The sequence below is a fragment of the Streptococcus mitis B6 genome (assembly GCF_000027165.1).
In the GTDB taxonomy this organism is placed as follows: Bacteria; Bacillota; Bacilli; order Lactobacillales; family Streptococcaceae; genus Streptococcus; species Streptococcus mitis_AR.
The window spans coordinates 1,956,848-2,012,635 of sequence record NC_013853.1 but is presented as its reverse complement, the minus strand read 5'-3'; the positions used below and the strand labels follow the sequence as shown (position 1 = coordinate 2,012,635).

Here is a 55,788-nt window from a genome sequence, read left to right as displayed (position 1 = left end):
TCGATTTTTATTGAGTTTCAATCTCAAAAGAAAGCATAGAGAAAAACAGCTCCGAAGACGGAGCTGTTTTCTTACTTTATTCTTCATCTGGTGTAAGGATCATTGGGATGATGATCGGTTCACGTTCTGTATTTTCATAGAGGAAGGGGCGAATAGCGTTGACAATGGCACCATTGACAGATTGAACGCTAGCATCCTTATTTTTCAGTGCGATACGAATGGCATTGAAGAGGATACGCTGGCTTTGGCGAATCAAGTCACCAGACTCTCTCATGTAGACAAAGCCTCGGCTGAGGATGTCTGGACCAGACAGAATCATTTGAGACTTGAAGTCAACAGTTGCGACTGCCAGAACGACACCATCTTCAGATAAATCACGACGATCTTTGAGGACAGCAGCACCGATTTCACCGATACGATTTCCATCAACATAGATGTCTTGGGCGTTGAAATGACCTGCAATACGAGCTGAGTTAGCAGTAAGGGCAAGCACATCACCATTGCTCATGATAAAGATATTGTCCTTCTCAACACCAGTATCCACCGCAAGTCCAGCATGGACTTTTTGCATGCGGTATTCACCGTGGACAGGCATGAAGTATTTTGGCTTAATCAAGCGGAGCATAAGTTTTTGCTCTTGCTGGCCACCGTGTCCAGATGTATGGATATTGTTAACCTTACCGTGTATAACTTCGACACCAGCTTCAGAAATGATGTTAATCAGCTTGTTGACGCTAGTAGTGTTTCCAGGGATTGGACTAGAAGAGAAGATAACTGTATCACCTGGTTGGAGTTGTACCTGACGGTGGGTTCCGTTGGCAATACGAGAGAGGGCTGCCATTGGTTCGCCCTGACTACCTGTACAGAGGATCAGAACTTCTCCTGCAGGATAATCTTTGATTTCATTTGGCTCGATAAAGGTTCCCTTAGGAGCTTTAATGTAGCCAAGCTCGATTCCGTTGACAATGGCCTTTTCCATAGAACGACCAAAGACAGCGATCTTGCGTCCAGTTTTAACAGCAGCTTCTGTTGCTTGTTGGAGACGGAAGATATTTGAGGCAAAGGATGCAAAGATAATACGTCCTTCAATGCCTTGGATAATCTTCATGATGGACTGGCCAACGACTTTTTCAGAGTTGGTAAAGGTTGGCACTTCCGCATTTGTTGAGTCAGACAGAAGACAGAGTACACCGTCTTCACCAAGAGCTGCCATACGGTGCAAATCTGCTGGTTCACCAACTGGTGTTAAGTCAAACTTGAAGTCACCCGTACAGACAATTTTCCCTTGAGGAGTATGAATGACAATCCCCAAAGGTTCTGGAATAGAGTGAGTCGTTCTAAAGAAAGTTGCCTTGAGATTTTTAAAGGTCAACTCAGTATTGTGGTTGATTTCGTAAAGTTTGGCGTTGCGCAAGAGGCCGTGTTCTTCGAGTTTTCCACGGATCAAAGCCAAGGCAAGCGGTCCAGCATAGATAGGGACATTTGCTTGCTTGAGTAGGAAAGGAATCCCACCGATGTGGTCCTCGTGTCCGTGGGTAATCAAAACAGCCTTGACGCGGTCGATATTGTCCACGATGTAAGAATAATCAGGAATGACGTAGTCGATACCCAGCAAGTCATCTTCTGGGAATTTAATCCCAGCATCGACGATAATAATCTCATCTTGGTATTCAATCCCGTAAGTGTTTTTCCCGATTTCTCCCAGACCACCGATGGCAAAAACGCCGACTTCTTCAGGTTTAAGAGTATAGGCCATATTAGAACTCCGTGATTTCGAAGGCGCCAGTTTCTTTTTCGTAATCTAGCAATTTGTTAGACAAGAGTTCGATATACTCGATATTGTATTCTGGGCGATTTTCTTCGACAAGTTGGCGAGCAGCGATACGACCCTCAAGTTCTGAGCTGGCATCGATGTCTAGGTAAAGTGCGCGTGTTGTTTCACGGCGTGGGCTACGTTCTTTTGTTCCTTGGTAAAAAACTTTGTAAATCATATAGTTCCTTTCTATTTACAGGTCAGCTTATTCCAAACTTTTAGCAGATATTTGCTTGATTTCATTCCATTTCGTGTCTAGATTGACCTTGATTCGTTACAATTATTTCAATTATACCACAAAATGAAAAATTAGTAAAAGACGGAAACGAGAAAGTCACAGGTCGATTCATTTGGTAAGCGTTTGCAAAAATAAAGAAAATGTGTTATATTGATAACGGAAGTGAAATTTATTGCTTGTCATAATTCCATATAGATTTTAAGTCAAGGAGGTTGCCCTATGTATAACTTATTTGCTTTTGCTATCGGGGTTCGCTTGGTAGCTTTTATTGTTTTTGTTGCTTGTGTTTATGGAGGGAATCTTCTATTTGTCAAACTGGAACAACGACAAAGCAAGTTCTTGTGGAAAATTACCTTTGTGACTCTCTACTCGCTTTTTCTCCTCCTCGTAACCTATGTCGTTTGGTTTGTATTTTACTTTGGATTAAATGCTTAGATGCCCTGCTCATGCTGGGGCTTTTTGTTTGGGGGCAAAGAAAATTCCACCCCATCTATCAAGATGAGGTGGTCTTTGCATTTTTCTAAAATGACATGACAATGAAATTTTCAGAGCTTATTAGTTTTATGTTAATGATTCTTCTGTTCAAAAATAGAGTTGAAACATAAAAATAAAACAATACAAACAGATAAATCGAATGGTAAAGGGATAGTAGTAATGTTTAAATCATTGAGAATGCTGAGCAAACTGTAAGAGATGAAAAAAATAAAATTCATCCTTCTAAACATGTGTTGTCTATCTATCATAACTTATCCAAACTTTTTACGAAGATCTTTTCCAATGGTGTAGGCTGCCATAAATAAAGCGATACCAACACCTATCCCAAAACCGCCATTGATTTCTTGCAATTCCTTATTAGAAATTTCACGATAGTTGTTCAAATCTTTCATCATATTAATCTCCTCCTAAAAAATAACCAGCTGCCAAACCAGAACCTACAAGTGCTGCTCCAGCTGCAATAGCTTTCCAAGATACTGCTACTCCAAGGATAACCAAGGGAGCGAGACCGCCATCAATATCTGATAATTCATTTTCAGATAAGGATAAAAATTGATTGTCAAGAACGTCAAAATTTGTCATTGAACTTTCCTCCTTTTTTCTTGTTCACTTTTATATTCGTAAAGTAAAAGAAAAAGTGAGCATTTTTTTGAATTTTATTTGCGAATTATTTTTTAGCTAAGTATAGGCATTTTTGTTTAGGGTAACTTCTAAAACTAACTTCCAGTTTCCCACAACCTAGCTTTTAGTATGAGAAAAATGCGTGAAATCAGTGGAAATCCGTCTTAGACTAACTTCCACTGGTTTTCTTTTTCTTGATATATAAGGGTTCAAAAGCGAAAAGACTCAGAAAAAAGTGCACGACAAATAGCCCTAAAACAGAGTCGTCTTAGAGTAAATTCCAGTTGCTAGCGTTTAGTGTGAGACTTTTCGATGGTGATAAGATGTGTAGTTAGAGGGGAAAATTCCCTTTATTTCAATAAATCAGGTGATAAGTGTGTGTCTTCTGGTTTGACAAATTGGCAACCCAGAAGAGCAGCGATGTCCTCGCCAAAGGTGAAGGTGAAGACGTCGTAAGCAGATTTTCCTTGAAACTCTTCTCGTTTCAAGGAATTGACATGGGAAATGACTAGATTGACGTCTTTCTGAGTCAGTTGGTCAAAGGAAGTGCCCTTGGGAAGAATGGCTCGCAAAACCGTATGGTTCTTCTCAATCCGCCCCTTCTGGTCAGGACGGCTAGGGTCGCAGAAGTAGAGGTGAGACTTCCCATCAATGTCTCGCTCAAGCTCCTCCACATAGGCGAACTCAGATCCGTTGTCTGTGAGAATGACAGGGAACAGCTGATGGAACGCATACCCTCCGTCCATGACTCTTTCTTTCAAAGCTGCGAATTTAGTGGCGACTTCCAGAGCAGTCTTGTTGTCCAAAAGCAAGGCGAAGAGGAAATTACAGAAGGAAACGTTGAAGGTGAGCAGTAGCTTTCCACCAGGTCTGCCGATGACCGTGTCCATTTCCAACCATTTGAAGAAATCATCAGTTTCTCGTAACTCTTGGAAATCTTGATAGGTCCGCCCAATTTTCAGCTCTTTGGGAATAGCTACTTTTCTGGATTTTCTGCGTTCCTTGAACGTGACCATCCGAGGGAAATCAATGGGCTTGGCTGTCAGATAGCCCAGCTTGGCATGCCGATACACCGTAGCTTTCGACACAGGTAGGTTATGTGTCTGAATGATATGGTAGATGCTTTGTTTCTTCTGGATGCCTAGGGTTAAGATCTTGTCCATCTGATAAAAACTTTCCTTGTTTAGGGGAATGCCCTGTCTGGATTCCCTCAACATAGTCTCGTACTGCTCCTGTGCCTTTTTCGCGTAGTAAAGATAGCGGTTAAACCCACAATCCGTCCTCTTTTTTAGACAGTTGTTACAGACATAAGGAGCTTTTTTGAGAAGAGGGCAATCCGTGCAATCAGATTTGACGGATGTTGGATGCATGATGCGATTGCGCTTGATTTCCTTTGAAATCGTTGACGGGTCTTTCCCCATCTTCTCAGCGATGGAACGGAAAGTCTCCTGTTGGCTGATTCCAGTTTGGATGTCAATACGGTCTTCTAGAGTGAGATGTTTTTGTTTTTTCGTCATGAGGTACCTCCTCACGAAAAGTCTCAGACTTAATTCTAGCATAATTCATCGTCTGAGACTAACTTCCAGTTTTGGGAGAGAGATGGAAGTTACTTTGAGAAGTTACGCATTTTTGTTTAGGGATAAAGAAAATTCCCATGCGCCATCTTTTGTAGTATAATAGTAAGCAGACAAAAAGATAGGAATGTGTTATGAAAGTATTAGCTTTTGATACGTCCAGCAAGGCTCTTTCTCTGGCTATTTTAGAGGACAAGCAGGTTCTTGCTGAGACGACGATTAATATTAAGAAAAATCACAGTATTACCCTCATGCCTGCCATTGATTTTTTGATGACAAGTTTGGACTGGACGCCCAATGATTTGGACAGAATCGTGGTGGCTGAAGGGCCAGGCAGCTACACAGGCTTGCGAATTGCGGTAGCGACTGCCAAAACCTTAGCTCATACTCTGAACATTGAATTAGTTGGTATGTCTAGCCTCTTGGCTCTGGTGCCATACCAACAGGAAGGCTTGTTTGTCCCTTTAATGGATGCGCGTCGCAACAATGTTTACGCAGGATTTTATGAAAATGCCAAACCTGTCATGCCAGAAGCACACCTGCCCTTTGATCGAGTTATTGAGCTAATCAAGGGTGCTAGTCAGGTAACCTTTGTCGGAGAAGTTGTCCCCTTTGTGGAGCAGATTCAAGAACACTTGCCAAGGACTAATTTCAAAGAAACCTTGCCAAATGCAGCCAATCTTGCTCTTTTGGCTTGGGACAAGGAAGCAGACTCCTTGCACGACTTTGTGCCGAATTATCTCAAACGTGTTGAGGCTGAGGAAAACTGGCTCAAGAACCATACAGAGTCTGGCGAGTCTTACATTAAACGCCTATGATAGAAATTAAACGAATCCAACAGAAGCCTGACTTGGCTCAGGACATCTACGCTGTCATGGCAGCTGTTTACCCAGTCAGCCCTTGGACGCTGGAACAAATCCAAGCAGACCTTTCCCAAGATCAGACTTGGTATGCTCTGGCTTATGATGGGACCGAAGTGATTGGATTTCTAGCTGTGCAGGAAAATATCTTTGAGGCGGAAGTCTTGCAAATCGCTGTTAAAGGAGCCTATCAGGGTAAGGGGATTGCGTCAGCCTTGTTTGCTCAATTGTCGACAGATAAGGAGATTTTCCTCGAAGTCAGAAAGTCAAATCAACGAGCGCAAGCATTTTACAAGAAAGAAAAGATGGCAGTCATCGCTGAGCGAAAGGCCTACTACCATGACCCAGTCGAGGACGCCATCATCATGAAGAGAGAAATAGATGAAGGATAGATATATTTTAGCATTTGAGACATCTTGTGATGAGACTAGTGTTGCCGTCTTGAAAAACGACGATGAACTCTTGTCCAATGTCATTGCTAGTCAAATTGAGAGTCACAAACGTTTTGGGGGCGTAGTGCCTGAAGTAGCCAGTCGTCACCATGTCGAGGTCATTACAGCCTGTATCGAGGAGGCTCTGGCAGAAGCAGGGATTACAGAAGAGGACGTGACAGCTGTGGCGGTTACCTATGGGCCGGGCTTGGTTGGAGCCTTGCTAGTTGGCTTGTCAGCTGCTAAGGCCTTTGCTTGGGCGCACGGACTTCCACTTATCCCTGTTAACCACATGGCAGGTCACCTCATGGCCGCTCAAAGTGTAGAGCCTTTGGAGTTTCCCTTGCTAGCCCTCTTGGTCAGCGGTGGACACACAGAGTTAGTTTATGTTTCCGAGGCTGGTGATTACAAGATTGTTGGGGAGACGCGAGATGACGCGGTTGGTGAGGCCTATGATAAGGTTGGACGTGTCATGGGCTTGACCTATCCTGCCGGTCGTGAGATTGACGAGCTAGCTCATCAGGGACAGGATATTTATGATTTTCCTCGTGCCATGATGAAGGAGGATAATCTGGAGTTTTCATTTTCTGGTTTGAAGTCTGCCTTTATCAACCTTCACCACAATGCCGAGCAAAAAGGAGAAAGCTTGTCAACAGAGGACTTGTGTGCTTCCTTCCAAGCAGCTGTTTTGGATATTCTTATGGCAAAAACTAAGAAGGCTTTGGAGAAATACCCTGTTAAAACCCTTGTCGTGGCAGGTGGTGTGGCAGCCAATAAAGGTCTCAGAGAACGCCTAGCAACTGAAATCACAGATGTCAAGGTTATCATCCCACCTCTGCGCCTCTGCGGAGACAATGCAGGAATGATTGCCTATGCCAGCGTCAGCGAGTGGAACAAAGAAAACTTTGCAAACTTGGACCTCAATGCCAAACCAAGCCTCGCTTTTGATACGATGGAATAAGGAGTCAGCTTAAGGCTGGCTTTTTCACCTTTTGAAGTGTCAGAATATTTTGACAAAACTATAAAAATAATGATATAATATGCAAAAGCTAGGAGGTGGTCAGATGATTGAGAGAATGGAATTGGGAGAATTTTATAAGGAATTGCGCTTGGCAAGAAAGCTCAAGCAGTCAGATGTGGCTTGTGCTGGACTAACAGCTTCTCAGTTGTCTAAGTTTGAACTAGGACAGTCTATGCTATCTGCGGACAAGCTGCTCTTAGCCATCCAAGGAATCAATGTGACCTTCGATGAGTTTGGTCATAAGCTCAACAATTATCAAGAATCTCCACATATGCGAATTGGTAGAAAGGTTGTGGATCGGTTTGTCCATCAAGATATTGCTGGCTTAGAGCAACTGTTGGAGGAAGTCGAACAAGAACAGATGGCGCAGACCTATCGTCGTTTGAATGCTATTGTGATTAAAAATGCCATCCATTCCTTAAATAAGAGCTATCCGCTAACAGATGAGGATAGGGAGTTTCTGACCATCTATCTCTATGCTATTGAGTCTTGGACCTGGTTTGAACTCTATCTTTTTTGCAATACAATGCCTTTCTTGAGTAATCAAGATTTGATATTTTTATCAACTGCTTTAATTGAAAAATCCAAAGAATTTAAAGAGTTAGTACACAATCGATTGTATATGAAGCAAGGACTCTTAAATATCTTATCAGAGCTCATGGAGCGAAAACTTTTCTCATACATCCCAATCTTCGAAGCCGAGTTGGAGAGCATGTTGCGTCCGTACGATGTTTTTGAGAAAGTATCGTGGCAATTTTTAAAGAAAATGAGTGTCTTTCTTCAAACCAAAGGAAGCAATCAAAAAGAGATTGAACACTTTATCCAATCTCTGCAAGTATTAGAAAATCCACAATTGCTAGCCCTCTTCGAATTGCGTTTGCAGCAATACAAAGAACTTATCGATTAATCTACTATCGCAAATGAGAGATTTCTATAAGAAAAAATATCAAATATGCGATTTACTAAAATGTGGTGATTTCCGTGTTATACTATAATTATTTCATAGTATAGGAGAAAATAGGATGAAAAAGATAATCTCAGGCTACTACCTTATTATAGCTATTCTATTAGTTATTGCTGACCAGAAGTTCAGTGTTCTAGTTTTACGCAGCGACCTTGTTACTGGGCTATCTGACTTTGCCTATTATCTGTCGGATATGATGTTAAATTTTCTTGTGGTTCTGCTTGCTTTTATTGTTATGGTTTGGTCAGGGAAATGGCAGAAAATCAATAGTAGAAAGTTTAAAGGATCCTATCTTTTCTATTCCTTCCTAGCTCTGCTTGCTTTTGTTGTTTGGAATTTCGTTACCTTTTTTCTTTTCCCACCTACTCGAAATGCAATTTCTTATCAACATGCTACTCCTACTTTTACAGGAGCTACGGCATTTTTGATGTATTTCTTTTATCCTGTGATTGCAGGTCCCATTTTTGAAGACATGATTTATCGTGGATTAGTAATGACTGCTCTGGAAAAAGGGAAGAAATGGGGACTGGATGTACTTGGCTCAGCTATATTATTTGGAATCTTACACATTAGTAATCACGGTTGGGTCTTGACAGACTTTTTCGTCTATATGGGTGGCGGTCTCATATTTGCAGTCTTGTTTAGAGTAACCAAGTCCATTTATTGGCCTATTGGGTTGCATATAGTCTACAATGGCATTGGTCAAATTTTACCGTTGCTGTAATTTCATTTGCTTAGTAATATTTTAGGAAGAGTGTTCTAGGTATTCTACCCATTTAGTTTATTTCCTTACTGAATACTCGTATATTTGTTTGTAATCGCATTTTTAGGTATCCTTTTCATAAAAATGATCTTAGTTTTAGTAACTATTGCTACTAACTTTGTTTTATTGCTATTTCTTCTAGTTGCCTTTTCATGTTCTTTGATATTCGTGAAAACATTTAGCGGATAATTTCTATAATATATGTTTGAGACTGGATTGCCAGTCTTTTATGATGGGCACAATCAGCAGACTTTTTCTCTTTCCTGAATGTGTTATAATAGTCCATGCTGTGGCTGGAACCGATTCAGTCCACCTATTAAGACAATATGAGGAGAAAGATGAGAGAAAAAGGATTTTGGGAGGGAGCGCAGGCAGCCATGCCGACGGCCCTTGGTTATGTCAGTATTGGCCTTGCCTGTGGGATTATCGGTGCGCCCTATGTGACACCTGTTGAGATGGGATTGATGAGCCTATTTGTTTATGCTGGGAGTGCCCAGTTTGCCATGTTGGCACTGATTGCGGTTCAAGCACCTGTGGCAGCTATTGCTATGACGGTTTTTTTGATTAATTTGCGTCTCTTTTTATTGAGTTTGCATGCGTCAACCTATTTCCGTCATACCAGTCTCTGGCAAAATATCGGTATGTCTAGCCTTTTGACTGACGAGACCTATGGCGTTTTGATGGGCGAATTGGCCCATACAGACAAGGTCAATCCTATGTGGATGCACGGAAACAATCTCAACAGCTATGTGGCTTGGTTTGTGGGAACAGTTGTCGGAACAGCTCTGGGTGGCCTGCTACCAAATCCAGAAATCTTTGGCTTGGATTTTGCTCTTGTTGGGATGTTCATCGGAATTTTTGCTTCGCAATTCCAGATTATGCAAAGACGGATTCCTGTCCGCAAACTGCTTATTATCCTAGCAGTTGTTGCGGTGTCCTTCTTTTTGCTCTTGACAGTGGTGTCTCAGTCGCTAGCTGTTCTGTTTGCGACGCTACTTGGTTGTACAATGGGGGTGGTTTTAGATGGTCAGTAAGTATCTTTTATTAGCAGTTATTTTCTCTGGCTTGGTGACTTGGATTCCTCGTATGATTCCCTTCATCTTGGTCAAGTATAAGGGCTTGCCTGCGATTGTTGAACGTTTTTTGAAGTTCTTGCCCGTTTCTATTATCTTTTCCTTGATTCTTTCAAGCGTAGTGACAGGTAAGGTTGGTAGCCTGCCTCAAATCAAATGGCTAGACTTCTTAGCAGTCTTTCCAACAGCTTGGGTAGCCTTTCGTTATCGCAATCTAGTCGGAACAGTTCTCTTTGGAGTAGTCTTGATTGCCGTCTTGCGTTTGCTCTTTTAAATCAGCCATAAAGAAAACCTATCACAGAGATAGATATCATATAATGGCGTAAATGCTCTTTTTCTGTTAAGATTATAAGGTATTTTATTTTGGAGGAAATGACATGAAAAAAATCGTTAAATATTCATCTCTTGCTGCCCTAGGGCTTGTTGCTGCAGGTGTGCTTGCGGCTTGCTCAGGTGGTGCTAAGAAAGAAGGAGAAGCGGCTAGCAAGAAAGAAATTATCGTTGCAACCAATGCTTCACCAAAACCATTCAACTATGAAGAAAATGGCGAATTGACTGGTTATGAAATTGAAGTGGTTCGCGCTATCTTTAAAGACTCTGACAAGTATGATGTCAAGTTTGAGAAGACAGAGTGGTCAGGAGTCTTTGCAGGACTTGACGCTGACCGTTACCAAATGGCCGTTAACAACATCAGCTACACTAAAGAACGTGCTGAAAAATACCTTTACGCAGCCCCAACTGCTAAAAACCCTAACGTTCTTGTAGTGAAAAAAGATGACTCTAGCATCAAATCGCTTGATGATATCGGTGGAAAATCAACAGAAGTTGTTCAAGGGACAACATCTGCGAAACAGTTAGAAGACTACAACAAACAACACTCAGATAATCCAACTGTCCTTAACTATACTAAAGCAGACTTCCAACAAATCATGGGACGCTTGAGTGATGGCCAGTTTGACTACAAGATTTTTGATAAAATCGGTGTTGAAACAGTTATCAAGAACCAAGGTTTGGACAACTTGAAAGTGATTGAACTTCCAAGCGACCAACAACCTTACGTTTACCCACTTCTTGCTAAAGGTCAAGATGAGTTGAAAACATTTGTAGACAAACGTATCCAAGAACTCTACAAAGACGGAACTCTTGAAAAACTGTCAAAACAATTCTTCGGAGACACTTACCTACCAGCAGAAGCTGATATTAAATAATTTCCTGAAATCATCCATTCTGAGTAAGATGGGTGATTTTTCAGTTCGCTACCGCAATCTAGTTGGAACGGTTCTCTTTGGAGTAGTCTTGATTGCCGCCTTGCGTTTGCTCTTTTAAATCAGCCATAAAGAAAACCTATCACAGAGATAGATATCATATAATGGCGTAAATGCTCTTTTTCTGTTAAGATTATAAGGTATTTTATTTTGGAGGAAATGACATGAAAAAAATCGTTAAATACTCCTCTCTTGCTGCCCTAGGGCTTGTTTCTGCAGGTGTGCTAGCAGCTTGCTCAGGTGGTGCTAAGAAAGAAGGAGAAGCAGCTAGCAAGAAAGAAATTATTGTTGCAACTAATTCTTCACCAAAACCATTCAACTATGAAGAAAATGGCGAATTGACTGGTTATGAGATTGAAGTCGTTCGCGCTATCTTTAAAGACTCTGACAAGTATGATGTCAAGTTTGAGAAGACAGAGTGGTCAGGTGTCTTTGCAGGACTTGACGCTGACCGTTATCAAATGGCTGTTAACAACATCAGCTACACGAAAGAACGTGCTGAAAAATACCTTTATGCAGCCCCAACTGTTAAAGACCCTAACGTTCTTGTAGTCAAGAAAGACGATTCTAGCATCAAATCGCTTGATGATGTTGGTGGAAAATCAACAGAAGTTGTTCAAGGAACAACATCTGCGAAACAGTTAGAAGACTACAACAAACAACACTCAGATAACCCAACTGTCCTTAACTATACTAAAGCAAACTTACAACAAATCATGGGCCACTTGAGCGATGGTCAGTTTGACTACAAGATTTTTGATAAAATCACTGTTGAAACAGTCATCAAGAACCAAGGTTTGGACAACTTGAAAGTCATCGATCTTCCAAGCGACCAACAACCTTACGTTTACCCACTTCTTGCTAAAGGTCAAGATGAGTTGAAAACATTTGTAGACAAACGTATCCAAGAACTCTACAAAGACGGAACTCTTGAAAAATTGTCAAAACAATTCTTCGGAGACAATTATCTACCAGCAGAAGCGGATATTAAATAATTGCTTGAAATTATCCATTCTGAGTAAGGTGGGTGATTTCTCAGTTTTTAGGGATATAGCTTTAAACTATATATCTGACTATCTAATAACAATTTGTGAAATCAAACAAATTGTGAGATACTGATACAGTATTATTTTTAAGGAGAAAGAATCATGAAAATCAAAAAATGGCTTGGTGTAGCAGCCCTTGCTACAGTCGCAGGTTTGGCTCTTGCAGCTTGCGGAAACTCAGAAAAGAAAGCAGACAATGCAACAACTATCAAAATCGCAACAGTGAACCGTAGCGGTTCTGAAGAAGCTCGTTGGGATAAGGTCCAAGAATTGGTTAAAAAAGACGGTATCACTTTGGAATTTACAGAGTTCACAGACTACTCACAACCAAACAAGGCAACTGCTGATGGCGAAGTAGATTTGAACGCTTTCCAACACTATAACTTCTTGAACAACTGGAACAAAGAAAACGGGAAAGACCTTGTAGCGATTGCAGATACTTACATCTCTCCAATCCGTCTTTACTCAGGTTTGAATGGAAGTGACAACAAGTACACTAAAGTAGAAGACATCCCAGCAAACGGAGAAATCGCTGTACCAAACGATGCTACAAACGAAAGTCGTGCACTTTACTTGCTTCAATCAGCTGGCTTGATTAAATTGGACGTTTCAGGAACTGCTCTTGCAACAGTTGCTAACATCAAAGAAAATCCAAAGAACTTGAAAATCACTGAATTGGACGCTAGCCAAACAGCACGTTCATTGTCATCAGTTGACGCTGCCGTTGTAAACAATACCTTCGTTACAGAAGCAAAATTGGACTACAAGAAAGCACTTTTCAAAGAACAAGCTGATGAAAATTCAAAACAATGGTACAACATTATCGTTGCGAAAAAAGATTGGGAAACATCACCTAAGGCGGATGCTATCAAGAAAGTTGTTGCAGCTTACCATACAGATGAAGTGAAAAAAGTTATTGAAGAAACATCAGACGGTTTGGATCAACCAGTTTGGTAATAAGAAACAGGGAGGTGGGAGAGAGAATTCCACCTCTTGCTTTTGTATAGAGCATGAATTGTAAAGAAGACTATAGGTTCATAGAAAGGTAGAGAGAATATGGTTTTTCCTAGCGAACAAGAACAGATTGAAAAATTTGAAAAGGATCATGTAGCCCAGCATTATTTTGAGGTTTTGCGTACCTTGATTTCTAAGAAGTCGGTCTTTGCCCAACAGGTGGGTCTCAAAGAAGTTGCCAACTATCTGGGTGAGATTTTCAAGCGTGTGGGGGCTGAAGTGGAGATTGATGAGACTTATACGGCTCCCTTTGTCATGGCGCATTTCAAGAGTTCGCGCCCAGATGCCAAGACCTTGATTTTCTATAACCACTATGACACTGTACCAGCTGACGGAGATCAGGTGTGGACGGAGGATCCTTTTACTCTTTCGGTGCGCAATGGTTTCATGTATGGGCGTGGGGTTGACGATGATAAGGGTCATATCACGGCTCGTTTGAGTGCTTTGAGAAAATACATGCAACACCATGATGACCTGCCTGTCAATATCAGTTTTATCATGGAGGGAGCGGAGGAATCGGCTTCGACAGACCTAGATAAGTATCTGGAAAAACATGCGGATAAACTCCGTGGTGCAGATTTGTTGGTCTGGGAACAAGGAACCAAAAATGCCTTGGAACAGTTAGAAATTTCTGGTGGAAATAAGGGGATTGTGACTTTTGATGCCAAGGTGAAAAGTGCTGATGTCGATATCCACTCGAGTTATGGTGGGGTTGTGGAATCAGCTCCTTGGTACCTCCTTCAAGCCTTACAGTCTCTTCGTGCCGCAGATGGCCGTATCTTGGTTGAAGGTTTGTACGAAGAAGTTCAAGAACCAAATGAACGAGAATTGGCCTTGGTGGATACTTACGCCCAACGCAATCCTGGGGAAATCAGCCAGATTTATGGTTTGGAATTGCCTCTCTTACAAGAGGATCGTGCAGCCTTTCTCAAACGTTTCTTTTTTGAACCTGCTCTCAATATCGAAGGGATTCAGTCAGGTTACCAAGGACAAGGCGTTAAAACGATTTTGCCAGCAGAAGCCAGTGCTAAGCTAGAGGTTCGTTTGGTTCCTGGTCTAGAACCGCATGATGTTCTGGAAAAAATTCGGAAACAGCTAGACAAAAATGGCTTTGATAAGGTAGAATTATACTATACCTTGGGAGAGATGAGCTATCGAAGCGATATGAGCGCACCAGCCATTCTCAATGTAATCGAGTTGGCCAAGAAATTCTATCCACAGGGCGTTTCAGTCTTGCCGACGACAGCGGGGACAGGGCCTATGCATACGGTCTTTGATGCCCTAGAGGTGCCAATGGTGGCCTTCGGTCTAGGAAATGCCAACAGTCGAGACCACGGTGGAGATGAGAACGTGCGAATCGCCGATTATTACACCCATATTGAATTAGTAGAGGAGCTGATTAGAAGCTATGAGTAGAGATATTATCAAGTTAGATCAGATCGATGTGACTTTTCATCAAAAGAAGAGAACCATTACAGCGGTCAAGGATGTGACCATTCACATCCAAGAAGGGGATATCTACGGAATCGTTGGATATTCTGGAGCAGGGAAATCAACCCTTGTACGGGTGATTAATCTCTTGCAAAAACCATCTGCAGGGAAAATTACCATTGACGACGATGTGATTTTTGATGGTAAGGTGACTTTGACGGCAGAGCAGTTGCGTCGTAAACGTCAGGATATCGGGATGATTTTCCAGCATTTTAACCTGATGAGCCAAAAGACAGCAGAGGAGAATGTAGCCTTTGCACTTAAACACTCTGGACTCAGCAAGGAAGAAAAGAAGGCTAAAGTAGCTAAGTTGTTGGACTTGGTTGGCTTAGCAGACCGTGCTGAAAACTACCCTTCACAACTATCTGGAGGGCAAAAACAGCGTGTGGCCATTGCGCGTGCCTTGGCCAATGATCCAAAAATCTTGATTTCAGATGAGTCAACTTCTGCCCTTGACCCTAAGACAACCAAGCAGATTTTGGCCTTATTGCAAGATTTGAACCAAAAATTAGGATTAACTGTTGTCTTGATTACGCATGAAATGCAGATTGTCAAAGATATTGCCAATCGTGTGGCAGTTATGCAGGATGGGCATTTGATTGAAGAGGGTAGTGTTCTTGAAATCTTCTCAGACCCTAAACAACCTTTGACTCAAGACTTTATCTCAACAGCTACAGGTATTGACGAAGCCATGGTCAAAATCGAGAAGCAAGAAATCGTGGAACACTTGTCTGAAAACAGCCTCTTGGTGCAGCTTAAGTATGCAGGTGTTTCAACAGACGAGCCACTTTTGAATGAACTGTACAAGCGTTACCAAGTAACGGCTAATATCCTCTATGGGAATATCGAAATCCTCGATGGCACTCCTGTTGGAGAATTGGTTGTGGTCTTGTCAGGTGAAAAAGCAGCGCTAGCAGGTGCTCAAGAAACCATTCGTCAAGCAGGTGTGCAGCTAAAAGTATTGAAGGGAGGACAGTAAGATGGAATCATTGATTCAAACCTATTTACCAAATGTCTATAAAATGGGCTGGGCTGGTCAGGCTGGCTGGGGAACAGCCATCTACCTAACCCTCTATATGACAGTTCTTTCCTTCATCATCGGAGGGCTCTTGGGACTGGTAGCAGGGCTCTTCCTTGTCTTGACAGCACGAGGTGGTGTTTTGGAAAATAAAGTTGTTTTTTGGATTTTGGATAAAATCACCTCTATTTTCCGTGCGGTTCCTTTTATCATTCTCTTGGCAGTCTTGTCACCCTTCTCTCATCTAATCGTAGGAACAAGCATTGGTCCAAATGCGGCTATCGTACCGCTATCTTTTGCAGTCTTTGCCTTCTTTGCCCGTCAAGTACAGGTGGTATTGGCTGAGCTAGATGGTGGTGTCATTGAGGCGGCTCAAGCTAGCGGAGCGACATTCTGGGATATCGTAGGTGTTTACCTATCAGAAGGCCTTCCAGACTTGATCCGTGTAACGACTGTGACCTTGATTTCCCTTGTTGGGGAAACAGCTATGGCGGGAGCAGTTGGAGCTGGTGGTATTGGTAACGTAGCCATCGCTTATGGATTTAATCGCTACAATCACGATGTGACCATCTTGGCAACCATCATTATCATTTTGATTATCTTTGCAATCCAATTCTTGGGAGACTTCCTGACCAAAAAATTGAGTCATAAATAAAAAAGAGCCGTTTGGCTCTTTTTTAGTAATCAGATTTTCTGCGCAAATTTTTTACTCAAGGATTGTCCAATCAAGGCACCAACTAGGGCTCCGATGACAACACTTGCGATAAATAGAAGGATGGTTCCAGGGTCTGGAGCAACCATGATACGGTCGATATATTCTTGCGATTTTCCTCTTGCTAGAAGGGTAGCCATATAGGCTTTGGGCGCAATCCACATAAGTAAGATTGGGCCAGTTGAGCTAAAGGCAAAAATAATAAAAGAAAGAAAGTTCTTTGTTTGGTCCTTGTATTTTCCAAGGCTAGCTACTGCATCTGCTAGGAGGCCACAGATAATTCCAGGAAGGAAGGCACCAGCACCGTGTTTAGTTCCCAAGAAAAAGAGAGCAATGACAAGGCCGATAGTGGTAATGGCTCCAAAGCGCGGAACTTTTGCGACCAGAATCATATAGACGCTACCGCCGACAAGGGCAGTAAAGGCAGGCGCATAAAACATGTTTCCAGTTTGGTCAAAGAGATTGCCCAAAAGGACACCAATCCCCATGCAGAGGAAGTAAAGAACTGCAAAAAGCAGTGTAGTTAAGATAGATTTTTTCATGAATTGTCTCCTGATAATTTTTTCACAATTCTCATTGTACCACGGTTTGGTGGGATTGTAAATGGGCACTATAAGTTTTGAAAACGCTTGAAATATGATATAATAGTTTCATAGTTAATTTTAGGAGGATATCATGGGTAGGTTTTTAGACTTTGTCTTTAATCGTTTCTTTTTAGGGATGATTGCGACAGCCTTCTTTTGGCTATTAACCTTAGCAGGGGGAATTATCCTTGGTCTAGCGCCGGCTAGCGCCACCTTGATGAGCTTATATGCAGAACATGGTTATAGTTTTCGAGAATATAGTTTGAAGGAGGCTTGGTCTCTTTACAAGCAAAATTTTGTCTCAAGCAACCTGATTTTTTATAGCTTTCTAGGAGTGGATTTAGTTTTGGTCTACGGCTTGTATCTCTTGGTGCAATTGCCTCATCAGACTATTGTTCATTTGATTGCGACCTTTTTGAATGTTCTAGTAGTTGCCCTGCTGTTTTTGGCTTATACAGTGTCTTTGAAACTACAAGTTTATTTTGACTTGTCCTATCTAAATAGTCTCAAACTATCCTTGATTGGCATCTTTATGAGCTTAGTGGCTGTGGCCAAGGTTCTCCTTGGAACTGTGCTACTTGTGGCAATTGGTTACTATATGCCTGCCCTACTTTTCTTTGTAGGAATTGGGATGTGGCATTTCTTTATCAGTGATATGTTGGAACCGGTCTATGAAAGTATCCATGAAAAATTGGCGACAAAGTAGGATGAAGCAGTTTTGGCTACATACGCTTCTAAGAACCTATAGTTCAGTTATGATGATTATTATTGCAAGTTTTGCAATCTTACTCTCTTACGCTGACTGGGATTCACGGGAAAAGGAAGCTCAAAGAGTAGCCCAGCGTGTAACCACTCGAACAGTCGATGAGGTGGAGTATTATTATAGAGAATCAGCCCAACTGGCGCAAGATTTAGTAGCCAATCAAGACCGTATACAAGGGGTTTATAAGTACTTTAGCTTGTCAACTTCTGAGTATTTTTATTGGCTGTTGGAGCATCAAGCAACTTCGTCAACTTCTATTTCTCTGTATGAAAACATTGATGATCTTTATGTCCAAAATGACTCTATAACGGGTGTTGCAATCGTCTTGCAGGATTTTAAAGAAGTTTATGTTTCAACAAGGGATAAAAGAAGTGGTCATGTCTTGCCAGCTGAAGCCTTTAAACCTGAGGCCAATAGTTTTGGCATTCCAGTTCTGGACCCAGCAACGGATCAATCTATAGGAGTGATTTACATATCCTTGGATCCAGAAGTTTTATATCATGCAATTGACAATACCCGAGGTCATATCCCGATGGCTGTTACTGTGACATCACCATTTGATACGGAGATTTTTCATATTGGTGAGAGGGTCAATAGGGAACATGAGAACTGGTTTGTCGGTTTTACCTCTCATGGATATCAGGTTCAGGTGGCAGTTCCTAAAAACTTTGTTTTACAAGGAACAGTGGCTAGCTCTGCTTTGATTGTGGGTTTGAGCCTTCTCTTTATTGTCATTCTCTATCTGACGTTGAGGCAGACCTTTGCTAATTATCAAAAGCAGGTAGTGGATTTGGTGGATTCCATCCAAGCTATTGCCCAAGGACAAGAAGGTCTTCGCATTGATACGCTTGAAAAGGATCAGGAATTGCTCCTAATCGCGGAGACGACCAATGATATGTTGGATCGCTTGGAAAAGAATATCCATGATATTTATCAGCTAGAGCTCAGTCAAAAAGATGCCAACATGCGAGCCCTGCAGGCTCAAATTAATCCCCATTTTATGTACAATACTCTGGAGTTCTTGCGTATGTACGCAGTCATGCAGAGTCAAGATGAGTTGGCAGATATCATTTATGAGTTCAGTAGTCTCTTGCGTAACAATATTTCCGACGAAAGAGAAACTCTTCTCAAACAGGAATTAGAATTTTGCCGTAAATACAGCTATCTCTGCATGGTTCGCTATCCCAAGTCCATTGCCTATGGTTTCAAGATAGATCCAGAGTTAGAGAATATGAAGATTCCTAAGTTTACCTTGCAACCGCTAGTAGAAAATTATTTCGCTCATGGTGTTGACCACAGACGAACAGATAATGTGATTAGCATTAAAGCTCTTAAACAGGATGGTTTTGTGGAAATTTTGGTGGTCGATAATGGTAGAGGAATGTCGGTTGAAAAGCTGGCAAATCTCCGAGAAAAATTAAGTCAGAGACATTTTGAACACCAAGCGAATTACAGTGATCAAAAGCAGTCTATCGGGATTGTCAATGTACATGAGCGTTTTGTGCTCTATTTTGGGGACCGCTATGCCATTACTATAGAGTCTGCAGAGCAAGCGGGTGTTCAGTATCGTATTATAATTCAAGATGAGTAGAAAGGGAGAAAATGTATAAAGTATTATTAGTAGATGATGAGTACATGGTGACAGAAGGTCTGAAACGTTTGATTCCCTTTGATAAGTGGGATATGGAGGTCGTCGCAACAGCCAGTCATGCTGATGAAGCCATGGAATATGTTCAGAAAAATCCCGTCGATGTCATCATTTCAGATGTCAATATGCCCGACAAAACAGGGCTTGATATGATTCGGGAGATGAAAGAAATCTTACCAGATGCCGCCTATATCCTGCTCTCAGGTTATCAGGAGTTTGATTATGTAAAGAGAGCAATGAACCTTAGTGTGGTGGACTATTTGGTCAAGCCAGTAGATAAGGTAGAGTTGGGAAATCTGCTGGAAAAGATTGCAGGTCAGCTCGGCGAGAGAGGAAAGAAAAGTCAGACCCTCAGTCAAGATTTAGACGTGGCTGGATTTGTTAGTTATCTAGGAGGTAAGGAGAATTGGTGGATAGGCCTATCCAAGGAAAAACAAGGCTCTTTCACCATTCCCTACTATGTATTGGGTCAAGACTGGCAGATTTTTATTTCTGATAAACCCCTAGATGGTTTAGTCGTTACTCCCTTTGAAGCTCCTTATCAAGAACACTTTGAACGCTGGAAGCTGAATGCTGAGAAAGCCCTCTTTTACGGTTCTGTAAATCTAAAACAGTCTGAGAGTCTCTTTGCCTATTACGAACCGATTTATAGGGTTATCATTCAGGGAAATCTCAATCAAATCGTAGAAGAGTTAAATCTCTTGGAGAAGGTGGTTCTTGAAAATACGCCGCGTGTTCCGATTACCAAACAGCTTTTTATCCAGTTTGTCATGGATGTCTTTCATTTATTTGAACATCTCAAAGCTGATGATTTGACGGATATTGTCAAAACCATTCATGCTATTCAAACCTTCGATGAATTGGTTCCTTATATCAAGGAAACTTTGACCCGATTCTTTGGACAATATCGGATGAATGAAAATGTGGTTAGTGTGCTAGAAGTCATTGGTCGTGATTATCAGAAAGAACTTTCCCTCAAGGATATCAGTAAGGATCTCTTCATCAATCCTGTCTATCTGGGACAGTTGATTAAGCGAGAAACCAATTCGACCTTCGCAGAGCTTTTAAACAAACAACGCATTAAGGCTGCCCAGCAGCTCTTGCTTTCAACTAGTGACAGTATCGAAGATATTTGTTATGCTGTTGGTTACAGTAATGTTGGATATTTCTATAAAGTGTTCCGAAAATTGTGCGGAAAATCGCCAAAAGCCTACAGAAAACAGGTAGAAACTACACTATAATATTTGTATCCCTTTACAAAAAGTGCTATAATATCGATAATAATATCAGGAGGTTCTATTATGAAAAAACCAATTTATCTATGGGTCTTGCTAATCTTGTCTGCTCTTATTTCAGCTACGTCTCTGTTTGGAATGTTGAGTCCCTTACCTAGCAAAGAAGCCCTTCGTGCCGCTCAGAAACAAGTTGCAGGGGTCAGTGCTCAGCAATTAGAAGACCAGCTTAATTACACCTATAGAGTAGCAGAATCAACTCATTCTATTTTTAATATGGCCTTGATTGTGCTATCTGCTATTTTAGTGGTAGTAGCTATTGTCTTCCTTGTTCGTAAGAATTTGCAATATGCAAACTATACTTATGTCGGCTATGTTTTGTTAGCCATTATTGGTTCGATTTATAGCTATGTGACTTTACAAGACGCTGTGCAGTTAGTTCACGATGAGACCATGCGTTTAGGGATAAGTGTTATTTCACAAGCCGTTAGCATTTTCTATATCGTCATCAATATTCTCTTCCTAGCCCTTGTCTTTTACAAGATGTGGCGTCAGCAAAAAGCTTTGGCGGAAGAAGAGGAAACAGAAGAACTTGCCTAAGTATTGACAAAAAATAACTATCAAGTTACAATTTTGGTAGTTATTTTTCGATTATAGATAAAATCATGGAGGTAAATATGAAGACAATTTCTTTAGTTTATATTAGTCTGAGTGGCAATACTGAAAGTTTTGTGACACGCTTGAAAGACTATCTCTTGTCCCAGTACGAGGGGATTGAGGTTCAAAAGATTCATATTAAGGATTTGGTCAAAGAAGGCCAAGATTTCTATGAAATGGAGCATCCCTATGTTGCTTTTTTGCCGACTTACCTAGAAGGTGGGAATGGCGTGGATAACGGAGATGTTGAGATATTGACAACGCCAGTGGGAGATTTTATCGCCTATGGTGATAATGCTAGTAAGTGTTTTGGAGTGGTTGGTTCAGGAAATCGTAACTTTAATAACCAATACTGCCTGACAGCCAAGCAATACAGTCAACGTTTTGGTTTCCCTGTATTAGCTGACTTTGAAATGCGAGGCATGCTGGAAGATATCAAACGTGTCGCAGGGATTATCGCAGATTTGTATGAGTTGGAAAGTTGAGCTTAGGCTTGACTTTTTTATTATTCCAAGTGATTTTATCAGTACTCTTACTTCCTATAATCCAAGATTTGATTGATATGGTCTACTTTTTTTGATGCTCTTTTATAGGAAATAGTCCAAATGATGAGGTAGACAATCGCAAACTCGATAATGAGCTGGAGGTAGAAATTCCAGTGGAAGGGGAACCAACCTGCTAGGGTTGCTAATGGGATAAATCCTACTAGCATAAGGAAGAAATGGGTCAGAGTTGCACGGAGCAAGCTCCAGTCACGGCTGAATAATCGCTTGCCAAAGTTGAAGAGAATACCGATAGCTGCCCAAATAAGTGTGCAGTAGAGCAAGATCAGGGCACCGTGAACCTGATGTTGAGCCATCACTTGGCCGATGAGAGACTCGGAACTTAGTGGGGCGTAGGTGTTTGGGGCATAAATGAGTGAAAAGATGATAGAGAGGATGAGGCCGATGAGGACACCAGTAGCTGCGTCGTGGAAGATTTGTTTTTTCATAGTTCTAATTTCTCCTTGATGGTTTTTAGGTAACGGCGTGAAGAGTCGGTGAAGCTTTCGTTTTTCAAGAAAATTTCTACTAGGCCGTTGGGGGTGAGCTTGAGATGAGAGATGGAATCGATATTGATGATTTCTGATTGGGAAATTTGGATAAAATTGCTTGGCAAGAGTTCAAGTACCTGATAGAGTCGCAAATCAATGCTGTAGGTCTGACTCGCGGTTTCTGCTAGAACCTTCCGATTCTCGATATAGAAGCGTTGTATCTTACCAATCTCAACGAGATAGACCTGATTCTCGATTTTCCCTTTGATTTTTTCTGTTCGGTCCAGATTTTCTGCGAACTCGATGACTTTTTGGACTTTTTCGGTTTCTTGAGGTGCTTGGACAATCAGTTTTTCCTCCTTGTAAGTCTCACTGATCTGTAGTTCTACTTTCATAAATTTCTCTCCTTGTTTTTCATACAAAATTGTGATCACTTCTTGTACACCTTTATTAAACACTATTTTTCAGCCCCTTGCAAGGGACTTTGTCTATGTGGAGGGATTTGGTTCCTATGTGGTGGAGCTTTTCTGTCCTATCTGAAATATGGTATAATAGCACTAATCAATTGCTAGGAAAATAGATACGGAAAGGGGCTGAAAGATGTCTCATATTATTGAATTGCCAGAGGTGCTGGCAAACCAGATTGCAGCTGGAGAGGTTATCGAGCGTCCAGCTAGCGTTGTTAAGGAGCTGGTAGAAAACGCCATTGACGCGGGCTCTAGTCAGATTATCATTGAGATCGAGGAAGCTGGTCTCAAGAAGATTCAAATCACGGATAATGGTCATGGAATTGCTCACGATGAGGTGGAATTGGCCTTGCGTCGTCATGCGACCAGTAAGATAAAAAATCAAGCAGATCTCTTTCGGATTCGGACGCTTGGTTTTCGTGGTGAAGCCCTGCCCTCTATCGCGTCTGTCAGTGTACTGACTCTGTTGACGGCGGTGGATGGTGCGAGTCATGGGACTAAGCTCGTCGCACGTGGGGGAGAAGTAGAAGAAGTCATCCCAGCGACTAGTCCTGTGGGGACCAAGGTTTGTGTGGAGGACCTATTTTTCAATACGCCTGCCCGTCTCAAGTATATGAAGAGCCAGCAAGCGGAGCTGTCTCATATCATTGATATTGTCAACCGTCTGGGTTTGGCCCATCCTGAGATTTCTTTCAGCTTGATTAGTGATGGCAAGGAAATGACGCGGACAGCTGGGACTGGTCAACTGCGTCAAGCTATTGCAGGGATTTACGGTTTGGCGAGTGCCAAGAAGATGATTGAAATTGAGAATTCTGATCTAGATTTCGAAATTACAGGTTTTGTGTCCTTGCCTGAGTTGACTCGAGCTAATCGCAACTATATCAGCCTCTTCATCAATGGTCGTTATATCAAGAATTTCCTACTCAATCGTGCTATTCTTGACGGCTATGGCAGTAAGCTCATGGTAGGCCGTTTTCCACTGGCTGTCATTCATATCCATATTGACCCCTATCTAGCGGATGTCAATGTGCATCCGACTAAGCAAGAGGTGCGGATTTCCAAGGAAAAAGAACTGATGACCCTGGTTTCAGAAGCTATTGCAAACAGTCTCAAGGAGCAGACCTTGATACCTGATGCCTTGGAAAATCTTGCCAAATCGACCGTGCGTAATCGTGAGAAGGTGGAGCAAACTATTCTCCCACTCAAAGAAAATACGCTTTACTATGAGCAAACAGAGGCAAATAGATCTAGTCAAGCTGAGGTGGCTGATTATCAGGTAGAATTGACTGATGAAGGGCAGGATTTAACCCTGTTTGCCAAAGAAACCTTGGACCAATTGACCAAGCCAGCAAAACTGCGTTTTGCAGAGAGAAAACCTGCTAACTATGACCAATTAGACCATCCTGAGTTGGACCTAGCTAGTCTGGATAAGGCCTATGACAAACTGGAGCGAGAAGAATCATCAAGCTTCCCAGAGTTGGAATTTTTCGGGCAAATGCATGGAACCTATCTCTTTGCCCAGGGGAGAGATGGGCTTTACATCATAGATCAACACGCAGCTCAGGAACGGGTCAAATACGAGGAGTACCGTGAGAGCATTGGCAATGTTGACCAGAGCCAGCAGCAACTGCTAGTGCCCTACATCTTTGAATTTCCTGCGGATGATGCCCTGCGTATCAAGGAAAGAATGGCACTTTTGGAGGAAGTGGGTGTCTTTCTAGCAGAGTACGGGGAAAATCAATTCATCTTACGTGAACATCCTATTTGGATGGCAGAGGAGGAGATTGAGTCAGGTATCTATGAGATGTGCGACATGCTCCTTTTGACCAAGGAAGTTTCTATCAAGAAATACCGAGCAGAGTTGGCTATTATGATGTCCTGCAAGCGGTCTATCAAGGCCAATCATCGTATTGACGACCATTCAGCTAGACAACTCCTCTATCAGCTTTCTCAATGTGACAATCCCTATAACTGTCCTCACGGACGTCCTGTTTTGGTGCATTTCACCAAGTCGGATATGGAAAAGATGTTCCGACGTATTCAGGAAAATCACACCAGTCTCCGTGAGTTGGGGAAATATTAAACTAAAAGGAAAACTATGTACGAATATTTAAAAGGAATCATTACCAAAATCACTGCCAAATACATTGTTCTTGAAACCAACGGTATCGGTTATATCCTGCATGTGGCCAATCCCTATGCTTACTCAGGTCAGGTCAATCAAGAAGCTCAGATTTATGTGCATCAAGTCGTGCGTGAGGACGCTCATCTGCTTTATGGATTTCGCTCAGAAGACGAGAAAAAGCTCTTTCTCAGTCTGATTTCGGTCTCTGGGATTGGTCCTGTATCAGCTCTTGCTATTATCGCTGCCGATGACAATGCTGGCTTGGTTCAAGCCATTGAAACCAAGAACATCACCTACTTGACCAAATTCCCTAAAATTGGAAAGAAAACAGCCCAGCAGATGGTGCTGGACTTGGAAGGCAAGGTAGTAGTTGCAGGAGATGACCTTCCTGCCAAGGTGGCAGTGCAAGCCAGCGCTGAAAACCAAGAACTGGAAGAAGCTATGGAGGCCATGCTGGCTCTGGGCTACAAGGCAACAGAACTCAAGAAAATCAAGAAATTCTTTGAAGGAACGACAGATACAGCTGAGAACTATATCAAGTCGGCCCTTAAAATGTTGGTCAAATAGGAGCAGAGCATGACAAAACGTTGTTCGTGGGTCAAGATGACCAATCCGCTCTACATCGCCTATCATGATGAGGAGTGGGGCCAACCTCTCCATGATGACCAAGCATTGTTTGAGTTGTTGTGTATGGAAACCTATCAGGCAGGCCTGTCTTGGGAAACGGTACTAAACAAACGCCAGGCTTTCCGAGAAGCCTTTCATGACTATCAAATTCAAGCAGTCGCAGAGATGACCGACACCGAATTGGAAGCCTTGCTGGATAATCCAGCCATTATCCGAAATCGAGCGAAAATTTTTGCTACACGCGCTAACGCCCAAGCCTTTCTACGACTACAGGAAGACTCTGGCTCTTTTGATGCCTATCTTTGGTCTTTTGTTGAGGGGAAAACGATCGTTAACGATGTTCCCGATTACCGCCAAGCCCCAGCTAAAACCGCTTTGTCTGAGAAATTATCCAAAGATCTCAAAAAACGAGGCTTTAAGTTCACTGGGCCAGTTGCTGTATTGTCTTTTCTACAGGCTGCAGGTCTGGTTGATGACCACGAGAATGATTGTGAGTGGAAAAGCAGGAATTAGTGAGTATAGGTAATTAGAATATCTGATACTCAATGAAAATCAAAGAGCAAACTAGGAAACTAGCCACAGGCTGTACTTGAGTACGGCAAGGCGACGTTGACGTGGTTTGAATTTGATTTTCGAAGAGTATGAGAATATAGAAAAAAGCTGAGAAACTTTTCCCAGCTTTATTTGTTATAGTCAAAGCGAATGACTTGTTCCTGTGCATCTACATAGGCGTGGACTCCGAAGGGAACAATGGCTCTTGGAGTTGCGTGGCCGACATTTAGATTATAGATAATCGGGATATTGCTGTCAATAATATCCAATAGTGCCTCTTTATAGTCGTCATAGAAAGTTTCATCCATAGGTTTTCCGACCAGGAGTCCACTGATGGCCTCAAATATGCCAGTGTCCTTTAAAGTCCGCAACATCTTTTTGAAGTCTTCTGGTTCAGGCTTTTCTTCGCTTGTTTCTAGCAAGAGGATTTTTCCTTCCCAGTCTGATAAGTCAGGGAAAAGTTTGTATTGTTGGCAGAGCTCCGTGCTATCTGCGTATCGAGAATTGTCAAAGATATCATAGAGGGATTCGAGGCAACCACCGAGGATTTTTCCCTCGAATTGGGCATTTCCTTGCAACAACTCAAAATCGGTATTTGCATGACTGACACGAGGTGTTCCCAGAGCCTTGGGACTGAAGTCAGTTCGTTCCTCATACCAGACGTCACTAGGGCGGATTTCTGAGATTCTTCCCGTCTCAATCAATTCTTTAAAGTAGTGAAGGCTATATGGCAACATTTCTTTGTCTAACTCACAAATGTCTGCTAAGAAGGATTGACCATAAAAAGTCTTGATTCCTAGTGTATGCAACATGAGATGGTTCATGGTTGTATCTGAGAAGCCAAGAAAAATCTTTTGTTTGATAACTTTCTGTAGTTGATCATTTTCAAAAAGATAAGGTAGTAAGCGATAGATATCGTCTCCACCGATGGCGCATAGGATTATGTCGATGCTATCATCAGAAAAGGCATGAATCAAATCCTCTGCACGAGCTTCAGGATGGTCCTTGATAAAGTCTAATCCTTTTAACGAATGGGGCAAAAAGATAGGATTGACTCCCAGGTCCTTGAGACGTTGGACACCCAAATCCACTTCGTGTTTGACAAAGTCCTCTCCGATAATGCCACTAGATAAACTAACAATACCAATAGTAGAAATTATATCTCATCCTCCTAGAAATAGATTGATACTCTTCGAAAATCTCTTCAAACCACGTCAGCTTTGCCTTGCCGTGTATATGTTACTGACTTCGTCAGTTCTATCTACAACCTCAAAGCAGTGCTTTGAGCAACCTGCGGCTAGCTTCCTAGTTTGCTCTTTGATTTTCATTGAGTATGAGCCTATTTTATCACAAAAGATTAGATAGGGCTATGTGGGATGTCAGAAGAATACTTTAAAATCAAAAAAGTAAGTGAAAAAGCAACCGCGCCTGCAGTTGCTTTTATGATTCTTCTTAATAACGTGTTGGTCCTGCACTTGCGCTGCGGATGTTCAAGCGTTTCTTGAGATAGAAGCGAAGGGCTAGGAGGGCTGCTCCGATAATAGCTAGTGGCAATGGAGCAAGTACTGGGTTAAGGCTAGCTGGTAGGAAGCTTGTTGCAAAGAAGACAAGCAACCAAAGGAACATAGAAGCTAGGATAACTAGTACAGATTTCCAGAAAGGTGGACGTTGACTGCGGTCCATATCTGGTCCATAGTATTGGTAAACAAAGTAGTACATCAAGTAGAAGGCAAATCCCCCAACCAGTCCAACTAATAGAAGAGTAATCAATCCATAGCCGAAAGCTTGATCTGCCGCAAAGAAAGTTGTGATGGCGCTGACAAGGGCAAAGAGGCTAGTGATGAAAAGAGCTGAGTCCATAATCATGAGTTTTGGATCATCATTTTCTTTTGGATGCTCTTTTTCATATTGTTCCTTGACAGTGAAACTATGAGCCCAATGGGTCGGTGCGCCATAAAGGGAACGAGCAGTCGTACCCTTGGCTTGCTCCTCAAGGATTTGGGGAATAACTTCCTCAAAAATAGCCTTGATTTCAGCATCTGTTTTTCCATCTTTGATGAATTGTTGGGTAGCAATGTGGACAAACTCTTGGTTTTTCTTAGTTAATTTTTGTAGATTAATCTGAGACATAGGAACTCCTCTTAGAACCATTTTTTATGGATGAGATAGAGAGTGAGCGAGACACTCATAGCAAAGGCGATAAAGACTATTAACCAGAAGGCATTTGGCTCGCCATTTAGGGGGATTTCATTATCCTTAAAGTTCATCCCGTAGGCAGAGAAGACCATGGTTGGGATGGACATGACGATGGTCACAAGGGCCAAGGTTTTCATGATGTTGTTCTGATTGTTGGAAATGATAGAGGCAAAGGTCTCCGTCATAGAGTGCAAGACGTTTCCATAAATATCTGCCATCTCGATGGCCTGTTGGGTTTCAATCAAGGTATCTTCAAGCAGGTCTTCGTCCTCAAGGTACTTCTTGATATTGCTGGTTGAGCTGGTCAATTTCTTAATCACACGCTCATTTGTTTTGAGGGAAGCCTTGAAATAGACGATGGTTTTTTCCAATTCCATGAGTTCAATCAATTCTTCATTACGAGTTGATTGATGCAGTTGACTTTCGATTTGTTCACTCTTACGGTCAATCGAACGCAGGGCTGTTAGGTAAAGCTCTGCATTGCGATAAAGAATCTGGAAGATAAAACGTGAGCGCATGAATGTATAGAAATTACGCAAACGACGGTTGATAAAGACATCGAGGACCGGTAATGGTTCCAAACAAGTAGTGATAATTGTTTCCTCTGTGATGATAATACCAAGCGGGATGGTTACGTAGTAGGTGCGGTTATTTCTTTCTTCTGTGACCGGCACGTCAACGATAATCAGGGTGTACTCGTCTTCAATCGTAATACGAGACATTTCTTCCGCATCGAGTGGTGCTCGAAGGTCGGCGATATCAATGTCGAAGGCATTGGCGATTTCGAGTGATTCATTTTGAGTCGGATTAACGAGATTGATCCAAGTACCCGGTTCAAGCGTATCGATCTCTTTAAATTCAGTTGTTGTAGAGAGAAAAACTTGTTTCATATCCCTTATCCTTTCTCATTTTTCAGATTTTTTCACACCGTACTATTATACTATAAATTCAGCCTTTTGGGTAATAGAATCTCACTTTTTTTGGTATAATGGTAAGCAATAATGGACTAGAAAGAACAAAGATGCAAGATAAAATTGTCATTCATGGGGCGCGTGCCCATAATTTAAAAAATATTGATGTGGAGATTCCACGAGACAAGTTGGTTGTTGTAACCGGCTTGTCAGGTTCAGGGAAATCCAGTCTGGCCTTTGACACCCTCTATGCTGAGGGACAACGTCGCTATGTAGAGAGTTTGTCAGCCTATGCTCGTCAATTCTTGGGGAATATGGAGAAGCCAGATGTAGATGCCATTGATGGCCTCAGTCCAGCTATTTCTATCGACCAGAAAACGACTAGCAAAAACCCTCGCTCGACGGTTGGAACAACGACTGAAATCAATGACTATCTGCGTCTCCTCTACGCGCGTGTGGGGACGCCTTACTGTATCAACGGGCACGGGGCTATCAAGGCTTCTTCTGTAGAGCAAATCGTGGATAAGGTCTTGGAATTGCCAGAACGCCAGCGCCTGCAAATCTTGGCCCCTGTCATCCGCAAGAAAAAAGGCCAACATAAGAGTGTTGTCGAGAAGGTTCAGAAAGATGGGTATGTCCGTGTCCGTGTGGATGGGGAAGTATATGATGTGACCGAAGTGCCAGAGTTGTCTAAGAGCAAGCAACACAATATTGATGTCGTGGTTGACCGTATTGTTATCAAGGAGGGTATCCGTAGTCGTCTCTTTGATTCTATTGAGGCTGCCCTTCGTATTGCAGAAGGTTATGTCATTATCGACACTATGGACAATTCTGAGTTACTCTTTTCTGAGCATTATGCCTGTCCAGTTTGTGGCTTTACTGTTCCAGAGTTAGAGCCACGTCTCTTCTCATTCAATGCTCCTTTTGGTTCTTGTAGTGAGTGTGACGGTTTGGGCATCAAGTTGGAGGTGGATACTGATTTGGTAGTGCCAGACGCCAGCAAGACCTTACGTGAGGGAGCGCTAGCACCTTGGAATCCTATCTCATCCAACTACTATCCAAACATGCTAGAGCAGGCTATGACAGCTTTTGGAGTGGATATGGATAAGCCTTTTGAGGACTTGTCAGAAGAAGATAAGAACTTGATTCTCTATGGATCAGATGGTAAGGAATTCCATTTCCACTATGAGAATGAATTTGGTGGCGTGCGCGATATCGATATTCCTTTTGAGGGAGTTGTCACTAATATCAAGCGTCGCTATCATGAAACTAATAGTGATTACACACGCACTCAAATGCGCCTCTATATGAATGAATTGACCTGCGGAACTTGTCACGGATATCGTCTCAATGACCAGGCCTTGTCTGTCCGTGTGGGTGGAGAGCAAGGGCCACATATCGGAGAAATTTCAGACCTGTCTATCGCAGACCACTTGGAATTAGTCAGTCAGTTGACTCTTTCTGAAAATGAAGCCATCATCGCTCGTCCCATTCTCAAGGAAATCAAGGATCGTTTGACCTTCCTTAATAACGTGGGTCTTAACTATCTGACTCTGTCTCGTTCAGCAGGAACCCTTTCAGGTGGGGAAAGTCAGCGTATTCGCTTGGCAACCCAGATTGGTTCTAACCTATCAGGTGTCCTTTATATACTAGACGAGCCGTCAATCGGTCTCCACCAGAGGGACAATGATCGTTTGATTGCCAGTCTCAAAAAGATGCGTGATTTGGGTAATACTCTCATAGTAGTGGAACATGATGAAGATACCATGCGTGAGGCGGATTATCTGATTGACGTTGGTCCCGGTGCCGGTGTTTTTGGTGGGGAAATTGTTGCGGCAGGTACGCCTAAACAGGTAGCTCGTAACAGTAAGTCTATCACAGGTCAGTACTTGTCAGGGAAACGTGCCATTCCAGTACCAACAGAGCGCCGTGTTGGTAATGGTCGTTTTATCGAAGTGATAGGTGCGCGTGAGAATAACTTGCAAAATATTACTGCTCGATTCCCACTAGGAAAATTCATCGCAGTGACAGGAGTATCTGGTTCAGGGAAATCGACCCTAATCAACGGTATCCTCAAAAAAGCTATTGCCCAGAAGCTCAACCGTAATTCAGACAAGCCTGGTAAATTCAAGACCATCACAGGGATTGAGCATGTAGACCGCTTGATTGACATTGACCAAAGTCCTATCGGACGAACGCCGAGGTCCAACCCTGCTACCTATACAGGAGTTTTTGACGATATACGTGACCTTTTTGCTCAGACTAATGAAGCCAAGATTCGAGGCTACAAGAAGGGTCGTTTCAGTTTCAATGTCAAGGGTGGTCGTTGTGAAGCCTGCTCAGGTGACGGGATTATCAAGATTGAGATGCACTTCTTGCCAGATGTTTATGTGGCTTGTGAAGTCTGCCATGGAACCCGCTACAACAGTGAGACTCTAGAAGTTCATTACAAGGAAAAAAATATCTCGCAGATCTTGGATATGACCGTCAACGATGCGGTAGAATTCTTCCAACACATTCCAAAGATTCAACGCAAACTCCAGACTATCAAGGATGTAGGGCTAGGATATGTGACCTTGGGACAGCCAGCTACCACCCTTTCTGGGGGAGAAGCCCAACGTATGAAACTAGCTAGCGAACTCCACAAACGCTCAACAGGAAAATCTTTCTACATTCTGGATGAGCCGACGACAGGGCTTCATACTGAGGATATTGCTCGCTTGCTCAAGGTTTTAGCTCGCTTTGTTGACGATGGCAATACAGTTCTTGTCATTGAGCACAATCTGGATGTCATTAAGACGGCAGACCATATTATCGATTTGGGACCTGAGGGCGGTGTCGGTGGTGGAACCATCATCGCAACAGGAACTCCAGAAGAAGTAGCGGCCAACGAAGCCAGCTACACAGGACATTATTTGAAAGGAAAGTTACATCATGAATAAACGCGTACAAGCATTTCTAGATAAAATGCAAGAAAAAGAACTAGATGGCATCATCATCAATAACCTTAAAAACGTCTATTATTTGACTGGTTTTTGGGGCTCAAACGGAACAGTCTTTATCAGCCGTGATCGTCAGGTCTTGGTGACAGACTCTCGCTATATCATTGCAGCCAAGCAAGAAACCAGTGGCTTTGAGATTGTGGCTGACCGTGATGAATTGGCTGTCATTGCAGGCATTGTTAAGGACATGGGCTTGTCTAGAATCGGTTTTGAGGATGAGATTTCAGTATCTTATTATCATCGTATGCAGGCAGCTTTTGCAGGTTTGGACTTGCTTCCACAAACTCAGTTTGTTGAAGGTCTTCGAATGATTAAGGATGAGGCAGAGATTGCAGCGATTCGCAAGGCTTGTTCTATCTCAGACCAAGCTTTTCGCGATGCGCTTGACTTTATCAAACCAGGAAAGACTGAAATTGAGATTGCCAACTTCCTTGACTTCCGCATGCGTGAGTTGGGAGCATCTGGCTTGTCTTTTGACACAATTCTAGCTAGCGGTATCAACTCTTCCAAACCCCATGCCCATCCTATGCACAAACCAGTGGAGCTAGGAGAAGCTATTACCATGGATTTCGGCTGCCTCTATGACCACTATGTCAGTGATATGACACGGACTATCTATCTAGGACATGTTAGCGACGAGCAGGCAGAGATTTACAATACGGTTCTCAAAGCCAATCAAGCCTTGATTGACCAGGCTAAGGCTGGCTTAGGTTTCCGTGACTTTGACAAAATCCCTCGTGATATTATCATCGAGGCAGGCTATGGCGACTACTTTACCCACGGTATTGGACACGGTATTGGACTGGATATCCATGAGGAACCATACTTTAGCCAGACTTCTACAGAAACTATTAAGGCAGGTATGGCATTGACAGATGAGCCAGGTATCTATATCGAAGGCAAATATGGCGTTCGTATCGAGGATGATATCCTGATTACAGAGACAGGTTGTGAATTATTGACCCTTGCTCCAAAAGAGTTGATAGTTATTTAAGAGTTAAACAACTCAAATGATTGACTTTTAAATTTTAAAGGTTTATACTGAAAGACGAAAACGGTAGGTGAGGCTACCATAGGGATACGGATGACTACCGCAAAGCAGTGGAGACACTACTCGTTGGTCAACAGTCCTGGTCGCGAAGGCCAAGACTAAGCTCATTACATTGCCCTATGGAGTTAAAGCTTGAACGAAAAACAGATAATTAGTTTTTTAATCCTGCCATTTTATGGTGGGATTTTCTACTGTTTAAATCAAAGAAAGGAGATAAACGATGCAAATTGACGATCATCCGGAACCGCACATACACAGCCAATCGCTGATTTGTGTCGTTCTGTCCTTATAAAGTGATTGGTCTCTGTGTATGAAACACATCATTCATACAGATAGGAGAAACCAATGAAAACTACAAAAGAAAGATTAGCAACAGCTATTCATACATCTTTAAACGAAACTCTATCTTTTTATAAGACAAGTCTAACAGGCCTGACTGAGGAGCAGGTGGAGAAAAATCGTGACCTATATGGCGAAAATACCATCACAAAGGGTCAAGAAGACAGTATCCTCAAAAAGATTTACGAATCCATTATCAATCCTTTTACGATCATCTTACTGGTCATCGCCGTGATTTCCTTGGTGACCAATGTCTGGTTGGCAAAACCAGGTCAAGAAGATCCGACAACTTCCATTATCATCGTTGTCCTAGTCCTCATTTCTGGTGGCATACGCTTTGTTCAAGAACTCCGTAGTGATAAGGCTGCGACAAATCTATCAAAAATGATTGTCAACACAGCGACTGTCATTCGTCAAGGAGAAATTCAAGAAGTACCTATCGATGATTTGGTAGTGGGTGACGTGGTTAAATTAAGCGCTGGAGACATGATTCCAGCAGATCTTCTTTTATTTGAGTCGCGCGATTTCTTTGTACAACAGTCGGGCTTGACAGGTGAAAGTGAATCGGTTGAAAAATTGGCCTTGACCAAGGCAACAGTTCAACAATCTGATAGTCTGCTAGAAGCAGAAGCGCTCGCCTTTATGGGAACCAATGTCTTGTCTGGTAGTGCCAAGGCCGTGGTTTTAGCAGTTGGTGATGATACCATGATGGGAGCCATTGAGCAGACTCTAAACACCTATGATGAGCCCACTTCGTTTGAACGGGAGATGAATAGTATTTCTTGGCTCTTGATTCGCTTGATGTTGGTTATGGTTCCCATCGTTTTCTTGTCCAATGGTTTAACAGATGGTGATTGGTTAGAAGCAGGTGTATTTGCTTTGAGTGTCGGTGTTGGATTGACACCTGAGATGCTTCCTATGATTATCACGGCTAGCCTAGCAAAGGGTTCTATTATCATGGCCAAGGAAAAAGTGGTTATCAAGAAACTCAATGCCATACAGGACTTAGGGGCGATTGATATCTTGTGTACGGATAAAACCGGAACCCTCACCCAAGACGAAATTGTCCTTGAATATCCCTTGGATATCCACGGACGCTTGGATTTGACCGTCTTGAGACGAGCTTATCTCAATTCTTATTTTCAAACGGGCTTGAAAAATTTGATGGACAGAGCCATCATCAAACGGACTGAAAAGGAAGCCAAAGAACACGCCCTCTTGCAAAATCTGGCTCAAACTTTTCAAAAAATAGATGAGCTTCCCTTTGATTTTGAACGTAGACGTATGAGTGTTATCGTTAAGGATGAACACGAAGTTGTTAGTTTGGTAACCAAGGGTGCCCTAGAGGAAATGCTGACGATTTCCAGTTATGCGGAATACCAAGGAGTGATTACTCCCTTGACAGATGTTATTAGAGAAGAAATTTTAGCAGAAGTCAGACAACTAAATCAACAAGGTTTGCGTGTCTTGGGAGTGGCCTATAAGTCAGGTTTGAGGGAAGGTCATGCCTATACAGTTGATGACGAAGGGGACATGATTCTAACTGGTTATTTAGCCTTTCTAGATCCACCAAAACCATCTGCTGCACCAGCAATTAAGGCTCTGTTAGAACATGGAGTTCAAACAAAAATTTTGACGGGAGACAACGAAAAAGTTACCCAAGCAGTTTGTGAAAAGGTTGGTTTGGATATCAATCAGATGCTGTTGGGGTCCGAAATTGATCAAATGAGTGATCAAGAATTGGCTCAAGCCGTGGAGGAGGTAACAGTCTTTGCCAAACTTTCTCCTGACCAAAAAGCAAGGATTATTTTGCAATTTAAGGCTAATGGTCATGCTGTAGGCTATATGGGGGATGGAATCAATGACGCTCCTTCTATGAAAGTTGCAGATGTGGGGCTTTCTGTTGATACAGCAGTAGATATTGCCAAAGAAACAGCTGATGTTATCCTACTTGATAAGGATCTCATGGTGCTGGAAAAAGGACTTGTTGAAGGTCGTAAGGTCTATGCCAACATGACTAAATATATCAAAATGACAGTGAGTTCTAATTTTGGAAATATCTTATCCCTATTGGTCTCTGGAATCTTTTTGCCATTTTTACCAATGGCACCAGTCCATTTGATTATCCTAAATCTAGTCTATGATTTGTCTTGTATTGCCTTGCCTTTTGACAAGGTGGACAAAGATTTTTTGAGAAATCCGCATACTTGGGAAGCCAAGTCTATCACACGTTTCATGGTTTGGATGGGGCCTATCTCTTCTGCCTTTGATATTTTGACCTTCATTTTGCTTTATTTTATCATTGTACCCATGACAACAGGTCAAACCTATGTCCATGGATCAGAGTCTGCCGTAGGATTTATTGTCTTGTTTCAGACAGGTTGGTTTATCGAGTCCATGTGGTCACAGACCATGGTTATTCATATGTTGCGTTCAGCCAAAATTCCCTTTTTACAAAGTCGTCCAGCTTGGCTAGTCCTTGTGACAACTTTATTGGCTGCAGCCTTTGTGACCTTCCTTCCCTACAGTCCACTATCTAGCCTTCTCCATCTAACTCCTTTAAAACCGATTTATTTCATCTTTTTACTTTTCATCATTATTTTGTATATGATTAGCGTGACAATTGTGAAAAAAATTTATATCAAGAAATATCAAGAATGGCTGTAAATTTCATTTTGTCAAGAAAAAAGTACGAAAATGACGAAAAAAGTCAAAAAAATTTAAAAATAGGTCGCAAGTCGGATGTTTTTTATGGTATAATAGACTAAACTGATAGTAACATGTAGCGAAAGGGGTAGGTACATGATTAAAATTTATACAGTCTCAAGTTGTACTAGCTGTAAAAAAGCAAAAACCTGGCTCAATGCCCACCAGTTAAGTTATAAAGAACAAAACCTTGGTAAAGAAGGAATTACGAGAGAAGAATTACTGGATATTCTAACCAAAACAGATAACGGAATAGCCAGCATCGTTTCGTCTAAAAATCGCTATGCCAAAGCCCTTGGAGTGGATATTGAAGATTTGAGTGTCAACGAAGTCCTCAATCTGATTATGGAAACACCGAGAATTTTAAAGAGCCCAATCCTTGTAGATGAAAAACGCCTGCAAGTTGGCTATAAGGAAGACGATATTCGTGCCTTCCTACCACGCTCTGTCCGTAATGTAGAAAATGCAGAAGCACGTTTGCGTGCAGCTCTATAAACATCAAGGCTGGGAGCAATTCCCAGTCTTATTCTATTTTAATTTCAAAAAGAAAGAAGAAAGAAATGAAAAAAATAGTTCTTGTTAGTCTAGCTTTCCTTTTTTTCCTGGTTGGTTGCGGACAGAAAAAAGAAACTGGGCCAGCTACAAAAACAGAAAAAGATACGCTTCAGTCGGCATTGCCAGTTATTGAAAATGCTGAGAAGAATACAGTTGTAACCAAGACTTTGGTCTTGCCCAAGTCAGATGATGGTAGCCAGCAGACACAAACCATTACATACAAGGACAAGACTTTTTTGAGCTTAACGATTCAACAAAAACGTCCAGTTTCTGATGAGTTGAAAACTTATATCGACCAACATGGAGTGGAGGAAACTCAAAAAGCTCTCCTTGAGGCGGAGGAGAAGGATGAGTCTATCATAGAAGCTCGCAAATTAGCAGGATTTAAGCTTGAAACAAAACTATTAAGCGCAACAGAACTTCAAACAACGACTAGTTTTGATTTTCAAGTTTTGGATGTCAAGAAGGCTTCTCAGTTAGAATATTTGAAGAACATTGGCTTGGAAAATCTTTTGAAGAATGAACCAAGCAAATATATTTCAGACAGATTGGCAAATGGTGCGACAGAACAATAGAAAATCCAAATAAATAGACTGCCTGAATTGTAGAAGGTAAGGAATTATGCTATAATGGTACTATTCTAAGGAAAGAGGGTGTTAGAATGGGATTTACTGAAGAAACAGTACGTTTTAAATTGGACGATTCCAATAAAAAAGAAATTAGCGAAACTTTGACTGATGTCTATGCTTCGTTGAACGATAAGGGCTACAACCCAATTAACCAAATCGTAGGTTACGTATTGAGTGGAGACCCTGCCTACGTTCCTCGTTATAATAATGCACGAAATCAAATCCGTAAGTATGAGCGTGATGAAATCGTTGAGGAATTGGTCCGCTACTACCTTAAAGGACAAGGAGTCGATCTGTAACCTATGAGAATTATGGGATTGGACGTCGGTTCAAAAACGGTAGGGGTGGCTATTAGCGATCCGCTCGGTTTTACAGCTCAAGGACTTGAAATCATCCAAATCAATGAGGAGCAAGGCCAATTTGGTTTTGACCGCGTTAAGGAGTTGGTTGATACTTACAAGGTGGAACGATTTGTAGTGGGCTTGCCTAAAAACATGAACAATACAAGCGGACCGCGCGTGGAAGCTAGTCAAGCCTACGGAGCAAAGTTAGAAGAGCTTTTTAGTTTACCAGTAGACTATCAGGATGAACGCTTGACAACAGTGGCTGCTGAGCGCATGTTGATTGAACAAGCAGATATCAGCCGTAACAAGCGCAAGAAAGTCATTGATAAGTTAGCAGCTCAGCTGATTTTACAAAATTATTTAGATAGAAAATTTTAATATAAAGGAGAGGCTATGTCACACGATCATAACCACGACCACGAAGAACGTGAACTAATCACACTAGTAGATGAGCAAGGAAATGAAACCTTGTTTGAAATCCTTTTGACGATTGACGGAAAAGAAGAATTTGGTAAAAACTATGTTCTTCTAGTACCAGTTAATGCAGAAGAAGACGAAGACGGACAAGTTGAAATTCAAGCTTACTCATTCATCGAAAACGAAGATGGAACAGAAGGCGAATTGCAACCAATCCCAGAAGACTCAGAAGACGAATGGAACATGATTGAAGAAGTTTTCAATAGTTTTATGGAGGAGTAAAAATGTTCAGTGAACATTTTTACCCTTACGCTAAAAATAAAGACCGTAAGTAAGTCTGGGAGACTGTATCAGCCCAACTCCCAGAAATTGGGAAGAGTTGGAACGTCCGGGGGACGTTTTTAGCCCTGCGCTAGAAATTAGAAACGCAGGTAGTCTGGGAGACTGTATCACCCCAACTCCTAGAAATTGGGAAGAGTTGGAACATCCAGTGGATGTTTTTAGCCCAAGTGAATATTCATAGTAGCTAGTTATTAGCTAACCAGGTAAGAGGTCGGGACGAAAATCCTGACCTCATTTTTTGTTATCTACGGAATTTTGCTAGATAATTGATTAGACATTTGTCAAGGAGATGTGTATGTTTGAAGTAGAAGAATGGCTCCATAGTCGGATTGGTTTGAATTTTCGATCAGGTTTGGACCGAATGCAACAAGCGGTGGATTTGTTGGGGAATCCCGAGAAATCTTATCCTATTATCCACGTAACAGGGACTAATGGGAAAGGATCTACCATTGCTTTTATGAGGGAGTTATTTATGGGGCATGGTAAAAAAGTCGCGACCTTTACCTCTCCTCATATCGTATCCATCAATGACCGAATCTGCATTAATGGACAACCTATAGCAGACGCAGACTTCATCCGTTTGGTTGAGCAGGTCAAGGAGATGGAAAAAACGCTTCTGCAAACCCATGATCAGTTGTCCTTTTTTGAATTGCTGACTTTGATTGCTTTCCTCTACTTTAGGGAGCAAGAGGTGGACTTGGTTTTACTAGAAGTGGGAATTGGTGGCTTACTTGACACGACCAATGTGGTAACTGGAGAGATTGCCGTCATCACCTCCATCGGACTTGACCATCAGGAGACTCTGGGTGACAGTATAGCAGCAATTGCAGAGCAGAAAGCTGGTATTTTCAAGGCTGGTAAAAAGGCAGTGATTGCGAAATTGCCTCCAGAAGCTAGACTTGTCTGTCAGAAAAAAGCAGACTCTTTAGCTGTTGACCTTTATCAGGCAGGTAAGGATTTTTCAATGTTGAATGGGGATTTTTCAAGCTCTTTGGCCAACCTTTCACAGCTGAACATAGGCTTAGAAGGAGCTTATCAGCAGGAAAATGCGGCCTTGGCGCTACAAACGTTTCTTCTCTTTATGAGAGAAGGAAAGGAAGCTGTTGATGAGCAGGTTGTAAGACAGGCTTTGGAGAAGACCCATTGGGCTGGGCGTTTGGAGCGTATTCGTCCGCAGATTTACTTGGACGGTGCCCATAACCTCCCTGCCTTGACTCGCTTGGTTGAGTTTGTCAAAGAAAAAGAGCGGGAAGGCTATCGTCTTCAAATCCTCTTTGGAGCTTTGAAACGGAAGGATTATCAAGGGATGTTAGGTTATCTGACTGAGAATTTGCCTCAGGTGGAACTCAAGGTGACTGGTTTTGACTATCAAGGTTCTCTGGACGAGACAGATGTAACAGGTTACCATGTAATTCCCTCTTACCGAGAATTTATTAGCGATTTTGAAGAAAGAGCAGATGCCCAGGGTTTGTTGTTCATTACAGGGTCTCTCTATTTTATCTCAGAAGTACGGAACCACATACTGGAACGTGAGCAGATAAATTGACCACCTTTTTTTAACTTGTTATACTAGGGGAATTGCTGGTTAGAGAAAATTTCTCTAAATTGGTAGCAGAAAGGAAATCCATCATGAAAATTAAAAAGATTCAACTTTCTCTTGCTTCTCTAGCAAGTCTTAGTCTCTTAGTAGCTTGTTCACAAAGAACTCAACAGGTTCAACAACCAGCAGCTCAAGCGCAAACACAACAAACTCAGCAATCACAACCTGCTGCTTCATCGTCTACAGAAAATACAAACCAGGTAGCAACAAGTTCTTCACAAAATGCACCTGTTGCTCAACCGACTGATATTGATGGGACTTATACAGGTCAAGATGACGGAGACCGTATCACTTTAGTGGTCACTGGAACGACTGGTACATGGACTGAGCTCGAATCTGACGGGGATCAGAAAGTCAAACAGGTTACATTTGATGCAGCAAATCAACGCATGATTATTGGTGATGATGTCAAAATTTACACTTTAAACGGTAATCAAATCGTCGTAGACGATATGGATAGAGACCCATCGGACCAAATCGTTTTAACTAAATAAGACTATGCAAGTAGGAAGGGCTGGATTTTTCAGCCTTTTTACTTTTGCTTAGAAAATAATCATAAATACTTGCCTTCTGTCGAATACCTGAGTTATACTAGTATCAATTACTTGTTTTTAGCATTCAAAATATCAAGGAGGGGATATGAAATATAGAAAATTTCAATTATTGATGTCCAAGTATGGCTTTAGTCTTTCGATTATGCTACTTGAACTTTGTCTGGTTTTTGGTCTCTTTCTCTATTTAGGGCGTATGGCCCCTATTCTATGGGTAATTGTCTTAATTTTTATGAGTATGGCGACTATTGTCGCAATTGTCAATCGCTCTATGGCGCCTGAAAGTAAAGTAATGTGGTTAGTGGTAACTTTTGTCCCTGTCATCGGCCCCTTGCTCTATCTGATGTTTGGTGAAAGGCGATTGTCCAAAAAAGAAATCAAGCAGTTGGATAGACTTGGTTCTATGCATTTTCGGGAGGATAACAGTCAAGCTCTCCGCCAGAAATTGAAGGAAGAGGATAAGGCGGCTTACGGAGTTATCAAATCTTTGCTAAGTATGGATAGCAATGCCGATGTCTATGATCGAACAGATTCACAATTCTTTTCTTCGGGTGAAAGCATGTGGCAACATATGTTGGAAGACCTCAAGAAAGCTGAGAAATTTATCTTTCTAGAGTACTATATTGTCGAAGAAGGTCTGATGTGGAATAGCATACTAGATATACTAGAGCAAAAGGCAGCTCAGGGTGTAGAGGTCAAGATGCTCTATGATGATATCGGCTGTATGGCGACTTTACCTGGAGACTACACTATTCAGCTTCGTAGTCGAGGAATTGAAGCCCATAAGTTTAACAAGGTGATTCCTCGTTTGACGGTGGCTTACAACAATCGGGACCATCGTAAAATCCTTGTCATAGATGGTCAGGTAGCCTATACAGGAGGCATTAACTTAGCCGATGAGTACATCAATCATGTAGAACGCTTCGGCTATTGGAAGGACAGTGGGATTCGTTTAGATGGCCCTGGTGTCAAGGCTCTAACCCGTCTCTTTTTGATGACTTGGTACATCAATCGTGGGGAAATCAGCGATTTTGACCAGTATCACTTGGAAAATCAGCCTTGTTCTGGTCAAGGGCTCTGCATTCCTTACGGTAGTGGACCCAAGCCCATCTTCCGTACCCAGGTAGGGAAAAAAGTCTATCAAAGTTTGATTAATCAGGCCACTGATTCAGTCTATATCACAACACCCTATTTGATTATTGACTATGATTTAACAGAGAGTATTAAAAACGCGGCCATGAGAGGTGTTGATGTCCGCATTGTGACTCCTTTCATTCCGGATAAAAAATTAATCCAGCTCATCACAAGAGGAGCCTATCCAGATCTTTTATCAGCAGGAGTAAGGATTTTTGAGTATAGTCCAGGCTTCATCCACAGTAAACAAATCTCAGTGGATAAGGACTTTGCTGCAGTTGGGACCATTAACTTAGATTATAGAAGTTTGCTTCACCACTATGAAAATGCAGTCTTGCTATATAAAACAGAATCCATCGCTGAGATTCAAAAAGATTTTCAAGAGATTTTTTCAGTATCGCAAGAAATTTTTCCTCATACGATAAAAAATAGCTGGTATCAGAAATTGATTAAGGAAATCGCCCAGTTATTCGCCCCTATCTTATAAGAAATCTAGGACTGAGGACACAAACCAGTCCTATTTTTCTTGCCTTTTACGAATAAGAAGATGTAGGAGGAACGATGCTGACTCAGAAAGAATTGGATTATATCATAACATTTAAACAGACACATTTACATCGATTTCGGGAAATTGAAACCTTTGTGAAACTATGTAAAAAATCACTCAAACACCCATCGCAAGCTGACAATCCTAGGACTTTTTGATATACTAAGACAGATAAATTGAATAGGAGAAACGATATGAGTGTGTATGGTAGAGTAGAAGAAGTTCATCAAGAGAATCGTGAACCTCTAGAATACCAAATCGAACAAGAATCGCATCATCGTGAATCAAGTCGTCTTCCTTTGGTGAAAATTTTACTATGGAGTACGCTTGTAACGGGGATAACTCTAGGAGTACCGCTATTACTCGATTTAATGAGTACACAGGAAGTGCAGGATTTTTATGCAGGTTGGGCGCTTCATCAGACAGGGAAGATTTACAGCGACTATTATGGAAGTCAAGGTTTGCTTTATTATTTGCTGACTTACGTGACTCAGGGCGGATTTTTCTTTGCCATCTTTGAGTGGTTAGCCTTGGTAGCAGGAGGATTTTTCCTCTTTCGATCGGCAGACACCTTGACAGAGCAAGGAGACCAGGCTGGACAAGTGGTGACTATTTTTTATATGCTGGTTACAGGTCTTGCTTTTGGTGGAGGCTATGCGACTCTTTTAGCGCTTCCTTTCTTATTCGCGGCCTTTAGTTTAGTTGCGGCTTATCTAAGCAATCCAAGTCATGATAAGGGATTTGTACGGATTGGGCTAGCTTTGGCAGGCGGATTTTTCTTTGCTCCCTTGGCATCGCTCCTGTTTATTGCTGTGGTGAGTTTAGGCTTGTTGGTCTTTAACCTTGGGCATAGACGTTTTGCACATGGATTTTATCAGTTTCTTGCAGTGGCTTTAGGTTTTTCACTGGTCTTTTATCCCACTGCCTACTATAGTGTTGCAACAGGAAGTTTTGGGGATGCCATTAGTGGTATTCGTTATCCTATTGACAGTATTCGCTTTGATTTTACTTCTAAAATTTTAGAGAATATGGCTTTTTATGGCTTGTTGTCCCTTGGTTTGGGATTTGTGGTTTGTATCTTTTTAGGTCTCTTTCAATCCAAACCCTCTAAACTATACGTCATTTCGGTTCCTGCAAGTCTATTCCTGATTTTAGGTTTGGTAGTGATTTTCTTTACACAGGATCCTCTACATGCATCCCGTTTGATGCTCATTTTCCCTGTCTTTCTTCTGCTTTTAGTATCCAATATCAAGGGGCAACAGAGTGGTCGTAGCGTTAGAAGAAGACGCAGAGAAGAGCCTGTTAGTCTCTGGCATCGCTATACCAAAGGAAATCTTTACCTACCGATTTTAACTTTGTTATATCTTTTGGCTGTTCCTTTTTTGATGAGGTTTGTCCTTTATCCAGTATCTTATCAAGAACGTGATCGTCTTGCTGATTTGGTGAAAGAGGAGACAAGTACGGAAGATGCTATCTATGCATGGGATGATACTGCAACTCTTTATCGTAAGAGTGATCGCTTATCGCCATCGGCTATTTTATCCCCGTTGCACTATACAGCAACTGAGGAAAATCGGAATAAGCTACTCAATGACTTAAAAGAAAATCAACCCAAGGTGATTGTGGTGAATGATAAGGTGCCAGTCTGGTCTGAAGTGGAAACAATTTTGAAAGAAAATTACCAACCAGTAAAGACGGATTACTCAGAGTTTAAAGTCTATAAAATTAAATAACTAAATCAATATCTTGTGTATTTTTAAAATTTTTAGGATTTTTACCACAAGATATTGATTTTTCTTTTTAGAGTGGTATAATACTTTTTAGAAAGAACATTTTAGAAAAGAGAATGCATATGATTGCACTAGAAGAAAAAATTACAATTTTGCCAACTCTCTTCGTCGAGAAACGAGATGGGAGACGTGTTGTATTTGATGTGGACAAGATTGACAAGGCTCTCCACAAGGCGGCAGACAAGGTTATGGATGTGACACCCTTGGTCGAAAAACGCCTCAATGCTCTGACCGAGCGAATTGTCACAGAAATTCATAGTCGTTTTCCGCAGGGAGTTAAGATTTACGAAATCCAAAATATCGTAGAACATGAACTCCTTGAAGCCAAAGAATATGCGCTGGCTGAGGAGTATATTACTTATCGGACACAGAGAGATTTTGAGCGCTCAAAAGCGACAGATATTAACTTTAGTATCCATAAACTACTCAACAAAGACCAGGCAGTTGTCAATGAAAATGCCAATAAAGACAGTGATGTCTTTAACACTCAGCGTGATTTGACAGCAGGCATTGTTGGGAAATCAATCGGACTGCAAATGCTTCCTAAGCACGTAGCCAATGCCCACCAAAAGGGGGATATCCACTATCACGATTTGGACTACAGTCCCTATACACCTATGACCAACTGCTGTTTGATTGATTTCAAGGGTATGTTGGAAAATGGTTTTAAGATTGGAAATGCAGAGGTAGAAAGTCCTAAGTCTATTCAGACTGCAACAGCTCAGATTTCGCAAATCATCGCAAACGTTGCTTCTAGCCAGTACGGAGGTTGTTCAGCTGACCGTATCGATGAAGTTTTGGCGCCTTATGCAGAGAAGAATTACCAAAAACACCTCAAGGATGCAGAAGAGTGGGTTTTACCTGACAAGCGGGAAGATTACGCTTGGAAGAAAACCCAAAAAGACATCTATGATGCCATGCAATCTCTTGAGTATGAAATTAATACTCTCTTCACCTCAAATGGACAAACACCCTTTACTTCGCTAGGTTTTGGTCTGGGAACCAGTCGTTTTGAACGTGAAATTCAAAAAGCTATTTTGAGTATTCGGATAAAGGGTCTTGGTTCAGAACACCGCACAGCTATCTTCCCAAAACTCATCTTTACGCTTAAAAGAGGTCTTAACTTAGAGGAAGGGACTCCAAACTACGACATCAAGCAGTTGGCTCTAGAGTGCGCAACCAAACGGATGTACCCAGATGTTTTGTCCTATGATAAGATTGTTGACTTGACAGGTTCTTTCAAAGTTCCTATGGGTTGCCGTTCGTTCCTTCAAGGATGGAAGGATGAAAATGGTGTAGAAGTCAATTCGGGTCGCATGAATCTGGGTGTTGTGACGGTTAACCTGCCTCGTATTGCTCTTGAGTCTGAGGGCGACATGAATAAGTTCTGGGAAATCTTCAACGAGCGGATGAATATCGCTGAAGATGCTCTTGTTTACCGTGTCGAACGCACGAAAGAGGCGACACCAGCGAATGCTCCTATCCTTTATCAGTACGGTGCTTTTGGCCATCGTCTAGGTAAAGAAGAAAGTGTTGACCAGCTCTTTAAGAATCGTCGGGCAACCGTTTCGCTGGGTTACATCGGTTTGTACGAAGTGGCAACTGTTTTCTTTGGTAATAGCTGGGAACACAATCCAGAAGCCAAGGAATTCACGCTGGATATCATTCGTGATATGAAACGCCGTGTAGAAGAGTGGTCAGACCAATATGGCTACCATTTCTCTATCTACTCAACACCATCTGAAAGTCTGACAGACCGTTTCTGTAGACTAGATACAGACAAGTTCGGTTCTATTCCTGATATTACAGATAAGGAATACTACACTAACTCTTTCCACTACGATGTTCGTAAAAATCCAACACCGTTTGAAAAATTAGACTTTGAGAAAGTCTATCCAGAAGCAGGTGCGTCAGGTGGTTTCATCCATTATTGTGAGTATCCAGTTCTTCAACAAAATCCAAAGGCCTTAGAAGCTGTCTGGGATTATGCCTATGACCGTGTGGGCTATCTTGGGACCAATACACCAATAGACCGTTGCTACAAGTGTGACTTTGAAGGGGATTTTGAACCAACCGAGAGAGGATTTGCTTGTCCCAACTGTGGCAATAGCGACTCTAAAACAGTAGACGTTGTTAAACGGACTTGTGGCTATCTAGGCAATCCTCAAGCGAGACCGATGGTCAATGGGCGTCACAAGGAAATCGCTGCGCGTGTCAAACATATGAATGGCTCAACGATTAAAATAGCTGGCCATCAAGTAACAAATTAGAAGGAAATGAAATGGGAAAATATCAATTAGACGATAAGGGGCGTGCACAAGTGACCCGTTATCACGAGAAACACTCTAAAGGTGGAGCTGGTAAAAAAGAACGCTTGCTCAACCTCAAAGAACAATTTTTAAATAAGAATAAGAAGAAATAAAAGTGAGAGTCAGCTCTCGCTTTTCTCTTAGTGGGAGGTAAGGATGGAATTACGCAGACCAAGATTAGCAGATAAAGAAACAGTTTTAGAGATGATGGCAGAGTTTGAAAAATATCAGTCGCCTCACGACGGTGGTTTCTGGGATACAGAGAACTTTGTGTACGAAGAGTGGTTGGAAACAAATATGCAAAAAGAGATGGGAATAAACTTGCCTGAAAATCGTGTTCCTTCTATTCAATTTGTATCATTTGATGATGTAGGTCGTGCTCTAGGATTTTTGAATCTGCGATTGAGACTGGATGAGGGTTTACTGAATTATGCTGGTCACATTGGCTACTCCATTCGTCCATCTGAAAGAGGCAAAAGTTATGCTAAGGAAACTCTACGTCAGGGCTTGCAAGTTGCTAAGGAAAAGAACATCAAGAGAACTCTTGTGACCTGTAGCGTGAATAATCCTGCTAGCAGAGCAGTCATTCTAGCAAATGGAGGAATTCTTGAGGATGTTCGTAATGGAGTCGAGCGTTATTGGATAGAGGTAGCGAATGAATAATCCAAAACCACAAGAATGGAAAAGCGAGGAACTCAGTCAAGGGCGTATCATTGACTACAAGGCTTTTAACTTTGTGGATGGAGAAGGTGTGCGGAATTCCCTCTATGTATCAGGTTGCATGTTTCACTGCGAGGGATGTTATAATGTTGCGACTTGGTCTTTTAATGCTGGCATTCCCTATACAGCAGAATTAGAAGAACAGATCATGGCAGACCTTGCCCAGCCCTATGTTCAAGGATTGACCTTGCTGGGAGGGGAACCTTTTCTCAATACTGGTATTCTCTTGCCCCTCGTGAAGCGGATTCGGAAGGAATTGCCAGATAAAGATATCTGGTCCTGGACGGGTTATACATGGGAAGAAATGATGTTGGAAACTCCAGATAAATTGGAACTCTTGTCGCTGATTGACATTCTTGTTGATGGAAGATATGACCGAACTAAGAGAAATCTCATGCTCCAGTTTCGAGGTTCTTCCAATCAACGCATCATCGATGTGCAAAAATCTTTCAAAAGTGGGCAAGTAGTGATTTGGGATAAGCTTAATGACGGAAAAGAAAGTTATGAACAGGTGAAGAGAGAATGAAGAAAAAAGACTTAATAGAAGGACTGGTTTCAGAGATAGAAGCTGGAAAAGTCAAGACACTGGGAATATACGGTCATGGGGCTTCAGGAAAATCAACCTTTGCACAGGAATTGTACCAAGCTTTAGATTCTACTACAGTAAATTTGCTAGAAACAGATCCTTATATCACCTCAGGACGCCATCTGGTAGTACCCAAGGACGCGCCAAATCAAAAGGTGACAGCCTGTCTGCCAGTGGCGCATGAACTGGCGAGTTTGCAAAGAGATATCCTCGCCTTACAAGCGGGTATGGATGTCTTAACAATTGAAGAACCTTGGAAGGCTAGTGAGGTCTTGTCTGGAGCAAAACCGATTTTGATTGTCGAAGGGATGTCTGTGGGCTTTTTACCCAAAGAACTCCTTGACAAAACCATTTGTTTCTACACGGATGAGGAGACCGAATTAAAGCGGCGTCTAGCTCGAGATACGACTGTGAGAAATCGCGATGCATCCTTTATATTGGCTAGCCATCAGATGAGACGGGAGCAGTATCTGCTATACTATAAAGAAACTGAGTCAAAGGCGGACATTCTAGTGGACCAATCAGAAGGTAAAATTGATGTCAAGAGAACTCAACTTATATAGAATATAGAAGAAAATCCCTAATTTTAGAAAGAAAAAATAGGAAAACAGTTTCATTGTAAAAAAAGGTAACTTCTAAAACTAACTTCCAGTTTCCCACAACCTAGCTTTTAGTATGAGAAAAACGCGTGAAATCAGTGGAAATCCGTCTTAGACTAACTTCCACTGGTTTTCTTTTTCTTGATATATAAGGGTTCAAAAGCGAAAAGACTCAGAAAAAAGTGCACGACAAATAGCCCTAAAACAGAGTCGTCTTAGAGTAAATTCCAGTTGCTAGCGTTTAGTGTGAGACTTTTCGATGGTGATAAGATGTGTAGTTAGAGGGGAAAATTCCCTTTATTTCAATAAATCAGGTGATAGGTGTGTGTCTTCTGGTTTGACAAATTGGCAACCCAGAAGAGCAGCGATGTCCTCGCCAAAGGTGAAGGTGAAGATGTCGTAAGCAGATTTTCCTTGAAACTCTTCTCGTTTCAAGGAATTGACATGGGAAATGACTAGATTGACGTCTTTCTGAGTCAGCTGGTCAAAGGAAGTGCCCTTGGGAAGAATGGCTCGCAAAACCGTATGGTTCTTCTCAATCCGCCCCTTCTGGTCAGGACGGCTAGGGTCGCAGAAGTAGAGGTGAGACTTCCCATCAATGTCTCGCTCAAGCTCCTCCACATAGGCGAACTCAGATCCGTTGTCTGTGAGAATGACAGGGAACAGCTGATGGAACGCACACCCTCCGTCCATGACTCTTTCTTTCAAAGCTGCGAATTTAGTGGCGACCTCCAGAGCGGTCTTGTTGTTCAAAAGCAGGGCGAAGAGGAAGTTGCAGAAGGAAACGTTGAAGGTGAGCAGTAGCTTTCCACCAGGTCTGCCGATGACCGTGTCCATTTCCAACCATTTGAAGAAATCATCTGTTTCTCGTAACTCTTGGAAATCTTGATAGGTCCGCCCAATTTTCAGCTCTTTAGGAATAGCTACTTTTCTGGATTTTCTGCGTTCCTTGAACGTGACCATCCGAGGGAAATCAATGGGCTTGGCTGTCAGATAGCCCAGCTTGGCATGCCGATACACCGTAGCTTTCGACACAGGTAGGTTATGTGTCTGAATGATATGGTAGATGCTTTGTTTCTTCTGGATGCCTTGGGTTAAGACCTTGTCCATCTGATAAAAACTTTCCTTGTTTAGGGGAATGCCCTGTCTGGATTCCCTCAACATAGTCTCGTACTGCTCCTGTGCCTTTTTCGCGTAGTAAAGATAGCGGTTAAACCCACAATCCGTCCTCTTTTTTGGACAGTTGTTACAGACATAAGGAGCTTTTTTGAGAAGAGGGCAATCCGTGCAATCAGATTTGACGGATGTTGGATGCATGATGCGATTGCGCTTGATTTCCTTTGAAATCGTTGACGGGTCTTTCCCCATCTTCTCAGCGATGGAACGGAAAGTCTCCTGTTGGCTGATTCCAGTTTGGATGTCAATACGGTCTTCTAGAGTGAGATGTTTTTGTTTTTTCGTCATGAGGTGCCTCCTCACGAAAAGTCTCAGACTTAATTCTAGCATAATTCATCGTCTGAGACTAACTTCCAGTTTTGGGAGAGAGATGGAAGTTACTTTGAGAAGTTACGCATTGTAAAAAAACGGAAAAACAGCAACAAATCCCTTGCAATCGCAGGGGGTTTGTGTTATTCTATTATGGTGCTGTAAAAACAGCTATAGCTTTGATGCAAGAGGTTGCGACACGCTCGGTTGCATTGCCACGCAACGCGCGTCGGTTTTCTTGTGGAGCTAGCCTATTATCTTAAATAGACGAAAAGGAGAAAAAGATGGCAAACAAAAAAATCCGCATCCGTTTGAAAGCGTACGAACACCGTACACTCGACACAGCGGCTGCAAAAATCGTAGAATCAGCTACTCGTACAGGTGCACAAGTTGCGGGTCCAATCCCACTTCCAACTGAGCGTAGCCTCTACACAATTATTCGTGCGACTCACATGTACAAAGATTCTCGCGAACAATTCGAAATGCGTACACACAAACGTTTGATCGACATCATCAACCCAACTCAAAAAACAGTTGATGCCTTGATGAAATTGGATCTTCCAAGTGGTGTAAACGTAGAAATCAAACTTTAATTTAAAGCTTGATACCTTGAGCATGAAAAACGCTCGTTAAAAACTTTTTGAATAAAAAATATAGAAAAGGAACTATTTTCTCATGACAAAAGGAATCTTAGGGAAAAAAGTGGGAATGACTCAAATCTTCACTGAAGCTGGCGAATTGATCCCTGTAACAGTTATCGAAGCAACTCCAAACGTTGTTCTTCAAGTTAAAACTGTTGAAACAGATGGTTACAACGCTATCCAAGTTGGTTTCGATGACAAACGCGAAGTATTGAGCAACAAACCTGCTAAAGGACATGTAGCAAAAGCTAACACGGCTCCTAAGCGCTTCATTCGTGAATTCAAAAACGTTGAAGGCTTGGAAGTTGGTGCTGAAATCACAGTTGAAACTTTCGCAGCTGGAGATGTTGTTGACGTAACTGGTACTTCTAAAGGTAAAGGTTTCCAAGGTGTTATCAAACGCCACGGACAATCACGTGGACCTATGGCTCACGGTTCTCGTTACCACCGTCGTCCAGGTTCTATGGGACCTGTTGCACCTAACCGCGTATTCAAAGGTAAAAACCTTGCAGGACGTATGGGTGGCGACCGTGTAACCATTCAAAACCTTGAAGTTGTACAAGTCGTTCCAGAAAAGAACGTTATCCTTATTAAAGGTAACGTACCAGGTGCTAAGAAATCTCTTATCACAATCAAGTCGGCAGTTAAAGCTGGTAAATAATAAGGAAAGGGGAATACAGTCAAAATGGCAAATGTAACATTATTCGACCAAACTGGGAAACAAGCGGGCGAAGTTGTTCTTAACGATGCAATCTTTGGTATCGAACCAAATGAATCAGTTGTGTTTGATGTCATCGTTAGCCAACGTGCTAGCCTTCGTCAAGGAACTCACGCAGTTAAAAACCGCTCTGCTGTTTCAGGTGGCGGACGCAAACCATGGCGTCAAAAAGGAACTGGACGTGCTCGTCAAGGATCTATCCGCTCTCCACAATGGCGTGGTGGTGGAATCGTCTTCGGACCAACTCCACGTAATTATGCGTACAAACTTCCTCAAAAAGTTCGTCGCCTTGCACTTAAATCTGTTTATTCAGAAAAAGTTGCTGAAAACAAATTTGTAGCCGTTGATTCTCTTGAATTTACAGCTCCAAAAACTGCTGAATTTGCAAAAGTTCTTGCAGCTTTGAGCATCGATTCTAAAGTCCTTGTTATTCTTGAAGAAGGAAATGAATTCGCAGCTCTTTCAGCTCGTAACCTTCCAAATGTGAAAGTTGCGACTGCTACAACTGCAAGTGTTCTTGACATCGCAAATAGTGACAAACTTCTTGTTACTCAAGCAGCTATCTCTAAAATCGAGGAGGTTCTTGCATAATGAATTTGTATGATGTTATTAAAAAACCTGTTATCACTGAAGGCACAATGGCTCAACTTGAAGCAGGAAAATACGTATTTGAAGTTGACACTCGTGCACACAAACTTTTGATCAAGCAAGCTGTTGAAGCTGCTTTTGAAGGCGTAAAAGTTGCCAACGTTAATACAATCACTGTAAAACCTAAAGCTAAACGCGTTGGACGTTATACTGGTTTTACTAACAAAACTAAGAAAGCTATCATCACACTTACAGCTGATTCAAAAGCAATCGAGTTGTTTGCTACTGAAGCTGAATAATCTAAGGAGGAAATATCGTGGGAATTCGTGTTTATAAACCAACAACAAACGGTCGCCGTAATATGACTTCTTTGGATTTCGCTGAAATCACAACAAACACACCTGAGAAAACTTTGCTTGTTTCTCTTAAAAACAAAGCAGGTCGTAACAACAACGGTCGTATCACTGTTCGTCACCAAGGTGGTGGACATAAACGTCATTACCGTTTGATCGATTTCAAACGTAACAAAGATGGAGTTGAAGCAGTCGTTAAAACGATCGAATACGATCCAAACCGCTCAGCTAACATCGCGCTTGTACACTACACTGACGGTGTGAAAGCTTACATCATTGCCCCTAAAGGTCTTGAAGTAGGTCAACGTATCGTATCAGGACCAGAAGCAGATATCAAAGTCGGAAACGCTCTTCCACTTGCTAACATCCCAGTTGGTACTTTGATCCACAACATCGAATTGAAACCTGGTAAAGGTGGAGAATTGGTACGTGCTGCTGGAGCTTCTGCTCAAGTGTTGGGTTCTGAAGGTAAATATGTACTTGTTCGTCTTCAATCAGGCGAAGTTCGTATGATTCTTGGAACTTGCCGTGCTACAGTTGGTGTTGTCGGAAACGAACAACATGGACTTGTAAACCTTGGTAAAGCGGGACGTAACCGCTGGAAAGGTGTTCGCCCTACAGTTCGTGGTTCTGTAATGAACCCGAATGATCACCCACACGGTGGTGGTGAAGGTAAAGCACCAGTTGGACGTAAAGCGCCATCTACTCCTTGGGGTAAACCTGCGCTTGGTCTTAAAACTCGTAACAAGAAAGCGAAATCTGACAAACTTATCGTTCGTCGTCGCAACCAAAAATAATCATAAGCGACTAGCTTACACTTTCCGCCAGCTCGGTAGCGCTGCTTAGCAGCGCAAGCCGCTGTGGTACTAAATTTTAAAGGAGAAAATTACAAAATGGGACGTAGTCTTAAAAAAGGACCTTTCGTCGATGAGCATTTGATGAAAAAAGTTGAAGCTCAAGCAAACGACGAAAAGAAAAAAGTAATTAAAACTTGGTCACGTCGTTCAACGATCTTCCCAAGTTTCATCGGATACACTATCGCAGTTTATGATGGACGTAAACATGTACCTGTTTACATCCAAGAAGACATGGTAGGTCACAAGCTTGGTGAATTTGCACCAACTCGTACTTACAAAGGTCACGCGGCAGACGACAAGAAGACACGTAGAAAATAAGGAGAACATAAATGGCAGAAATTACTTCAGCTAAAGCAATGGCTCGTACAGTGCGTGTTTCACCTCGTAAATCACGTCTTGTTCTTGACAACATCCGTGGTAAAAGCGTAGCCGATGCCATCGCTATTTTGACATTCACACCAAACAAAGCTGCAGGGATCATCCTTAAAGTGTTGAACTCAGCAGTAGCAAACGCTGAAAATAACTTTGGTTTGGAAAAAGCTAACTTGGTAGTATCTGAAGCATTCGCAAACGAAGGACCAACTATGAAACGTTTCCGTCCACGTGCGAAAGGTTCAGCTTCACCAATCAACAAACGTACAGCTCACATCACAGTAGCTGTTGCAGAAAAATAAGGAGGTAAACTCGTGGGTCAAAAAGTACATCCAATTGGTATGCGTGTTGGTATCATCCGTGATTGGGATGCCAAATGGTATGCTGAAAAAGAATACGCGGATTACCTTCATGAAGATCTTGCAATCCGTAAATTCATTCAAAAAGAATTGGCTGACGCAGCCGTTTCAACTATTGAAATCGAACGCGCAGTAAACAAAGTTAACGTTTCTCTTCACACTGCTAAACCAGGTATGGTTATTGGTAAAGGTGGAGCAAACGTTGATGCACTTCGTGCAGCTCTTAACAAATTGACCGGTAAACAAGTACACATCAACATCATTGAGATCAAACGTCCTGACTTGGATGCTCACCTTGTTGGTGAAGGAATCGCTCGTCAATTGGAACAACGTGTTGCTTTCCGTCGTGCACAAAAACAAGCGATCCGACGTGCTATGCGTGCTGGAGCTAAAGGAATCAAAACTCAAGTATCAGGTCGTTTGAACGGTGCAGATATCGCCCGTGCTGAAGGATATTCTGAAGGAACTGTTCCACTCCACACACTTCGTGCAGATATCGATTACGCTTGGGAAGAAGCAGATACTACATACGGTAAACTTGGTGTTAAAGTATGGATCTACCGTGGTGAAGTTCTTCCAGCTCGCAAAAACACTAAAGGAGGTAAATAACCAATGTTAGTACCTAAACGTGTTAAACACCGTCGTGAATTCCGTGGAAAAATGCGCGGTGAAGCAAAAGGTGGAAAAGAAGTAGCATTCGGTGAATACGGTCTTCAAGCTACAACTAGCCACTGGATCACTAACCGCCAAATCGAAGCTGCTCGTATCGCCATGACTCGTTACATGAAACGTGGTGGTAAAGTTTGGATTAAAATCTTCCCACACAAATCATACACTGCTAAAGCTATCGGTGTGCGTATGGGATCTGGTAAAGGGGCACCTGAAGGTTGGGTAGCACCAGTTAAACGTGGTAAAGTGATGTTCGAGATCGCTGGTGTATCTGAAGAGATTGCACGCGAAGCGCTTCGTCTTGCTAGCCACAAATTGCCAGTTAAATGTAAATTCGTAAAACGTGAAGCAGAATAAGGAGAAGGCATGAAACTTAATGAAGTAAAAGAATTTGTTAAAGAACTTCGTGGTCTTTCTCAAGAAGAACTCGCGAAGCGCGAAAACGAATTGAAAAAAGAATTGTTTGAACTTCGTTTCCAAGCTGCTACTGGTCAATTGGAACAAACAGCTCGCTTGAAAGAAGTTAAAAAACAAATCGCTCGTATCAAAACAGTTCAATCTGAAGCGAAATAATAGACTAGGGAAGGAGAAATTTCAATGGAACGCAATAATCGTAAAGTTCTTGTTGGACGTGTTGTATCTGACAAAATGGACAAGACAATCACAGTTGTAGTTGAAACAAAACGTAACCACCCAGTCTATGGTAAACGTATTAACTACTCTAAGAAATACAAAGCTCATGATGAAAACAATGTTGCCAAAGAAGGCGATATCGTACGTATCATGGAAACTCGTCCGCTTTCAGCTACAAAACGTTTCCGTCTTGTAGAAGTTGTTGAAGAAGCGGTCATCATCTAATCAAACCTGAAAGGAGAAAACTGAAATGATTCAAACAGAAACTCGTTTGAAAGTCGCAGACAACAGCGGTGCTCGCGAAATCTTGACTATCAAAGTTCTTGGTGGTTCAGGACGTAAATTTGCAAACATCGGTGATGTTATCGTGGCATCTGTAAAACAAGCTACTCCTGGTGGTGCGGTTAAAAAAGGTGACGTTGTTAAAGCAGTTATCGTTCGTACTAAATCAGGTGCTCGTCGTGCTGATGGTTCATACATCAAATTTGACGAAAACGCAGCAGTTATCATCCGTGAAGACAAGACTCCTCGCGGAACACGTATCTTTGGCCCAGTTGCACGTGAGTTGCGTGAAAGTGGCTTCATGAAGATTGTATCACTTGCTCCAGAAGTACTTTAATTTTTAGAAACAAACTAGTCCCCTAGCTTCAAACTAGGGTGCCCTTATGGGCGTAAGAAAAATCAAGGAGAAACCTAAT

At 42.0% G+C, this 55,788-nt stretch carries 64 protein-coding genes, 1 pseudogene and 1 riboswitch (1 of these 66 running past the window's edge); of the genes and pseudogenes, 53 read left to right on the top strand and 12 right to left on the bottom strand.

Annotated features, from left to right (window positions below; genetic code table 11):
* Nucleotides 1-76: 76 nt before the first annotated feature.
* On the bottom strand, nucleotides 77-1,756 hold the full coding sequence (gene rnjA, locus SMI_RS09895) for a ribonuclease J1 (protein WP_000331991.1): 1,680 nt from the start codon (nucleotides 1,754-1,756) through the stop codon (nucleotides 77-79).
* Between the two features lies 1 nt (nucleotide 1,757).
* Complete coding sequence (locus SMI_RS09890; RefSeq protein ID WP_000639590.1) at nucleotides 1,758-1,991, bottom strand: DNA-dependent RNA polymerase subunit epsilon; 234 nt, start codon at nucleotides 1,989-1,991, stop codon at nucleotides 1,758-1,760.
* A 279-nt stretch (nucleotides 1,992-2,270) separates the two neighbouring features.
* Between SMI_RS09890 and SMI_RS09885 the strand changes: the two genes are divergently transcribed.
* Nucleotides 2,271-2,486 (top strand): hypothetical protein, encoded by a 216-nt coding sequence (locus SMI_RS09885; protein ID WP_000282493.1) that lies wholly within the window; start codon nucleotides 2,271-2,273, stop codon nucleotides 2,484-2,486.
* Nucleotides 2,487-2,797: 311 nt separating this feature from the next.
* On the opposite strand, the gene cibB is transcribed toward SMI_RS09885, so the two are convergent.
* The 3 genes from cibB to SMI_RS09870 form a co-directional block, all read right to left on the bottom strand.
* A complete protein-coding gene (cibB, locus tag SMI_RS09880; protein WP_000974050.1) occupies nucleotides 2,798-2,941 on the bottom strand; it encodes a fratricide two-peptide bacteriocin subunit CibB in 144 nt (47 codons plus the stop codon).
* Between the two features lies 1 nt (nucleotide 2,942).
* Entirely contained in the window at nucleotides 2,943-3,128 is a 186-nt protein-coding gene (gene cibA / locus SMI_RS09875; protein ID WP_000180844.1) for a fratricide two-peptide bacteriocin subunit CibA, read from the bottom strand.
* 389 nt (nucleotides 3,129-3,517) lie between these two features.
* Nucleotides 3,518-4,684, bottom strand: a complete 1,167-nt coding sequence (locus SMI_RS09870) for an IS30-like element ISSmi1 family transposase (RefSeq protein ID WP_000162999.1) — start codon at nucleotides 4,682-4,684, stop codon at nucleotides 3,518-3,520.
* A gap of 191 nt (nucleotides 4,685-4,875) precedes the next feature.
* On the opposite strand from SMI_RS09870, the gene tsaB reads away from it, so the two are divergent.
* From tsaB to SMI_RS09805, 14 genes and pseudogenes are all read left to right on the top strand, one after another.
* Nucleotides 4,876-5,559 (top strand): tRNA (adenosine(37)-N6)-threonylcarbamoyltransferase complex dimerization subunit type 1 TsaB, encoded by a 684-nt coding sequence (gene tsaB / locus SMI_RS09865; protein WP_000865730.1) that lies wholly within the window; start codon nucleotides 4,876-4,878, stop codon nucleotides 5,557-5,559.
* The gene (gene rimI, locus SMI_RS09860) at nucleotides 5,556-5,993 is read left to right on the top strand and encodes a ribosomal protein S18-alanine N-acetyltransferase (protein ID WP_000569814.1); all 438 of its coding nucleotides are present in this window, start codon (nucleotides 5,556-5,558) and stop codon (nucleotides 5,991-5,993) included. Before tsaB ends, rimI begins: the two co-directional genes overlap by 4 nt.
* Nucleotides 5,983-6,993 carry a tRNA (adenosine(37)-N6)-threonylcarbamoyltransferase complex transferase subunit TsaD gene (tsaD, locus tag SMI_RS09855; protein ID WP_000655056.1) on the top strand — a complete coding sequence of 337 codons (1,011 nt, stop codon included), beginning with the start codon at nucleotides 5,983-5,985 and terminating at the stop codon, nucleotides 6,991-6,993. The genes rimI and tsaD overlap by 11 nt, the downstream gene beginning before the upstream one ends.
* A gap of 103 nt (nucleotides 6,994-7,096) precedes the next feature.
* Complete coding sequence (locus SMI_RS09850; protein WP_000572848.1) at nucleotides 7,097-7,960, top strand: XRE/MutR family transcriptional regulator; 864 nt, start codon at nucleotides 7,097-7,099, stop codon at nucleotides 7,958-7,960.
* A 115-nt stretch (nucleotides 7,961-8,075) separates the two neighbouring features.
* A complete protein-coding gene (locus SMI_RS09845; RefSeq protein WP_000720783.1) occupies nucleotides 8,076-8,741 on the top strand; it encodes a CPBP family intramembrane glutamic endopeptidase in 666 nt (221 codons plus the stop codon).
* A 377-nt stretch (nucleotides 8,742-9,118) separates the two neighbouring features.
* Entirely contained in the window at nucleotides 9,119-9,814 is a 696-nt protein-coding gene (locus SMI_RS09840) for an AzlC family ABC transporter permease (protein WP_001208222.1), read from the top strand.
* The gene (locus SMI_RS09835) at nucleotides 9,804-10,127 is read left to right on the top strand and encodes an AzlD domain-containing protein (RefSeq protein WP_000253939.1); all 324 of its coding nucleotides are present in this window, start codon (nucleotides 9,804-9,806) and stop codon (nucleotides 10,125-10,127) included. The genes SMI_RS09840 and SMI_RS09835 overlap by 11 nt, the downstream gene beginning before the upstream one ends.
* A 103-nt stretch (nucleotides 10,128-10,230) precedes the next feature.
* Nucleotides 10,231-11,061: an amino acid ABC transporter substrate-binding protein gene (locus SMI_RS09830; protein ID WP_000724947.1), complete on the top strand. Its 831-nt coding sequence runs from the start codon at nucleotides 10,231-10,233 to the stop codon at nucleotides 11,059-11,061.
* A gap of 46 nt (nucleotides 11,062-11,107) precedes the next feature.
* A pseudogene (locus SMI_RS10640) lies at nucleotides 11,108-11,179 on the top strand (AzlD domain-containing protein); the annotation flags it as partial.
* A 103-nt stretch (nucleotides 11,180-11,282) separates the two neighbouring features.
* On the top strand, nucleotides 11,283-12,113 hold the full coding sequence (locus SMI_RS09825; RefSeq protein WP_000724974.1) for an amino acid ABC transporter substrate-binding protein: 831 nt from the start codon (nucleotides 11,283-11,285) through the stop codon (nucleotides 12,111-12,113).
* A 153-nt stretch (nucleotides 12,114-12,266) separates the two neighbouring features.
* Nucleotides 12,267-13,121 (top strand): MetQ/NlpA family ABC transporter substrate-binding protein, encoded by an 855-nt coding sequence (locus tag SMI_RS09820; RefSeq protein ID WP_000694521.1) that lies wholly within the window; start codon nucleotides 12,267-12,269, stop codon nucleotides 13,119-13,121.
* Nucleotides 13,122-13,220: 99 nt separating this feature from the next.
* Nucleotides 13,221-14,594, top strand: coding sequence for a M20 family metallopeptidase (locus tag SMI_RS09815; protein WP_000231807.1), 1,374 nt, complete (start codon nucleotides 13,221-13,223; stop codon nucleotides 14,592-14,594).
* A complete protein-coding gene (locus SMI_RS09810; RefSeq protein WP_000085672.1) occupies nucleotides 14,587-15,648 on the top strand; it encodes a methionine ABC transporter ATP-binding protein in 1,062 nt (353 codons plus the stop codon). Before SMI_RS09815 ends, SMI_RS09810 begins: the two co-directional genes overlap by 8 nt.
* Before the next feature lies 1 nt (nucleotide 15,649).
* Nucleotides 15,650-16,342 (top strand): methionine ABC transporter permease, encoded by a 693-nt coding sequence (locus SMI_RS09805; protein WP_000444654.1) that lies wholly within the window; start codon nucleotides 15,650-15,652, stop codon nucleotides 16,340-16,342.
* Nucleotides 16,343-16,371: 29 nt separating this feature from the next.
* On the opposite strand, the gene SMI_RS09800 is transcribed toward SMI_RS09805, so the two are convergent.
* A complete protein-coding gene (locus tag SMI_RS09800; RefSeq protein WP_000748388.1) occupies nucleotides 16,372-16,941 on the bottom strand; it encodes an MptD family putative ECF transporter S component in 570 nt (189 codons plus the stop codon).
* 133 nt (nucleotides 16,942-17,074) lie between these two features.
* Here SMI_RS09800 and SMI_RS09795 point away from each other — a divergent pair, with 133 nt between their 5' ends.
* From SMI_RS09795 to nrdI, 5 genes are all read left to right on the top strand, one after another.
* The gene (locus SMI_RS09795) at nucleotides 17,075-17,689 is read left to right on the top strand and encodes a YesL family protein (RefSeq protein ID WP_000532352.1); all 615 of its coding nucleotides are present in this window, start codon (nucleotides 17,075-17,077) and stop codon (nucleotides 17,687-17,689) included.
* A complete protein-coding gene (locus tag SMI_RS09790) occupies nucleotides 17,667-19,337 on the top strand; it encodes a histidine kinase (RefSeq protein WP_000800611.1) in 1,671 nt (556 codons plus the stop codon). Before SMI_RS09795 ends, SMI_RS09790 begins: the two co-directional genes overlap by 23 nt.
* A gap of 11 nt (nucleotides 19,338-19,348) precedes the next feature.
* Entirely contained in the window at nucleotides 19,349-20,635 is a 1,287-nt protein-coding gene (locus tag SMI_RS09785) for a response regulator transcription factor (protein WP_000278886.1), read from the top strand.
* Between the two features lie 57 nt (nucleotides 20,636-20,692).
* Nucleotides 20,693-21,226 carry an ABC transporter permease gene (locus SMI_RS09780; protein ID WP_164925575.1) on the top strand — a complete coding sequence of 178 codons (534 nt, stop codon included), beginning with the start codon at nucleotides 20,693-20,695 and terminating at the stop codon, nucleotides 21,224-21,226.
* A 77-nt stretch (nucleotides 21,227-21,303) separates the two neighbouring features.
* Nucleotides 21,304-21,768, top strand: a complete 465-nt coding sequence (gene nrdI / locus SMI_RS09775) for a class Ib ribonucleoside-diphosphate reductase assembly flavoprotein NrdI (protein WP_000849614.1) — start codon at nucleotides 21,304-21,306, stop codon at nucleotides 21,766-21,768.
* A 47-nt stretch (nucleotides 21,769-21,815) separates the two neighbouring features.
* On the opposite strand, the gene SMI_RS09770 is transcribed toward nrdI, so the two are convergent.
* Nucleotides 21,816-22,274, bottom strand: a complete 459-nt coding sequence (locus SMI_RS09770) for a DUF3021 domain-containing protein (RefSeq protein ID WP_000743981.1) — start codon at nucleotides 22,272-22,274, stop codon at nucleotides 21,816-21,818.
* Complete coding sequence (locus tag SMI_RS09765) at nucleotides 22,271-22,711, bottom strand: LytTR family DNA-binding domain-containing protein (protein WP_000861978.1); 441 nt, start codon at nucleotides 22,709-22,711, stop codon at nucleotides 22,271-22,273. The genes SMI_RS09770 and SMI_RS09765 overlap by 4 nt, the downstream gene beginning before the upstream one ends.
* A gap of 205 nt (nucleotides 22,712-22,916) precedes the next feature.
* Here SMI_RS09765 and mutL point away from each other — a divergent pair, with 205 nt between their 5' ends.
* Genes mutL through SMI_RS09750 form a run of 3 tightly spaced genes read left to right on the top strand, consistent with a single transcriptional unit; the run spans nucleotide 22,917 to nucleotide 26,048 of the window.
* The gene (gene mutL, locus SMI_RS09760; protein WP_000018198.1) at nucleotides 22,917-24,866 is read left to right on the top strand and encodes a DNA mismatch repair endonuclease MutL; all 1,950 of its coding nucleotides are present in this window, start codon (nucleotides 22,917-22,919) and stop codon (nucleotides 24,864-24,866) included.
* Nucleotides 24,867-24,881: 15 nt separating this feature from the next.
* Complete coding sequence (gene ruvA, locus SMI_RS09755; protein ID WP_000273417.1) at nucleotides 24,882-25,475, top strand: Holliday junction branch migration protein RuvA; 594 nt, start codon at nucleotides 24,882-24,884, stop codon at nucleotides 25,473-25,475.
* A gap of 9 nt (nucleotides 25,476-25,484) precedes the next feature.
* On the top strand, nucleotides 25,485-26,048 hold the full coding sequence (locus SMI_RS09750; RefSeq protein ID WP_000166578.1) for a DNA-3-methyladenine glycosylase I: 564 nt from the start codon (nucleotides 25,485-25,487) through the stop codon (nucleotides 26,046-26,048).
* Between the two features lie 167 nt (nucleotides 26,049-26,215).
* Here SMI_RS09750 and SMI_RS09745 read toward each other — a convergent pair whose 3' ends face one another.
* The 3 genes from SMI_RS09745 to SMI_RS09735 all read right to left on the bottom strand — a co-directional run bounded on the left by SMI_RS09745 (nucleotide 26,216) and on the right by SMI_RS09735 (nucleotide 29,173).
* A complete protein-coding gene (locus SMI_RS09745; protein WP_164925574.1) occupies nucleotides 26,216-27,247 on the bottom strand; it encodes a S66 family peptidase in 1,032 nt (343 codons plus the stop codon).
* Nucleotides 27,248-27,539: 292 nt separating this feature from the next.
* Entirely contained in the window at nucleotides 27,540-28,217 is a 678-nt protein-coding gene (locus tag SMI_RS09740; RefSeq protein WP_000078366.1) for a DUF1129 domain-containing protein, read from the bottom strand.
* Nucleotides 28,218-28,228: 11 nt separating this feature from the next.
* Nucleotides 28,229-29,173: a magnesium transporter CorA family protein gene (locus SMI_RS09735; protein WP_000815623.1), complete on the bottom strand. Its 945-nt coding sequence runs from the start codon at nucleotides 29,171-29,173 to the stop codon at nucleotides 28,229-28,231.
* Nucleotides 29,174-29,304: 131 nt separating this feature from the next.
* Between SMI_RS09735 and uvrA the strand changes: the two genes are divergently transcribed.
* The 17 genes from uvrA to SMI_RS09655 all read left to right on the top strand — a co-directional run bounded on the left by uvrA (nucleotide 29,305) and on the right by SMI_RS09655 (nucleotide 48,379).
* Nucleotides 29,305-32,136, top strand: coding sequence for an excinuclease ABC subunit UvrA (uvrA, locus tag SMI_RS09730; RefSeq protein ID WP_001152883.1), 2,832 nt, complete (start codon nucleotides 29,305-29,307; stop codon nucleotides 32,134-32,136).
* Nucleotides 32,129-33,190, top strand: a complete 1,062-nt coding sequence (locus tag SMI_RS09725) for a M24 family metallopeptidase (RefSeq protein WP_001042889.1) — start codon at nucleotides 32,129-32,131, stop codon at nucleotides 33,188-33,190. The genes uvrA and SMI_RS09725 overlap by 8 nt, the downstream gene beginning before the upstream one ends.
* Before the next feature lie 57 nt (nucleotides 33,191-33,247).
* Nucleotides 33,248-33,398, top strand: a riboswitch (M-box (ykoK) riboswitch).
* A gap of 194 nt (nucleotides 33,399-33,592) precedes the next feature.
* Nucleotides 33,593-36,253, top strand: a complete 2,661-nt coding sequence (gene mgtA / locus SMI_RS09720) for a magnesium-translocating P-type ATPase (protein ID WP_000858856.1) — start codon at nucleotides 33,593-33,595, stop codon at nucleotides 36,251-36,253.
* 135 nt (nucleotides 36,254-36,388) lie between these two features.
* Nucleotides 36,389-36,787 carry a transcriptional regulator Spx gene (gene spx, locus SMI_RS09715; RefSeq protein ID WP_000591165.1) on the top strand — a complete coding sequence of 133 codons (399 nt, stop codon included), beginning with the start codon at nucleotides 36,389-36,391 and terminating at the stop codon, nucleotides 36,785-36,787.
* A gap of 65 nt (nucleotides 36,788-36,852) precedes the next feature.
* On the top strand, nucleotides 36,853-37,422 hold the full coding sequence (locus SMI_RS09710) for an SP0191 family lipoprotein (protein WP_000725123.1): 570 nt from the start codon (nucleotides 36,853-36,855) through the stop codon (nucleotides 37,420-37,422).
* 86 nt (nucleotides 37,423-37,508) lie between these two features.
* Complete coding sequence (locus tag SMI_RS09705) at nucleotides 37,509-37,775, top strand: IreB family regulatory phosphoprotein (protein WP_000507059.1); 267 nt, start codon at nucleotides 37,509-37,511, stop codon at nucleotides 37,773-37,775.
* Nucleotides 37,776-37,778: 3 nt separating this feature from the next.
* The gene (ruvX, locus tag SMI_RS09700; protein WP_012972608.1) at nucleotides 37,779-38,198 is read left to right on the top strand and encodes a Holliday junction resolvase RuvX; all 420 of its coding nucleotides are present in this window, start codon (nucleotides 37,779-37,781) and stop codon (nucleotides 38,196-38,198) included.
* A 15-nt stretch (nucleotides 38,199-38,213) separates the two neighbouring features.
* Entirely contained in the window at nucleotides 38,214-38,519 is a 306-nt protein-coding gene (locus SMI_RS09695) for a DUF1292 domain-containing protein (protein WP_000017620.1), read from the top strand.
* A 355-nt stretch (nucleotides 38,520-38,874) separates the two neighbouring features.
* Entirely contained in the window at nucleotides 38,875-40,125 is a 1,251-nt protein-coding gene (locus SMI_RS09690; protein WP_000464297.1) for a bifunctional folylpolyglutamate synthase/dihydrofolate synthase, read from the top strand.
* Nucleotides 40,126-40,208: 83 nt separating this feature from the next.
* Complete coding sequence (locus tag SMI_RS09685) at nucleotides 40,209-40,673, top strand: SP_0198 family lipoprotein (RefSeq protein WP_000694264.1); 465 nt, start codon at nucleotides 40,209-40,211, stop codon at nucleotides 40,671-40,673.
* Nucleotides 40,674-40,818: 145 nt separating this feature from the next.
* Complete coding sequence (gene cls / locus SMI_RS09680) at nucleotides 40,819-42,351, top strand: cardiolipin synthase (protein WP_000877345.1); 1,533 nt, start codon at nucleotides 40,819-40,821, stop codon at nucleotides 42,349-42,351.
* 254 nt (nucleotides 42,352-42,605) lie between these two features.
* The gene (locus tag SMI_RS09675; RefSeq protein ID WP_000118112.1) at nucleotides 42,606-44,144 is read left to right on the top strand and encodes a damage-inducible protein CinA; all 1,539 of its coding nucleotides are present in this window, start codon (nucleotides 42,606-42,608) and stop codon (nucleotides 44,142-44,144) included.
* Between the two features lie 119 nt (nucleotides 44,145-44,263).
* The gene (nrdD, locus tag SMI_RS09670) at nucleotides 44,264-46,471 is read left to right on the top strand and encodes an anaerobic ribonucleoside-triphosphate reductase (protein WP_000560895.1); all 2,208 of its coding nucleotides are present in this window, start codon (nucleotides 44,264-44,266) and stop codon (nucleotides 46,469-46,471) included.
* An 11-nt stretch (nucleotides 46,472-46,482) separates the two neighbouring features.
* Entirely contained in the window at nucleotides 46,483-46,623 is a 141-nt protein-coding gene (locus tag SMI_RS10590) for a hypothetical protein (RefSeq protein WP_000521615.1), read from the top strand.
* 43 nt (nucleotides 46,624-46,666) lie between these two features.
* Complete coding sequence (locus SMI_RS09665; RefSeq protein ID WP_000423404.1) at nucleotides 46,667-47,173, top strand: GNAT family N-acetyltransferase; 507 nt, start codon at nucleotides 46,667-46,669, stop codon at nucleotides 47,171-47,173.
* Nucleotides 47,166-47,756, top strand: coding sequence for an anaerobic ribonucleoside-triphosphate reductase activating protein (gene nrdG, locus SMI_RS09660; RefSeq protein ID WP_001064215.1), 591 nt, complete (start codon nucleotides 47,166-47,168; stop codon nucleotides 47,754-47,756). The genes SMI_RS09665 and nrdG overlap by 8 nt, the downstream gene beginning before the upstream one ends.
* Nucleotides 47,753-48,379 (top strand): uridine kinase family protein, encoded by a 627-nt coding sequence (locus tag SMI_RS09655; RefSeq protein ID WP_000725966.1) that lies wholly within the window; start codon nucleotides 47,753-47,755, stop codon nucleotides 48,377-48,379. Before nrdG ends, SMI_RS09655 begins: the two co-directional genes overlap by 4 nt.
* A 333-nt stretch (nucleotides 48,380-48,712) precedes the next feature.
* On the opposite strand, the gene SMI_RS09650 is transcribed toward SMI_RS09655, so the two are convergent.
* The gene (locus SMI_RS09650) at nucleotides 48,713-49,879 is read right to left on the bottom strand and encodes an IS30-like element ISSmi1 family transposase (RefSeq protein WP_000163009.1); all 1,167 of its coding nucleotides are present in this window, start codon (nucleotides 49,877-49,879) and stop codon (nucleotides 48,713-48,715) included.
* 305 nt (nucleotides 49,880-50,184) lie between these two features.
* On the opposite strand from SMI_RS09650, the gene rpsJ reads away from it, so the two are divergent.
* The 13 genes from rpsJ to rplX form a co-directional block, all read left to right on the top strand.
* A complete protein-coding gene (gene rpsJ / locus SMI_RS09645) occupies nucleotides 50,185-50,493 on the top strand; it encodes a 30S ribosomal protein S10 (RefSeq protein WP_001284515.1) in 309 nt (102 codons plus the stop codon).
* Nucleotides 50,494-50,575: 82 nt separating this feature from the next.
* On the top strand, nucleotides 50,576-51,202 hold the full coding sequence (rplC, locus tag SMI_RS09640) for a 50S ribosomal protein L3 (RefSeq protein ID WP_000160197.1): 627 nt from the start codon (nucleotides 50,576-50,578) through the stop codon (nucleotides 51,200-51,202).
* A gap of 24 nt (nucleotides 51,203-51,226) precedes the next feature.
* Nucleotides 51,227-51,850, top strand: a complete 624-nt coding sequence (gene rplD / locus SMI_RS09635; protein ID WP_000024548.1) for a 50S ribosomal protein L4 — start codon at nucleotides 51,227-51,229, stop codon at nucleotides 51,848-51,850.
* Entirely contained in the window at nucleotides 51,850-52,146 is a 297-nt protein-coding gene (locus tag SMI_RS09630) for a 50S ribosomal protein L23 (protein ID WP_001055342.1), read from the top strand. Before rplD ends, SMI_RS09630 begins: the two co-directional genes overlap by 1 nt.
* A gap of 17 nt (nucleotides 52,147-52,163) precedes the next feature.
* Complete coding sequence (gene rplB / locus SMI_RS09625; RefSeq protein ID WP_000512900.1) at nucleotides 52,164-52,997, top strand: 50S ribosomal protein L2; 834 nt, start codon at nucleotides 52,164-52,166, stop codon at nucleotides 52,995-52,997.
* Between the two features lie 96 nt (nucleotides 52,998-53,093).
* Entirely contained in the window at nucleotides 53,094-53,375 is a 282-nt protein-coding gene (gene rpsS / locus SMI_RS09620; RefSeq protein ID WP_000533766.1) for a 30S ribosomal protein S19, read from the top strand.
* An 11-nt stretch (nucleotides 53,376-53,386) separates the two neighbouring features.
* On the top strand, nucleotides 53,387-53,731 hold the full coding sequence (gene rplV / locus SMI_RS09615) for a 50S ribosomal protein L22 (RefSeq protein WP_000818139.1): 345 nt from the start codon (nucleotides 53,387-53,389) through the stop codon (nucleotides 53,729-53,731).
* A gap of 12 nt (nucleotides 53,732-53,743) precedes the next feature.
* Nucleotides 53,744-54,397, top strand: a complete 654-nt coding sequence (rpsC, locus tag SMI_RS09610) for a 30S ribosomal protein S3 (RefSeq protein WP_000529930.1) — start codon at nucleotides 53,744-53,746, stop codon at nucleotides 54,395-54,397.
* 3 nt (nucleotides 54,398-54,400) lie between these two features.
* Nucleotides 54,401-54,814 carry a 50S ribosomal protein L16 gene (rplP, locus tag SMI_RS09605; protein ID WP_000960946.1) on the top strand — a complete coding sequence of 138 codons (414 nt, stop codon included), beginning with the start codon at nucleotides 54,401-54,403 and terminating at the stop codon, nucleotides 54,812-54,814.
* A 9-nt stretch (nucleotides 54,815-54,823) separates the two neighbouring features.
* Nucleotides 54,824-55,030: a 50S ribosomal protein L29 gene (rpmC, locus tag SMI_RS09600; RefSeq protein WP_000772918.1), complete on the top strand. Its 207-nt coding sequence runs from the start codon at nucleotides 54,824-54,826 to the stop codon at nucleotides 55,028-55,030.
* Nucleotides 55,031-55,054: 24 nt separating this feature from the next.
* Nucleotides 55,055-55,315, top strand: a complete 261-nt coding sequence (gene rpsQ, locus SMI_RS09595) for a 30S ribosomal protein S17 (protein ID WP_000440801.1) — start codon at nucleotides 55,055-55,057, stop codon at nucleotides 55,313-55,315.
* A gap of 25 nt (nucleotides 55,316-55,340) precedes the next feature.
* Nucleotides 55,341-55,709: a 50S ribosomal protein L14 gene (gene rplN, locus SMI_RS09590; protein ID WP_000616546.1), complete on the top strand. Its 369-nt coding sequence runs from the start codon at nucleotides 55,341-55,343 to the stop codon at nucleotides 55,707-55,709.
* 77 nt (nucleotides 55,710-55,786) lie between these two features.
* Nucleotides 55,787-55,788, top strand: a 2-nt sliver of a protein-coding gene (rplX, locus tag SMI_RS09585) for a 50S ribosomal protein L24 (protein ID WP_000497691.1). Its footprint extends 304 nt past the window's final position; only 2 of the gene's 306 nt are visible here; its start codon straddles the right edge of the window (only 2 of its three bases are visible, at nucleotides 55,787-55,788); its stop codon lies off the right edge, out of view.

Coding starts and splice junctions, on each gene's coding strand:
- SMI_RS09705 (WP_000507059.1), top strand. CDS start 37,509: ATGGGATTTACTGAAGAAACAGTACGTTTTAAATTGGACGATTCCAAT.
- SMI_RS09740 (WP_000078366.1), bottom strand. CDS start 28,217: ATGTCTCAGATTAATCTACAAAAATTAACTAAGAAAAACCAAGAGTTT.
- SMI_RS09825 (WP_000724974.1), top strand. CDS start 11,283: ATGAAAAAAATCGTTAAATACTCCTCTCTTGCTGCCCTAGGGCTTGTT.
- rimI (WP_000569814.1), top strand. CDS start 5,556: ATGATAGAAATTAAACGAATCCAACAGAAGCCTGACTTGGCTCAGGAC.
- SMI_RS09850 (WP_000572848.1), top strand. CDS start 7,097: ATGATTGAGAGAATGGAATTGGGAGAATTTTATAAGGAATTGCGCTTG.
- rpsQ (WP_000440801.1), top strand. CDS start 55,055: ATGGAACGCAATAATCGTAAAGTTCTTGTTGGACGTGTTGTATCTGAC.
- SMI_RS09870 (WP_000162999.1), bottom strand. CDS start 4,684: ATGACGAAAAAACAAAAACATCTCACTCTAGAAGACCGTATTGACATC.
- SMI_RS09695 (WP_000017620.1), top strand. CDS start 38,214: ATGTCACACGATCATAACCACGACCACGAAGAACGTGAACTAATCACA.
- SMI_RS09795 (WP_000532352.1), top strand. CDS start 17,075: ATGGGTAGGTTTTTAGACTTTGTCTTTAATCGTTTCTTTTTAGGGATG.
- SMI_RS09655 (WP_000725966.1), top strand. CDS start 47,753: ATGAAGAAAAAAGACTTAATAGAAGGACTGGTTTCAGAGATAGAAGCT.
- SMI_RS09815 (WP_000231807.1), top strand. CDS start 13,221: ATGGTTTTTCCTAGCGAACAAGAACAGATTGAAAAATTTGAAAAGGAT.
- SMI_RS09840 (WP_001208222.1), top strand. CDS start 9,119: ATGAGAGAAAAAGGATTTTGGGAGGGAGCGCAGGCAGCCATGCCGACG.
- SMI_RS09750 (WP_000166578.1), top strand. CDS start 25,485: ATGACAAAACGTTGTTCGTGGGTCAAGATGACCAATCCGCTCTACATC.
- SMI_RS09820 (WP_000694521.1), top strand. CDS start 12,267: ATGAAAATCAAAAAATGGCTTGGTGTAGCAGCCCTTGCTACAGTCGCA.
- uvrA (WP_001152883.1), top strand. CDS start 29,305: ATGCAAGATAAAATTGTCATTCATGGGGCGCGTGCCCATAATTTAAAA.
- SMI_RS09805 (WP_000444654.1), top strand. CDS start 15,650: ATGGAATCATTGATTCAAACCTATTTACCAAATGTCTATAAAATGGGC.
- SMI_RS09675 (WP_000118112.1), top strand. CDS start 42,606: ATGAGTGTGTATGGTAGAGTAGAAGAAGTTCATCAAGAGAATCGTGAA.
- SMI_RS09725 (WP_001042889.1), top strand. CDS start 32,129: ATGAATAAACGCGTACAAGCATTTCTAGATAAAATGCAAGAAAAAGAA.
- SMI_RS09765 (WP_000861978.1), bottom strand. CDS start 22,711: ATGAAAGTAGAACTACAGATCAGTGAGACTTACAAGGAGGAAAAACTG.
- SMI_RS09890 (WP_000639590.1), bottom strand. CDS start 1,991: ATGATTTACAAAGTTTTTTACCAAGGAACAAAAGAACGTAGCCCACGC.
- SMI_RS09785 (WP_000278886.1), top strand. CDS start 19,349: ATGTATAAAGTATTATTAGTAGATGATGAGTACATGGTGACAGAAGGT.
- ruvA (WP_000273417.1), top strand. CDS start 24,882: ATGTACGAATATTTAAAAGGAATCATTACCAAAATCACTGCCAAATAC.
- rpmC (WP_000772918.1), top strand. CDS start 54,824: ATGAAACTTAATGAAGTAAAAGAATTTGTTAAAGAACTTCGTGGTCTT.
- SMI_RS09835 (WP_000253939.1), top strand. CDS start 9,804: ATGGTCAGTAAGTATCTTTTATTAGCAGTTATTTTCTCTGGCTTGGTG.
- SMI_RS09650 (WP_000163009.1), bottom strand. CDS start 49,879: ATGACGAAAAAACAAAAACATCTCACTCTAGAAGACCGTATTGACATC.
- SMI_RS09790 (WP_000800611.1), top strand. CDS start 17,667: ATGAAAAATTGGCGACAAAGTAGGATGAAGCAGTTTTGGCTACATACG.
- ruvX (WP_012972608.1), top strand. CDS start 37,779: ATGAGAATTATGGGATTGGACGTCGGTTCAAAAACGGTAGGGGTGGCT.
- nrdG (WP_001064215.1), top strand. CDS start 47,166: ATGAATAATCCAAAACCACAAGAATGGAAAAGCGAGGAACTCAGTCAA.
- tsaD (WP_000655056.1), top strand. CDS start 5,983: ATGAAGGATAGATATATTTTAGCATTTGAGACATCTTGTGATGAGACT.
- mgtA (WP_000858856.1), top strand. CDS start 33,593: ATGAAAACTACAAAAGAAAGATTAGCAACAGCTATTCATACATCTTTA.
- SMI_RS09830 (WP_000724947.1), top strand. CDS start 10,231: ATGAAAAAAATCGTTAAATATTCATCTCTTGCTGCCCTAGGGCTTGTT.
- rplC (WP_000160197.1), top strand. CDS start 50,576: ATGACAAAAGGAATCTTAGGGAAAAAAGTGGGAATGACTCAAATCTTC.
- rpsS (WP_000533766.1), top strand. CDS start 53,094: ATGGGACGTAGTCTTAAAAAAGGACCTTTCGTCGATGAGCATTTGATG.
- rnjA (WP_000331991.1), bottom strand. CDS start 1,756: ATGGCCTATACTCTTAAACCTGAAGAAGTCGGCGTTTTTGCCATCGGT.
- SMI_RS09735 (WP_000815623.1), bottom strand. CDS start 29,173: ATGAAACAAGTTTTTCTCTCTACAACAACTGAATTTAAAGAGATCGAT.
- rpsJ (WP_001284515.1), top strand. CDS start 50,185: ATGGCAAACAAAAAAATCCGCATCCGTTTGAAAGCGTACGAACACCGT.
- SMI_RS09685 (WP_000694264.1), top strand. CDS start 40,209: ATGAAAATTAAAAAGATTCAACTTTCTCTTGCTTCTCTAGCAAGTCTT.
- nrdI (WP_000849614.1), top strand. CDS start 21,304: ATGAAGACAATTTCTTTAGTTTATATTAGTCTGAGTGGCAATACTGAA.
- SMI_RS10590 (WP_000521615.1), top strand. CDS start 46,483: ATGGGAAAATATCAATTAGACGATAAGGGGCGTGCACAAGTGACCCGT.
- SMI_RS09770 (WP_000743981.1), bottom strand. CDS start 22,274: ATGAAAAAACAAATCTTCCACGACGCAGCTACTGGTGTCCTCATCGGC.
- cls (WP_000877345.1), top strand. CDS start 40,819: ATGAAATATAGAAAATTTCAATTATTGATGTCCAAGTATGGCTTTAGT.
- SMI_RS09885 (WP_000282493.1), top strand. CDS start 2,271: ATGTATAACTTATTTGCTTTTGCTATCGGGGTTCGCTTGGTAGCTTTT.
- spx (WP_000591165.1), top strand. CDS start 36,389: ATGATTAAAATTTATACAGTCTCAAGTTGTACTAGCTGTAAAAAAGCA.
- SMI_RS09665 (WP_000423404.1), top strand. CDS start 46,667: ATGGAATTACGCAGACCAAGATTAGCAGATAAAGAAACAGTTTTAGAG.
- cibB (WP_000974050.1), bottom strand. CDS start 2,941: ATGATGAAAGATTTGAACAACTATCGTGAAATTTCTAATAAGGAATTG.
- rplN (WP_000616546.1), top strand. CDS start 55,341: ATGATTCAAACAGAAACTCGTTTGAAAGTCGCAGACAACAGCGGTGCT.
- nrdD (WP_000560895.1), top strand. CDS start 44,264: ATGATTGCACTAGAAGAAAAAATTACAATTTTGCCAACTCTCTTCGTC.
- rplV (WP_000818139.1), top strand. CDS start 53,387: ATGGCAGAAATTACTTCAGCTAAAGCAATGGCTCGTACAGTGCGTGTT.
- SMI_RS09800 (WP_000748388.1), bottom strand. CDS start 16,941: ATGAAAAAATCTATCTTAACTACACTGCTTTTTGCAGTTCTTTACTTC.
- tsaB (WP_000865730.1), top strand. CDS start 4,876: ATGAAAGTATTAGCTTTTGATACGTCCAGCAAGGCTCTTTCTCTGGCT.
- SMI_RS09710 (WP_000725123.1), top strand. CDS start 36,853: ATGAAAAAAATAGTTCTTGTTAGTCTAGCTTTCCTTTTTTTCCTGGTT.
- SMI_RS09845 (WP_000720783.1), top strand. CDS start 8,076: ATGAAAAAGATAATCTCAGGCTACTACCTTATTATAGCTATTCTATTA.
- rplD (WP_000024548.1), top strand. CDS start 51,227: ATGGCAAATGTAACATTATTCGACCAAACTGGGAAACAAGCGGGCGAA.
- cibA (WP_000180844.1), bottom strand. CDS start 3,128: ATGACAAATTTTGACGTTCTTGACAATCAATTTTTATCCTTATCTGAA.
- mutL (WP_000018198.1), top strand. CDS start 22,917: ATGTCTCATATTATTGAATTGCCAGAGGTGCTGGCAAACCAGATTGCA.
- SMI_RS09690 (WP_000464297.1), top strand. CDS start 38,875: ATGTTTGAAGTAGAAGAATGGCTCCATAGTCGGATTGGTTTGAATTTT.
- SMI_RS09810 (WP_000085672.1), top strand. CDS start 14,587: ATGAGTAGAGATATTATCAAGTTAGATCAGATCGATGTGACTTTTCAT.
- rplP (WP_000960946.1), top strand. CDS start 54,401: ATGTTAGTACCTAAACGTGTTAAACACCGTCGTGAATTCCGTGGAAAA.
- SMI_RS09630 (WP_001055342.1), top strand. CDS start 51,850: ATGAATTTGTATGATGTTATTAAAAAACCTGTTATCACTGAAGGCACA.